General features: G+C 41.5%; 52 protein-coding genes (1 of these 52 running past the window's edge). 25 read left to right on the top strand and 27 right to left on the bottom strand.

What is annotated here, in order from left to right; translation table 11 throughout:
• From EXT48_RS23045 to EXT48_RS23035, 3 genes are all read left to right on the top strand, one after another.
• Positions 1-1,805, top strand: the 3' portion of a protein-coding gene (locus EXT48_RS23045) for a S9 family peptidase (RefSeq protein WP_130165961.1). It extends 250 nt beyond the left edge of the window; the window shows 1,805 of its 2,055 coding nt (coding positions 251-2,055); its start codon lies off the left edge, out of view; its stop codon occupies positions 1,803-1,805.
• 62 nt (positions 1,806-1,867) lie between these two features.
• On the top strand, positions 1,868-2,413 hold the full coding sequence (locus EXT48_RS23040) for a GNAT family N-acetyltransferase (RefSeq protein ID WP_130165960.1): 546 nt from the start codon (positions 1,868-1,870) through the stop codon (positions 2,411-2,413).
• A 217-nt stretch (positions 2,414-2,630) separates the two neighbouring features.
• The gene (locus EXT48_RS23035) at positions 2,631-3,551 is read left to right on the top strand and encodes an acetoacetate decarboxylase family protein (RefSeq protein WP_130165959.1); all 921 of its coding nucleotides are present in this window, start codon (positions 2,631-2,633) and stop codon (positions 3,549-3,551) included.
• 44 nt (positions 3,552-3,595) lie between these two features.
• Here the strand turns inward: EXT48_RS23035 and EXT48_RS23030 are convergent, their stop codons facing one another.
• From EXT48_RS23030 to EXT48_RS23025, 3 genes are all read right to left on the bottom strand, one after another.
• Entirely contained in the window at positions 3,596-3,847 is a 252-nt protein-coding gene (locus EXT48_RS23030) for a TIGR03643 family protein (protein ID WP_130165958.1), read from the bottom strand.
• A 60-nt stretch (positions 3,848-3,907) separates the two neighbouring features.
• Positions 3,908-4,066 (bottom strand): hypothetical protein, encoded by a 159-nt coding sequence (locus EXT48_RS23770; protein ID WP_019647622.1) that lies wholly within the window; start codon positions 4,064-4,066, stop codon positions 3,908-3,910.
• Between the two features lie 78 nt (positions 4,067-4,144).
• Entirely contained in the window at positions 4,145-5,026 is an 882-nt protein-coding gene (locus EXT48_RS23025; RefSeq protein WP_130165957.1) for a LysR family transcriptional regulator, read from the bottom strand.
• Between the two features lie 124 nt (positions 5,027-5,150).
• Between EXT48_RS23025 and EXT48_RS23020 the strand changes: the two genes are divergently transcribed.
• The 4 genes from EXT48_RS23020 (at position 5,151) to EXT48_RS23005 (ending at position 7,067) form a co-directional block, all read left to right on the top strand.
• Positions 5,151-5,765, top strand: coding sequence for a glutathione S-transferase family protein (locus EXT48_RS23020; RefSeq protein WP_130165956.1), 615 nt, complete (start codon positions 5,151-5,153; stop codon positions 5,763-5,765).
• A 7-nt stretch (positions 5,766-5,772) separates the two neighbouring features.
• Positions 5,773-6,141 carry a nuclear transport factor 2 family protein gene (locus EXT48_RS23015; protein WP_130165955.1) on the top strand — a complete coding sequence of 123 codons (369 nt, stop codon included), beginning with the start codon at positions 5,773-5,775 and terminating at the stop codon, positions 6,139-6,141.
• A 10-nt stretch (positions 6,142-6,151) separates the two neighbouring features.
• A complete protein-coding gene (locus EXT48_RS23010) occupies positions 6,152-6,364 on the top strand; it encodes a 4-oxalocrotonate tautomerase family protein (RefSeq protein WP_130165954.1) in 213 nt (70 codons plus the stop codon).
• Positions 6,365-6,620: 256 nt separating this feature from the next.
• Entirely contained in the window at positions 6,621-7,067 is a 447-nt protein-coding gene (locus EXT48_RS23005) for an Hsp20 family protein (RefSeq protein ID WP_010379331.1), read from the top strand.
• 337 nt (positions 7,068-7,404) lie between these two features.
• Here EXT48_RS23005 and EXT48_RS23000 read toward each other — a convergent pair whose 3' ends face one another.
• Positions 7,405-7,833, bottom strand: coding sequence for a MarR family winged helix-turn-helix transcriptional regulator (locus EXT48_RS23000; protein ID WP_130165953.1), 429 nt, complete (start codon positions 7,831-7,833; stop codon positions 7,405-7,407).
• A gap of 94 nt (positions 7,834-7,927) precedes the next feature.
• Here EXT48_RS23000 and EXT48_RS22995 point away from each other — a divergent pair, with 94 nt between their 5' ends.
• The gene (locus tag EXT48_RS22995; protein ID WP_130165952.1) at positions 7,928-8,371 is read left to right on the top strand and encodes a DUF2798 domain-containing protein; all 444 of its coding nucleotides are present in this window, start codon (positions 7,928-7,930) and stop codon (positions 8,369-8,371) included.
• 14 nt (positions 8,372-8,385) lie between these two features.
• Positions 8,386-8,823: a cupin domain-containing protein gene (locus EXT48_RS22990; RefSeq protein WP_130165951.1), complete on the top strand. Its 438-nt coding sequence runs from the start codon at positions 8,386-8,388 to the stop codon at positions 8,821-8,823.
• A gap of 430 nt (positions 8,824-9,253) precedes the next feature.
• Here the strand turns inward: EXT48_RS22990 and EXT48_RS22985 are convergent, their stop codons facing one another.
• The 6 genes from EXT48_RS22985 to EXT48_RS22960 all read right to left on the bottom strand — a co-directional run bounded on the left by EXT48_RS22985 (position 9,254) and on the right by EXT48_RS22960 (position 10,865).
• Entirely contained in the window at positions 9,254-9,475 is a 222-nt protein-coding gene (locus EXT48_RS22985) for an EF-hand domain-containing protein (protein WP_130165976.1), read from the bottom strand.
• 58 nt (positions 9,476-9,533) lie between these two features.
• Positions 9,534-9,755, bottom strand: a complete 222-nt coding sequence (locus EXT48_RS22980; protein WP_017217565.1) for an EF-hand domain-containing protein — start codon at positions 9,753-9,755, stop codon at positions 9,534-9,536.
• A gap of 57 nt (positions 9,756-9,812) precedes the next feature.
• Positions 9,813-10,034 carry an EF-hand domain-containing protein gene (locus EXT48_RS22975; protein ID WP_130165975.1) on the bottom strand — a complete coding sequence of 74 codons (222 nt, stop codon included), beginning with the start codon at positions 10,032-10,034 and terminating at the stop codon, positions 9,813-9,815.
• Positions 10,035-10,091: 57 nt separating this feature from the next.
• Positions 10,092-10,313, bottom strand: coding sequence for an EF-hand domain-containing protein (locus EXT48_RS22970; RefSeq protein WP_130165974.1), 222 nt, complete (start codon positions 10,311-10,313; stop codon positions 10,092-10,094).
• Positions 10,314-10,378: 65 nt separating this feature from the next.
• The gene (locus tag EXT48_RS22965) at positions 10,379-10,600 is read right to left on the bottom strand and encodes an EF-hand domain-containing protein (RefSeq protein ID WP_017217569.1); all 222 of its coding nucleotides are present in this window, start codon (positions 10,598-10,600) and stop codon (positions 10,379-10,381) included.
• A 43-nt stretch (positions 10,601-10,643) separates the two neighbouring features.
• Positions 10,644-10,865, bottom strand: a complete 222-nt coding sequence (locus EXT48_RS22960; RefSeq protein ID WP_130165950.1) for an EF-hand domain-containing protein — start codon at positions 10,863-10,865, stop codon at positions 10,644-10,646.
• Between the two features lie 374 nt (positions 10,866-11,239).
• Here EXT48_RS22960 and EXT48_RS22955 point away from each other — a divergent pair, with 374 nt between their 5' ends.
• From EXT48_RS22955 to EXT48_RS22935, 5 genes are all read left to right on the top strand, one after another.
• Positions 11,240-12,610: a sensor histidine kinase gene (locus tag EXT48_RS22955; protein WP_130165949.1), complete on the top strand. Its 1,371-nt coding sequence runs from the start codon at positions 11,240-11,242 to the stop codon at positions 12,608-12,610.
• Positions 12,607-13,143 (top strand): hypothetical protein, encoded by a 537-nt coding sequence (locus EXT48_RS22950; protein ID WP_010369621.1) that lies wholly within the window; start codon positions 12,607-12,609, stop codon positions 13,141-13,143. The genes EXT48_RS22955 and EXT48_RS22950 overlap by 4 nt, the downstream gene beginning before the upstream one ends.
• Entirely contained in the window at positions 13,140-14,468 is a 1,329-nt protein-coding gene (locus EXT48_RS22945) for a sigma-54 dependent transcriptional regulator (protein WP_017217572.1), read from the top strand. Before EXT48_RS22950 ends, EXT48_RS22945 begins: the two co-directional genes overlap by 4 nt.
• Before the next feature lie 182 nt (positions 14,469-14,650).
• Positions 14,651-16,603, top strand: a complete 1,953-nt coding sequence (locus EXT48_RS22940; protein ID WP_130165948.1) for a methyl-accepting chemotaxis protein — start codon at positions 14,651-14,653, stop codon at positions 16,601-16,603.
• Positions 16,604-16,718: 115 nt separating this feature from the next.
• Positions 16,719-18,887, top strand: a complete 2,169-nt coding sequence (locus EXT48_RS22935) for a S9 family peptidase (protein ID WP_130165947.1) — start codon at positions 16,719-16,721, stop codon at positions 18,885-18,887.
• Between the two features lie 56 nt (positions 18,888-18,943).
• On the opposite strand, the gene EXT48_RS22930 is transcribed toward EXT48_RS22935, so the two are convergent.
• Positions 18,944-19,153 carry a hypothetical protein gene (locus EXT48_RS22930; RefSeq protein WP_130165946.1) on the bottom strand — a complete coding sequence of 70 codons (210 nt, stop codon included), beginning with the start codon at positions 19,151-19,153 and terminating at the stop codon, positions 18,944-18,946.
• Between the two features lie 12 nt (positions 19,154-19,165).
• Positions 19,166-19,735 (bottom strand): hypothetical protein, encoded by a 570-nt coding sequence (locus EXT48_RS22925; protein WP_130165945.1) that lies wholly within the window; start codon positions 19,733-19,735, stop codon positions 19,166-19,168.
• Positions 19,736-20,261: 526 nt separating this feature from the next.
• On the opposite strand from EXT48_RS22925, the gene EXT48_RS22920 reads away from it, so the two are divergent.
• The 3 genes from EXT48_RS22920 (at position 20,262) to EXT48_RS22910 (ending at position 22,567) form a co-directional block, all read left to right on the top strand.
• The gene (locus EXT48_RS22920; protein ID WP_130165944.1) at positions 20,262-21,059 is read left to right on the top strand and encodes an ABC transporter substrate-binding protein; all 798 of its coding nucleotides are present in this window, start codon (positions 20,262-20,264) and stop codon (positions 21,057-21,059) included.
• A 76-nt stretch (positions 21,060-21,135) separates the two neighbouring features.
• A complete protein-coding gene (locus EXT48_RS22915; RefSeq protein ID WP_130165943.1) occupies positions 21,136-21,996 on the top strand; it encodes an MBL fold metallo-hydrolase in 861 nt (286 codons plus the stop codon).
• Positions 21,997-22,354: 358 nt separating this feature from the next.
• Positions 22,355-22,567: a cold-shock protein gene (locus EXT48_RS22910; RefSeq protein ID WP_010369631.1), complete on the top strand. Its 213-nt coding sequence runs from the start codon at positions 22,355-22,357 to the stop codon at positions 22,565-22,567.
• Between the two features lie 57 nt (positions 22,568-22,624).
• On the opposite strand, the gene EXT48_RS22905 is transcribed toward EXT48_RS22910, so the two are convergent.
• From EXT48_RS22905 to EXT48_RS22880, 6 genes are all read right to left on the bottom strand, one after another.
• Complete coding sequence (locus tag EXT48_RS22905; RefSeq protein WP_130165942.1) at positions 22,625-23,959, bottom strand: magnesium transporter; 1,335 nt, start codon at positions 23,957-23,959, stop codon at positions 22,625-22,627.
• Positions 23,960-23,962: 3 nt separating this feature from the next.
• The gene (locus EXT48_RS22900) at positions 23,963-24,784 is read right to left on the bottom strand and encodes a CBS domain-containing protein (protein WP_130165941.1); all 822 of its coding nucleotides are present in this window, start codon (positions 24,782-24,784) and stop codon (positions 23,963-23,965) included.
• Positions 24,785-24,793: 9 nt separating this feature from the next.
• Complete coding sequence (locus EXT48_RS22895; RefSeq protein ID WP_130165940.1) at positions 24,794-25,651, bottom strand: mechanosensitive ion channel domain-containing protein; 858 nt, start codon at positions 25,649-25,651, stop codon at positions 24,794-24,796.
• A gap of 216 nt (positions 25,652-25,867) precedes the next feature.
• Entirely contained in the window at positions 25,868-26,332 is a 465-nt protein-coding gene (locus EXT48_RS22890) for a pyridoxamine 5'-phosphate oxidase family protein (protein ID WP_039491276.1), read from the bottom strand.
• A 62-nt stretch (positions 26,333-26,394) separates the two neighbouring features.
• Positions 26,395-26,949 (bottom strand): type 1 glutamine amidotransferase domain-containing protein, encoded by a 555-nt coding sequence (locus EXT48_RS22885; protein ID WP_045988043.1) that lies wholly within the window; start codon positions 26,947-26,949, stop codon positions 26,395-26,397.
• A gap of 173 nt (positions 26,950-27,122) precedes the next feature.
• Positions 27,123-29,126 (bottom strand): alpha-amylase family protein, encoded by a 2,004-nt coding sequence (locus EXT48_RS22880; RefSeq protein ID WP_130165939.1) that lies wholly within the window; start codon positions 29,124-29,126, stop codon positions 27,123-27,125.
• A 265-nt stretch (positions 29,127-29,391) separates the two neighbouring features.
• On the opposite strand from EXT48_RS22880, the gene EXT48_RS22875 reads away from it, so the two are divergent.
• Together EXT48_RS22875 and EXT48_RS22870 are read left to right on the top strand one after the other, a co-directional pair.
• The gene (locus tag EXT48_RS22875; RefSeq protein WP_130165938.1) at positions 29,392-30,351 is read left to right on the top strand and encodes an MBL fold metallo-hydrolase; all 960 of its coding nucleotides are present in this window, start codon (positions 29,392-29,394) and stop codon (positions 30,349-30,351) included.
• A 391-nt stretch (positions 30,352-30,742) separates the two neighbouring features.
• Positions 30,743-37,903, top strand: coding sequence for an Ig-like domain-containing protein (locus EXT48_RS22870; protein WP_130165937.1), 7,161 nt, complete (start codon positions 30,743-30,745; stop codon positions 37,901-37,903).
• 102 nt (positions 37,904-38,005) lie between these two features.
• Here EXT48_RS22870 and EXT48_RS22865 read toward each other — a convergent pair whose 3' ends face one another.
• Positions 38,006-38,740, bottom strand: coding sequence for an ABC transporter substrate-binding protein (locus EXT48_RS22865; RefSeq protein WP_021032516.1), 735 nt, complete (start codon positions 38,738-38,740; stop codon positions 38,006-38,008).
• Positions 38,741-39,037: 297 nt separating this feature from the next.
• Here EXT48_RS22865 and EXT48_RS22860 point away from each other — a divergent pair, with 297 nt between their 5' ends.
• Positions 39,038-41,644, top strand: a complete 2,607-nt coding sequence (locus EXT48_RS22860) for an ExeM/NucH family extracellular endonuclease (RefSeq protein ID WP_130165936.1) — start codon at positions 39,038-39,040, stop codon at positions 41,642-41,644.
• Between the two features lie 53 nt (positions 41,645-41,697).
• Here the strand turns inward: EXT48_RS22860 and EXT48_RS22855 are convergent, their stop codons facing one another.
• Together EXT48_RS22855 and EXT48_RS22850 are read right to left on the bottom strand one after the other, a co-directional pair.
• Complete coding sequence (locus EXT48_RS22855; RefSeq protein WP_069020479.1) at positions 41,698-41,877, bottom strand: hypothetical protein; 180 nt, start codon at positions 41,875-41,877, stop codon at positions 41,698-41,700.
• A gap of 129 nt (positions 41,878-42,006) precedes the next feature.
• Complete coding sequence (locus tag EXT48_RS22850) at positions 42,007-42,420, bottom strand: GrpB family protein (protein ID WP_240703433.1); 414 nt, start codon at positions 42,418-42,420, stop codon at positions 42,007-42,009.
• A 596-nt stretch (positions 42,421-43,016) separates the two neighbouring features.
• Here EXT48_RS22850 and EXT48_RS22845 point away from each other — a divergent pair.
• Together EXT48_RS22845 and EXT48_RS22840 are read left to right on the top strand one after the other, a co-directional pair.
• Positions 43,017-44,621 carry a HEPN domain-containing protein gene (locus EXT48_RS22845; protein ID WP_130165935.1) on the top strand — a complete coding sequence of 535 codons (1,605 nt, stop codon included), beginning with the start codon at positions 43,017-43,019 and terminating at the stop codon, positions 44,619-44,621.
• Between the two features lie 99 nt (positions 44,622-44,720).
• On the top strand, positions 44,721-45,152 hold the full coding sequence (locus EXT48_RS22840) for a hypothetical protein (RefSeq protein ID WP_130165934.1): 432 nt from the start codon (positions 44,721-44,723) through the stop codon (positions 45,150-45,152).
• Positions 45,153-45,594: 442 nt separating this feature from the next.
• On the opposite strand, the gene EXT48_RS22825 is transcribed toward EXT48_RS22840, so the two are convergent.
• From EXT48_RS22825 to EXT48_RS22815, 3 genes are all read right to left on the bottom strand, one after another.
• Complete coding sequence (locus EXT48_RS22825) at positions 45,595-46,065, bottom strand: energy transducer TonB (protein WP_130165933.1); 471 nt, start codon at positions 46,063-46,065, stop codon at positions 45,595-45,597.
• Between the two features lie 152 nt (positions 46,066-46,217).
• Entirely contained in the window at positions 46,218-46,745 is a 528-nt protein-coding gene (locus tag EXT48_RS22820) for a GNAT family N-acetyltransferase (RefSeq protein WP_130165932.1), read from the bottom strand.
• A gap of 84 nt (positions 46,746-46,829) precedes the next feature.
• Entirely contained in the window at positions 46,830-47,996 is a 1,167-nt protein-coding gene (locus EXT48_RS22815; RefSeq protein ID WP_130165931.1) for an MFS transporter, read from the bottom strand.
• Positions 47,997-48,096: 100 nt separating this feature from the next.
• Here EXT48_RS22815 and EXT48_RS22810 point away from each other — a divergent pair, with 100 nt between their 5' ends.
• The 3 genes from EXT48_RS22810 to EXT48_RS22800 all read left to right on the top strand — a co-directional run bounded on the left by EXT48_RS22810 (position 48,097) and on the right by EXT48_RS22800 (position 52,950).
• Complete coding sequence (locus EXT48_RS22810; protein ID WP_130165930.1) at positions 48,097-48,984, top strand: LysR family transcriptional regulator; 888 nt, start codon at positions 48,097-48,099, stop codon at positions 48,982-48,984.
• Between the two features lie 166 nt (positions 48,985-49,150).
• Complete coding sequence (locus EXT48_RS22805) at positions 49,151-51,436, top strand: InlB B-repeat-containing protein (RefSeq protein ID WP_130165929.1); 2,286 nt, start codon at positions 49,151-49,153, stop codon at positions 51,434-51,436.
• A 407-nt stretch (positions 51,437-51,843) separates the two neighbouring features.
• The gene (locus tag EXT48_RS22800) at positions 51,844-52,950 is read left to right on the top strand and encodes a ParB N-terminal domain-containing protein (protein ID WP_130165928.1); all 1,107 of its coding nucleotides are present in this window, start codon (positions 51,844-51,846) and stop codon (positions 52,948-52,950) included.
• A 191-nt stretch (positions 52,951-53,141) separates the two neighbouring features.
• Here EXT48_RS22800 and EXT48_RS22795 read toward each other — a convergent pair whose 3' ends face one another.
• The 3 genes from EXT48_RS22795 to EXT48_RS22785 form a co-directional block, all read right to left on the bottom strand.
• Positions 53,142-53,324 (bottom strand): hypothetical protein, encoded by a 183-nt coding sequence (locus EXT48_RS22795; RefSeq protein ID WP_130165927.1) that lies wholly within the window; start codon positions 53,322-53,324, stop codon positions 53,142-53,144.
• Positions 53,325-54,099: 775 nt separating this feature from the next.
• Positions 54,100-55,638, bottom strand: coding sequence for a 4-hydroxyphenylacetate 3-monooxygenase, oxygenase component (hpaB, locus tag EXT48_RS22790; protein WP_205992140.1), 1,539 nt, complete (start codon positions 55,636-55,638; stop codon positions 54,100-54,102).
• Positions 55,622-57,671 (bottom strand): AMP-binding protein (locus EXT48_RS22785; RefSeq protein WP_165384139.1); only part of this gene is annotated, 2,050 nt, incomplete at its 5' end. The genes EXT48_RS22785 and hpaB, both read right to left, overlap by 17 nt.

Genomic DNA, 57,671 nt, shown 5'->3' with positions numbered 1-57,671 from the left:
CCGGTAAAGTGAGCATCTCAAGCATCTCTTGGTCGGCCGACGGTCAGTTCATTTATTTCCTAACCAAGAAAAAAGAAGACAAGCAACGCGCCCTTTATCGCATCGCGGTAAACGGTGGGGAAGCACAGAAAGTGCTTTCACTAAAAGGAACTGGGATCTCAGCTTATAGCCTAAGTCCTGATGGCAAACAGGTTGCTATCCTTGCTATGCCAGCTGCCGATAAGTCAGAAAAAGAGCTGAAAAAGCTTGGTTTTATGGCTGAAGTGTATGAACTGGGTTTAAAGAACAAACAGCTTCATATCATTGATCTTGCAGCATCAGAAAAACCGTTAACTCCAGCGGCACTGAACATCGAAGGCTATGTTAGTGAAATCAACTGGGCTGATGATGCCTCTAAGTTACTGGTAAAAACCCAGCCTACAGCGCTTATTGATGACAAGTATATGAAGTCACAATGGCATGTACTTGATGCGAAAACACAACAAATTACCACGTCATTCAAAACAGAAGGTAAGCTTGGTACCGCAGAGTTTTCTCACGATGGTAAATACATCGCGATTTTAGGCGCTGAAGACAAGCACGACCCGGCAACTGGTCGCTTATACCTTGCCGATGCACAAAGCGGCAAAGTAGAAGAGTGGATCCCAAACTTTATGGGTCACATCGGTGATTTTGAGTGGTCAAACCGTAAGAACCAGCTGACTTTTGTCGCAAACGTCGGCGCTGAAAGTTTTGTTGGCCAAATTAAAGTTGGCTCAAACAAATACAAGAAACTTATCAAAGAAGGTAAGTTTATCGCATCGAATCTATCAATCTCTGATTCAGACAAAACCATTGCCCTACGTGCGAATACAGCTAAGCACCCTAATGAAGTGTTTGTGATCCGCTCAAGCAAGGCAACTCGTCTATCAAACTCAAACCCGTGGTTAGACAACAAGCGTTTTGCAAAACAAGAGGCTATTAACTTCAAAGCCCGCGATGGTGTTGAAATTGGTGGCGTATTAATTTATCCACTTGATTATCAAGAAGGTATGCGTTATCCACTGATCATGTCAGTGCACGGTGGTCCTGAAAGCCACGATAAGAATGGCTGGCTCACGAGCTATTCAGATCCAGGTCAAATGGGCGCAGCACGCGGCTATGCAGTATTCTATCCAAACTACCGTGGTTCGACGGGTAAAGGCGTTGATTACTCAAAACTTGGCCAAGGCGACTACGCAGGTAAAGAGTTTGACGACTTAGTAGATATGAAAGAATACCTAGTCAATACCGGTTTAGTAGACACTAAGCGTGTTGGTATTACTGGTGGCTCTTACGGCGGTTATGCCTCTGCTTGGGGTGCTACAAAACTAACTGAACACTTTGCGGCAAGCGTGATGTTTGTTGGGGTAACGAACCAACTATCTAAGTTTGGTACTACCGATATCTCAAACGAAATGTACCTAGTGCACGCTCGCTCTTACCCTTGGGATAAATGGCAGTGGTACCTAGAGCGCAGTCCGATTTACTGGGCTGGTCAATCGAAGACGCCATTACTAATTATGCATGGTAAAGATGACCCACGTGTACACCCAGCACAATCTATGGAGCTATATCGCTATATGAAAGTGCAAGGTAAAGACGTACGTCTAGTTTACTATCCAGGCGAAGGTCACGGTAACCGCAAAGCAGCGGCTCAATATGACTACAGCTTGCGCTTGATGCGCTGGATGGACAACTACCTAATCGAAGGCAAAAAAGACATGCCAGATTATGAAATTGACCACGCGGCGAAGCTAAAAGCCGTTAAAGACGCGAATAAATAAGTAAGCTAGCTTATTGTTTGAGGGCGCTAATTTGCGCCCTTTTTTATCAAGGAAAAAAGATATTGCAATTAACTACAATCAAACTCGACACCGAGCGATTCACACTTAGACCCTTAACCCCACAAGATGCAGAAGCGCTATTTGCCATATTCTCGGACGCAGACGTCATGCGCTATTGGAACACGCCACCTTGGGAATGCCTTGACGATGCAACGCAATTTATCAAGCAATCACATGAAGACTTGACTACACAACAAGCGATCACACTGGCCATTGTTTCGAAAAGTGATGAAACAGTAATTGGCAAATGTTTACTGTTTAGCTGGGATAAAGAGTCACGTCGCGCCGAAATTGGCTTTGGTATTGCCAAATCTCACTGGGGGCAAGGTGTAATTCAAGAAGCGGGCTCAGCACTCATTGACTATGCTTTTTCAACACTGCAGTTGAGGCGTATTGAAGCTGAAATTGATCCTGCTAATATCGGCTCAGCCAAAGTGCTAACAAAACTTGGATTTACTAAAGAAGGTCACTTACGTGCTCGCTGGGAAATTGCTGGTGAAGTCTCAGACTCTGCACTATTCGGCTTACTTGCAAGCGACGTACATTAACCAAAGTGATAGCCTTTTCCCTAAACTTAATCACTTTAAATCAGCGACATACTTAATGTCGCTTTGAGAACTAACCACCAATATATTCTATCGACTAAAGCACTTTGATTTTTCACATTCCGCTGTTAACATAACATCCCCAAAAAGGAAACAATCACTAAACTTGTCTTGAATTTGACAATCTACTTTGTTGATCTCACTACTTAAGGAAAGCAAAATGATAAAAAATGCAGTCGTGCTAGGACTCATCTTTAGCGCCCATACTCTCGCCTTTGACCTCGAGAATACATACCCAACCACTGAAATAAAATACTTGGATGACGGCACTGAAATCTCTGTACCTTTTCATGTCAAGGGAGAAGCAACCAGTGCAGTCCTGGGTTTAATTAATGCAAAACGAGCAAGACGATTTTTATGGAATGACGGTTGGAAAGTTGTTACGCCAAAATGTGATGGCAAAAGCTCCGGAAAAGGTATTGCGGCTTTTTACACTCAAAAAATCACAGAAAGTCCAGCAGGAGCATACAACGAAACGGTCGCAACGTTTTTTATTCAACGCAGAAATACGCCAGATCTCGACTTACCTTGTCCAAGCGACCTGAACTCCCTTGAAGCACAAGTAAACTATGCAATGGCTGCATTTACAACTATCAATACTGCTAATGCTGAAAAGCAGTCGATGGGGCTCCCTCACGACTACGCCTCATTCAACTTTCATTTGATGTTGGACAATGCAAAAGCGGTTGAGGCCGGTGAAATATGGGGTTACCCCAAACAATTGGCCCAAGTTGACATCACCCTAAGTGAAAATACACATCGTCTTGAGCTGGCCAAGAAAAATGGTAAGCCTTTACTCAGTGCTGAATATCAGCGCAAAATTGGCACAAACACACCACTATACTCGGTCGGTGACAACGTTGTGCCCAGCTTTAACCTTCCCGATGAGTCTAAGATCCCTCAACTAAGTGGTGTATTGACCTCAGCTAGCGGCTGGATCTTGCCTTTCGTTGGTAAGTTTACGATTCACTCACCAAAAAGTGTCACCACGCGATTTTTACGCAAAACGCAGTTTACTCCTATCGCGGTATTAGAATTCACTAACGTTGAAGGCGTTGCGCTACCACTTTACGATAGGTAACCTTCATTAGTATAGGCAGAGGCTTAACGGCCTCTGCATTTTAATTACCTTTGCTTGTATTGCGTTTTGCAGTATCCGCGATTTACCGCTTTGCTTCTAAGTTTACTATGCTTTGTATTACGGCCATTTACTCGTTGCCGCCATAGCTTAAAACTACTGGATTTTAGGCTACAACGCATCAACTTGATCACGTCAGGCTCGCTAAGCTCAAACTGTCGCTCGATAGCTTCAAATGGCGTCCTATCTTCCCACGCCATTTCAATGATCCTGGAAATTTCTGAGTCACTAAATTGCACTTGCTTAATCTTGTTGTGTTCTAATCAGAATCACACATACGCACCGAGTGCCAAAATAGATTAAAAATACTTACGACCAATCAATATTCCCATCGCAATGCCAATAGGCAAGGTGTACATGATTTGCCCTGATGCAACGCCCACGGCTGTGCCTATTCCCGCGCCGATAGCGAGCCCCAAACCTATTTTTCGATTGGCATTTTGTTTATCACATTTCATTGACTATTCCATCATCTAAACCAGTAGTTAATGTGGCAAAGTAATGAAGTAATGTAAACCACCTTATTTGCTTAACAATCAGTACCCTTCACGCTTAAACCAAGCCTGTAAAAACTCGATACATTGAAGCACCGCGGCTGGCACAAATTGGCGTGCTGGATATAGTGCATATAAGGCGAGTGTAGGTTTATCAGCATGCTGTAAAATACTAACGACCTCGCCCTTTTCAAGTGCTTCTCTACAGGCAAATTCAGGTAAAACCCCTATGCCCAAATGGCTTTTAATTGCCTGCAACATAAAAAGGACATTGTTCACTTTAAGGGAGCCTTTTATTCGCACACCTTCGTCTAATGGCCATAAGTTCTTGCGTTTTGAATAGCTGTATTCAAAACAATTATGATGAATTAAATCTTGTGCTGAATCGATTTCAGGGTGACTCGCTAAATATTGTGGTGAGGCGCATACATGATAGCTAAATTGAGTAATTTCTTTTCCTATATAACTTGAGTCGAACGGGCGACTGGAAGCCCGAAAACCTAAATCGAACCCCTGTTCAACTAAGTCGATATCCTCATCCCCTAAATGTATTTCAAGATCGACATCAGGATACGCTTGCATAAAGTCGGCGAACATTGCTGCCAAGTCAGTGATCCCAAGCACCATTGGCACATTCACTTTTAGCTTGCCTTTTGGTGCTTGCTGCGACTCTTGTATGAAGGTATCTGCATCCTCTAACTTATTGAGAATATCCCTAGCACGTTGTAAATAGCCTTCTCCAACATGCGTGAGCTGTAAATTGCGCGTGGTGCGATGTATAAGCCGCGCACCAAGCTCAGCTTCTAGTCGGCTGATCTCCTTACTGATCATGGATTTGGACGTATTATATTGCTCTGCAACACGAGTAAAACTGCGTACTTCAGCCAGTTTTACAAACATTTCTATCGCTCGTAGCTTGTTCATACTTTCCTTGATTATTGTTTCCACCATGTGAACTCTTGGTTCTCATTGTAGCTATATATCAAACAGCATCTAATTTATACACTGAGCTTGTCTTTTAGCCAAGAAGCAAATAAGGAAAACCATTATGTATACGTTATATTACCTACCAGGTGCTTGTGCGCTAGCAACGCAAGTCATATTAAGAGAACTAAGACAACCCTTCGAACTGGTTGACAAACGCGGTGTTGATAACTTTTTAGCCATTAACCCAACAGGTAAAATCCCAGTTCTTAATGATGGCGAAGACAGCTTGGTAGAAGGAGCTGCAATCTTACTTTATCTACTCAATAAACACGAAAATAACCTTCTTCCTCAAGCTGATGTTTTGCAAAAGCAAAAAGCAATAGAAAACATTCTGTTTGCCAATGCTACGATGCACCCGGCTTACAATCGCCTGTTTTTTGCCACAGGTGCGATTGCAGACGAGCATGCACGCCAGCCATTTTTAGAAGCGGCAGCGGTTGCCATCAACGAATTATGGGTGTTAGTCGAGAAAAAGTTAGCGCAGCAAGCATTTTTAGGCGGCGATCAGGTTTCCACTGCGGATATCATGCTGGCTGTATATGCGCGTTGGGGTGCCTATTTTCCAGTCGACATTATCATTCCAGAAAAAGTCAGCAAAATGTTAGCTGCAGTTGAGGCAAGGCCCAGCTTTATCGCCTCGATAGCAGCTGAACAAGCACACAGTACAGACGCATGAGCTTAATATGACTAAGCCTATTTTCAAACTACAGGATTTAGACAAAGTAACCGCGGTTATTCAACAATATTTTGAAGGGCTACACCAAGGAGATACTAAAAAGTTAGATGCGATTTTCCACGCTGACGCGGTGCTCAAAGCTCCAGGGATGAGGCGCACCAAATCACAGTGGCTAGATTTGGTCTCATCTCGACAGACGCCCGAAAGCCAAAACGCTGCTTTTAATTACCGTATTTTGTCGGTGGATGTTGTAAACCATCAAGCAATGGTCAAGCTGTATTGTCCACTGTTTGAACATCACTATATCGACTTCATCGGTTTACTTAAGGAAGATGAACAATGGCGTATCGTCAACAAAATGTATGATGATCTGTAGGAGATAATCAATGCCAATCATCAATATTAGAATCACAAAGGAAGGCGTTACACCTGCTCAGAAGCAAGCCTTAATAAAAGGTGCAACTCAGCTTATGGTGGATGTCCTTGATAAAGCGCCACAAGTTACTTTTGTTGTCATAGAGGAAGTTGAAACTGACGACTGGGGAATAGGGTTTGATCAAGTCTCTATGTTGCGGCAGCAAAACTTAAGTCCTAAATAACGCACTAAAAAAGAGGCATCAAATGGTGCTTCTTCACCTGCAAAGACAATTTTCTTGAAAAAGAATCTTATAAAATTCAGGTAAATAAAAACTTTTTTAAAAAAGTTTCTTGAAAAGTATTTGCCTCGTCCATAAATAGTATTGTGAGGACGCCGACAGGGTCCCAACCCAAACTAAGTAAATGTTTTATATGCTATTTATTGGCTTTAATTGAAGCAATAAATAGCTTAATTATCGCTTTATGAGGATACAAATTATGCGTACAGTAGACCTATCTCCACTTTATCGTTCATTCATCGGTTTTGACCATTTAGCACAGCTAATGGATGCAGCATCACGCAACGAAAAGCAACCAAGCTTTCCACCATATAACATTGAAGCCACCGGTGAAGACAAGTACCAAATTACCATGGCTGTTGCCGGATTTACCGAGCAAGAGCTTAGCCTTGAGTCAGAAAACAATACTCTGACAGTCAAAGGCGAAAAGCAAAACAAAGAAGACAAAGCTGAGCGCAAATTTATTCATCAAGGCATCGCAGAGCGTAACTTTGAGCGTAAATTCCAACTTGGCGATCACGTCAAGGTGATTGGCGCAGGACTTGAAAACGGCCTGTTAGTCATTGACCTTGAGCGCGAGATTCCAGAAGCACTCAAGCCAAGAAAGATTGAAATTGGCAAAGGCAATCTCATCGAAAATAAATAATCGATTGAGGTCACTTCCCCCTGTTTTTACATGATGTCACGTTTCCAAGTCGCCCTCGGGCGACTTTTTGTTTTGAGTTGCTAGTTTACCCATTTTATAGCGTTGAGTAGGTTTTAAGCTAGCAGCGTTAAACTCAGTTCCAATCGCCAACTCGATTCGCCTTGCCTACAAAGTGTAGGCACCTTAGTGCGAGCAGAAAGCTTAGTTATCTCCAAAGCATTCTGAACAGCAAACTGGTATCTAAAGATAATTTGGGGTCGCTCCCACTGGCGTTCATCTCAATACATCCAACATACAATTCATAATAAAACACCGATAACAACAGTTAAGCCAACATCTATGGTTCTCTTGCCAAGTTAGCAGTCATGATCACCGCAATATTGTTAAATACTTCTACTTGTTCGTGAGATAGGTCTGTACACATTTTTTGTATCAGCCCAGCCTCTATGATAAGCATTCGTTTCAATATCGCTTTGCCATCCTTTGTTAAACCTAAAAAATGGCTTCGAGTATCATTTGGATTTTTTGTCTTTTCTATTAACCCCTTCTTTGACATCTCTTTAATCAATCTCGCTAATTGGCTTTTATCTCTACCCATTAGTTCTGACATCAGAGCAGCTGTACAGTTTTCTGTTCTATTAATTAGATGAAGCGACTGAATTTCCATCGGTACCATATCAATCCCCTGCTCTCTAACTGCTTTTAAAACTAGAGATTTAAACTTAAAGGTTAATGCTAAAAAGCTATCTGGAAGTTCTCTGTTCAAAATCCACTCCTTTATTGGTTGACATTATCAACAATAACACCTAACCTTTACAGCATCAATAGTTGATAATATCAACTTTAGTGGAGAGGCGATTATGAATTTAATTAAAAAGGTACTTGTTGCGGCCCCTATGGTAGTCGCATTGGTGGGTATATTAACTTTCGTGATGACCTATCAAAATATAGGGTTTACCAACCGGTTTGTTGAGCAATGGCTGACCTCTACTTTATTGTCTGCCACAACTATTGCTCCAATTGGCTTTGTCATGGTTATGGTAATCTCAAAGGTTGCTGAATCACTGATGCCAAACACAGCAAAGATCTTTAAAAACACTGTAATTGGTATATCAATGGCCATTATCATGGAAGGAATTATGGCCGCGGTTACAACTATTAATAATGTCCCTTACAGATCTATGAGTGAATTTATCAACACTTGGTTTCATGCATTTACCATCGCGCTGCCTGTCGGGTTGTTAATTTCAGTTTTTATGACATTGACTGTGAAGCCTCGCCTTGAACGATTTATGGCTAGCTGAAAAAGAAGCTTGTTATGAGATACAAATACATTAAAGCTAATAGCGCAGAAACTCATCGCCTTGTAGGTGGAGAAATAACATCACTACTTGTTACGGGAGAAGATACCAACAATAGAGTCTCAATATTTGATAGCCTGTTACCACAAGGCAATGCCGCGCCTTGGCACTACCATGAAATAGATGATGAAATTTTCTATATCATCCACGGCTCTATAGAATTTGGCGTTGAAAATGAGGTTATTACTGCAGGTAAAGGTGACTTACTTGTGGCTGGTCCTAATGTTAAGAGGCGCTTTAAAGCGTTGACCGATAGTCATTTACTTGTCATAAATTTACCTTCAGGACCGTCGGAAAATTTTATTCGAGATATCGCAAGGTTGTCAGATGGAACAGCCTTGAGTAAACAAGACAGACTTAAGTTTGCCAAAAAGTACAAAATTCATTTTTGTTAGCTTTGCGCTGCCATAGCCAATGATTGAAAAAATATTAACTTTAAGTGCTATCCACAGAATTACATTTAACACCTTACAAAAATCAATACACTCAAAACAAAAAAAGCTTGGCTATTAAGCCAAGCTTTGGGTGCGGTGCGAATAACCGCCTTACTCTTACCGACTATGATCCTTCACTTTACTTCCCTAATGACATCCAAACTCTCGATTTGGAGCTCAAAGATTCTGATAGCGATGCCTCGCTGTAAGTATTCCTTTATACCAGTTTGTTTAAACGTGCCCGAAAAAAGCGCTTAGTTGAACAAATCAGTAGTGTTGCCAGTTACTCAACAATAATCATAATCTTTGAACTCTATTCCCTGCTCCCTGACATCAGTTCCTTTTCCTCTGTCACTCCTTTGCGCAGGTAAATTTACTTTTCCAGCTCTAATTAGCCTTTAAAATTTGCGAGTTCTGATTCACTTAGCTCGCCATTTGCATCAACGTCTAGCGCTTTAAATTGCTCTGCAAGTGCAGTATGCGCTTGTGCTTCACTCATGCTGATTGTGCCGCTTTGATCTGTATCTAGCGCAGCGAAGTCTTCACCCGCCATTGCATTAACAGAAGCGAAAGATAAACCTGTGATTGATAGTGCAATTAGTACGTTTTTCATCATTTATTCCTCAAAAATTTTAAATACTGTTCGTTTCGTGAAATTGGAGGGCTATTACTTAGCCTTTAAAATTTGCGAATTCTGTTTCGCTTAGCTCGCCGTTTGCATCAACGTCTAGCGCTTTAAATTGCTCTGCAAGTGCAGTATGCGCTTGTGCTTCACTCATGCTGATTGTGCCGCTTTGATCTGTGTCTAGCGCCGCAAAGTCTTCACCCGCCATTGCATTAACAGACGCGAAAGATAAACCTGTGATTGATAGTGCAATTAGTACGTTTTTCATCATTTATTCCTCAAAAATTTAAATACTGTTCGTTTCATGAAATTAGAGGGCTATTACTTAGCCTTTAAAATTTGCGAATTCTGTTTCGCTTAGCTCGCCATTTGCATCAGCGTCTAATTCTTTAAATTGCTCTGCAAGCGCCGAGTGTGCTTGTGCTTCGCTCATGCTGATTGTGCCGCTTTGATCTGTGTCTAGCGCCGCAAAGTCTTCACCCGCCATTGCATTAACAGACGCGAAAGATAAACCTGTGATTGATAGTGCAATTAGTACGTTTTTCATCATTTATTCCTCAAAAATTTAAATACTGTTCGTTTCATGAAATTAGAGGGCTATTACTTAGCCTTTAAAATTTGCGAATTCTGATTCACTTAACTCGCCGTCAGCGTTACCGTCTAGCTGAGTGAATTGCTCAACAAGATTTGGATTTACTTTCGCTTCGCTCATGCTAATTGTGCCACTACCATCGGCATCGTACTTGGCAAAGTCGTCACCAGCCATTACATTAACTGATGCCATTGACAGGCCAGCAAGGGATACTGCTACTAGTAGATTTTTCATCATATTCTCCTTAAAGTTCAGTCTTGACGGAGAGTCCGAAGACTCACCGATATCGAGCTTTTAAATTAGCCTTCAAAGTGCTCGTACTCTGACTCGCTCAGCTCGCCATTACCGTCAACATCAAGTGTCTTAAATTGCTCAACTAACTTAGGATTAACCTGTGCTTCAGCCATGCTGATTGTGCCGCTGCCATCAGTGTCGTACTTTTCGAAGTCGTCCATCGCCATTGCCGATGCTGAAACCAATGTCATACCTGTGATTGATAGTGCTGCTAGTAAATTTTTCATAATCTTCTCCTTAACGATTTAAATAATGTGATAACTCGGCAAATTAACCTTCGTAGTTATCAAATTCTGCTTGGCTTAGTTGACCATCTTGGTCAGCATCTAGCTCATTAAATCGAGCAAGAAGGCCTTCATCTGCTTTTGCTTCTTCAATAGAGATGTAACCGTCACCATTCATGTCTAATTTGTCGAAGTCCGTGTTTGCATGTGCACCTACTGATGCCAAAGTCATTACTGCTGCTGATACTGCGATTGCTAGATTTTTCATCGTGCTTTCCTCATAAGATTAAAAACTAAATTCTGTGTTAAACGTTTTGCTATTAAAGCTAAAAACTGATTTTGCATTTGTTTTTGCGTTTCGTTTTTCGCTTTCGAGATAACTATTCCAACTTTGATGCCAACATTGAAAAAACACTGTTTATCAACAAGTTAATAAAAACAACTTAAAAATATTAAGGTTGGATTAAGGCTAACTGTTGCTAAATGGCAACAGTTAAAAAAGCGAAAAATAAAAAGTCTTTATTTTTCTTAAAGTTAGATTGTCGCAGCTTTGCAACAGGTAAATTTTGGGGTAGAAAATTTTGCAAATCTCGCAACACCATTTGATTGAAACTTGTGCACCCTTTTAAAGGATTTAGCATCGTGAAAAAAATTTTTTCTCAGTCATTACAGAAACAGGCACTTATTGCCATGTTTATTGGTGTGCTTCCAATACTCACACTGACTTTGTGGTACGCCCAAGCACTGTCCAAAAACCAACAAAAAACACAGGATATTTATAATAAAAATCAAAAGCTTATTCTTGAATACAATTTTGTAAAAGCAGATATCAGTGCGCTTGAAAAAGCACTGCAAAATAATCAGCTGCTGCAAAGTGAAACACTGCAAGAAAGCATCGAGCAGAAGTGGCAAAACACCAAAAAACGCATTCAATTATTAAAAATAAACCTACCCGATTCGCTGTTTGTTGCTAAATGGCGACAGTTCGCTCCCGATGAGATCAATGCCACTTCAAAAGCTGAAGAGTTTCAACAATTGGTTAAGGTGCTTAATCAATTCGAGGAAAGCTTTCAACAAACACTTAATAAGCGCTTATCAGATCAAGAATCCCATTTCGTGCAGCTGCAAACATGGTTTATGTTTGGTCTCGTTATCTTGCTACCCACCCTTATCGTGATCAGCATCTTTTTGATCAACCGGATTTGTCAGCAACTTAATCAGGTAGAATCTGCGGTATCTGAGGTAGGTAAAGGTAATTTTGATAAGTCGGTTGAACTCTCTGGCAGTCATGAATTGCAGCAATTGGGTGACAGGCTAAATTGGTTAAGGCTCGAACTTAAGCGTATTCAACAACAAAAAGAAACCTTCTTGCGCCATGTTACTCATGAGCTTAAAACCCCTTTAGCATCGCTAAACGAAGGAAGCAGCTTATTAAATAGTGGATTGCTTGGAGATGTTAATCCAAAACAACAACGTATTCTCATCATTATGGAAAACTCTGTTGCAAAGCTTGGATCATTGATCGATGATTTGCTCAGCTATAGTGCGGCCAGTCACCCTGATAGCCTACATCACGACGCCGAAATGAACCTTATCCAAGAAGAAGTCTCAAAGCATCTTAGAGATAAGCTAGGAAAGACTGATGTGATAGTGAATTGGCAAAATCATGATGACTTAAAAGTACCTTATCTTCCGTGCAAATTAGTCTTAACTCAGTTAGTGAGCAATGCCATCGATCACGCTAAAAGCAATGTCACTATTTCAATTGAAGAACAAAATGGCGAAGTATTGTTGATAGTCTGTGACGACGGTGATGGCATCGACATCAATGAAGCCGATTCATTATTCCAGCCATTTGTTCGTGGTGAGAAAAATAAAAATAATAATGGCAGTGGCTTAGGTTTAGCCATTGTCTCTGAGTGTGTGAAGCAATTAAAAGGCTATGTGAAATGGCTATCAGTAAAATCTGGCGCCAGTATTCAAGTCGCCTTTCCAAAAAGGGATCCAAAATGAAATACATCGCATTAAGTATCACGCTATTTTTGCTCGGTGGTTGTGCCACAACGGAGCAAAACGTCGAGCAAACAAAGCAGTTTATTGGCCCTGTAAAAACAGAAACCAGCGCTAAGTTTGTGCCTTTAGCTGAAGTTATCAAAGCCTTAGTCAGCCAATGCGCCAAAAAACATAACGTGACATTTAACGATTACTATAAAGGTGCGCTGCACTTACAGGGCTTTATTCACACCTATTGCGGTACAGACTCAACCACCAAGCAACTTAAAGCCATTGAAGAAGTAAAGCTACAAGATTATTGGCCAGACGATTACAACATTTGGTTTGAATCGCTGGCTTGGCATACTCAAAGCCTTCGTGAGCAAAAAATCAGTAATTATTACTCTGACAATAAGGCGCAACAACATCAAGAGCAATTATTACAAACCCAAAAACAGCTTGCCGAGCTAAAACAAAAGCTTGCCGACATAGAAAAACAACGTTTAGAAACCGATCTTTCTGAAAACCCATCACTTGAGGAGGATTCACTATGAGTCAAACACAACAAGGCGCAAAGTTACTTTTAGTGGATGACGATACGTCTTTAACTGAGCTACTGGCCATGCGTTTAGAAAGCCACGGCTACGAAGTTGAAGTAGCTCATCGTGGTACACAAGCGTTAAATATCCTCAAGCAAATGCCTATCGACTTGGTCATCACCGATTTGAAGATGGCACACATGAACGGCTTTGAACTTAATGAGCAAATAAAGAAGTATTATACCGGCATGCCCGTTGTGATGATGACCGCTCACGGCTCTATTCCTGACGCTGTTGACGCCATGCAGCAAGGCTTTGTGAGCTTTTTAACCAAGCCCATTGACTCTCAACAAATGCTCGATGTCATCAATGAGGCGCTTGCAGGAAAAGTGAGAACCGCACAAACTTCGGATCCAAATAACTTCCATGGATTGTTATTCCAAAGTGCCGCAATGCGTCAATTGGTACAACAAATTCAAGCACTTGCCAGCAGTAACGCAAACATCCTCATCCAAGGCGAGAGCGGTACCGGTAAAGAAGTAACGGCAAAAGCAATCCATTTGGCCAGTAACCAAGCGCAAGGCCCATTTATTGCGATTAACTGTGGCGCAATGCCCGCCCACCTGTTGGAGTCTGAACTATTCGGTCATAAAAAAGGCGCGTTTACTGGCGCCGTGAGTGACAAAGAAGGCTTAGTACAAGCAGCAGATGGTGGCACCCTATTCCTCGACGAAATTGGTGATATGCCGCTTGATTTGCAAGTTAAGCTACTGCGTGTTTTACAAGAGCGAACCGTTCGTCCTGTGGGCGGCCAAACCGAGCACAAGGTCAATGTTCGTTTTGTCTCTGCAAGCCATAAGAACATTCAAAGCGCCGTTGCGGAAAAGCAATTTCGTGAAGATTTATACTATCGCTTAAACGTAGTGTCTGTTGAAATCCCAAGCTTAAGAGAGCGATTGGAAGATATTCCACTACTTGCATCACGCTTCTTAAGTGCACTTAGCGATGGCGAAAAGCAATTTAACCAACAAAGTATTACGCATTTGTTGAATTACCATTGGCCGGGCAACATCCGTCAGCTCCATAATATTGTGGAGCACTGTGTTGCTATTACGCCAGGTAAAATGATCACTGAAGATATCGTACAAAAAGCCCTGCCTAAGGATAAAGAACAGAATGCGTTTACGGGATTAAATGAAGCGAAACGCCAGTTTGAGTATGACTACATCCAAAAAGTACTGGCACTTTGCGAAGGGAATGTGTCGGAAGCTGCAAAACTTGCACAACGTAATCGCTCTGATTTTTACAAATTACTTAAAAAACATGAGATCCAATGCTAAACCTATTAGAGGGGTAACATTAGCTTTAATTTCTAAAGTACGTTGCTTGGTCAAATTTACCATTGCAAAGTGCTTGTAATACGGACTTTAACGAGCCACGCCCGTGGCTCAGATTTGCCCTGAGAATATGCGCTCCTGCTAGGAGCATAATAAAAACACTCGGATAGTTAAGGGTTGTCTGTATGAAAATGCGCAAAAAGCTCATTATTAGCTTTGTTCTCACTGTGATCATTCCTATTTTAGCGATTTCTATGGTCAGCATTTCTCAGACCAAAAGCGACTCTCTTGATAAATTCCTTGATGCTTCTGGCAATGAAATAAGGCAAGCCGAGCAGTCTTTTGTACTGTTTTTTGAGCAGATGAAGAAAAATGCTCGCTTCCTCGCCGAGTCCAAGGCCGTGCAACAAGTGGGTCAAGACACTACTACTTATTTTGGTGCTGAGAAACCGATGACTCCGCTACAAAATGGTCAAACCGAAAGCAATATTTTTGAGCTTTACCGCGCATTTGGACAAACCCACGAAGAATTATTGTTTGTATATCTTGGCACTGGATCCGGTGGTTTTATTCAGTATCCTGCGGAACCCCTTGGCGATTACGACCCAAGAAAACGCCCTTGGTATCAAAATGCCTCTAAAGATCCCAGCAAGGTTATCCTTACTGAACCTTATCAAGGAGTAACAGGACAAGCCATGGTTTCTGTTGCCACAGGTATAAAACGTGACGGCAAAGTGATTGGCGTGCAATCATTAGATGTAACGCTTGCTACACTGACCGATATCGTTAGCAATATTCGACTCGGGGAGTCGGGATATTTAATCCTTCTTGATGCCGAAGGCACTGTACTTGCCGATCCTAAAAATAAAAATCATAACTTTAAACACATTAAAGATCTCACCAGCCCTCTTTACAAGGCCATTCGCAGCGCCACAAACGAACCCTACCTCACTATTGAAACGGATAATAAAACCTATGATGCTAAGATTTATCGCTCTGACACACTCGGTTGGCAATTTATCGCGGTGATCGATGAAGATGAAATCTTAGCTTCAGCTTACGATATGACGATTAGTATCACTATTATCGCAGTCATCATGGTGATTTTATTTATTATTATTGCAATAACACTTGCCAATAAAATAGTTGAACCTATTGAAATGGTGTCTGATGGTTTAAAAGAAATAGCACAAGGTGAAGGCAACCTTTCCAAACGTTTAAAAGTCGTCACCAACGATGAAATTGGAGAGCTGGCCGCGTGGTTCAATAAATTCTTGGACTCAATTAACTCGCTCGTAAAAGATATTCAAAGCAATGCCTCAACATTGAATGATGCTGCATTAGGGTCACAAAAGAGTATCAATGATATCCGTAATCAATGCCATGCGCAGGCTGAAGACTCCGCCAGTGCTACCACAACCACTGAAACCGTAGAACAACTTGCCACTGAAATAAGTGAAAGCTGCGGTCATACTTTGGAGGATGTTGTCACTGCGGACGGACACGCACAGCGTGGTAACAGCACAATAGAAAGTACAGTATCGCAGGTTGCGAGGCTTAATCACTCGTTGGCTGAGTCCGCCAACGCCATGAACCAGCTCGAAAGTGAAAGCCAAGATATCACTAATATTTTAGGCGTGATCCGTTCTATCGCAGAGCAAACCAATCTTTTAGCATTAAATGCAGCGATTGAGGCTGCCCGTGCAGGTGAACAAGGTAGGGGCTTTGCGGTGGTTGCTGATGAAGTAAGAACGCTTGCACAGCGCTCACATGACGCTACACAGGAAATAGAGCAAGTGTTAACCAACCTCATCGCTCAAACGAGGATGGTATCAGCCCAAATGACATCAAGCGTAAGCGAATCTGAGACGACAATCAAACAATCACAAAGCGCGCAGCAAGCATTTACTGACATCGCTCAGGCTGTATCAAGGATTAAAACATCGGTTTCAAATATAGCGTCACAGGCCTCATTACAAGGAGAAAATGCAGGCCACACTAGACGTTTGATTGACTCGGTGGATGTTTCTGTACGACAAGTTGGAGAAGAAACAGCCGCATTAAATGCAGGCGCTGACCAATTAGTTAGCTTAGCTAAAGACTTAGAGCGTTTGGTTGGCCGCTTTGATATTGACTGAATAGAAAACTAATATCTTGTTTTTCGCAATTGTTACAAAATATCGTCTCAATTAGTTGTCCTCATAATAAGAACTAGTTAGACTCGATGAATTGATTTATTACAGAAAAATAAAAATGAAGAAATTTAAATTTACATTAGTAGCAGCATCTTTGATTGCTGTACTCGGTTGTCAAGAAGCGCCGTCACAACACACAAAGTCTGAAGCTAACGCTGAGAAAACCACAGCGGTAACGGCACCTATAGCTGAAAAGATCCCACACAAGACGACCATTCACGGTCAAGAACTTGTCGATAATTATCACTGGCTACGTGACGATACTAGAAGTGACGAAAAGGTGTTGTCACACTTAAACAAAGAAAATGCCTATACCGACAGTAAGCTCGTAAATACAGAGCAACTACAACAAACCTTATTTGACGAAATTAAAAACAAAGTGGTCAAAGATGACCGCAGCGTGCCAGTATTAAACGGCAGTTATTATTATTTTAGTGCCACTAAGGGTGACAAAGAATACTTCACTTATTACCGCAGTGAACACCAAGATGGTAAAAATGCAAAAGCTATCTTTGATGCGAATATCCGCGCTGAAGGTCAAAACTATTATGGTGTCGGTGGTCTTTCCATTTCAACCAACGAAAACCTGTTAGCTTTTGCTGAAGATACATTAAGTCGTCGAATTTATACGATTCGAATCAAAGATTTAACGACAGGTAAGTTATTGGACGATACGATTGAAGGCGCTTCGGGTCCTATCGTTTGGGCAAATGACAACAAAACTATCTATTACATCAAAAAAGATCCGGTTACTTTGCTTGGTTATCAAGTGTTCCGCCATACTCTAGGCACAGCACAAAGCACAGATGAATTAATTTACGAAGAAAAAGATAACAGCTATTACACGTATATCTCAAAGAGTAAAGACAAGAGCAAAATATACATTCACCATTCAAGTACCGAGGCGTCAGGTGTATCTTTACTCGACGCTGATAATGTAAAAGCAACTCCTGAGCGCTTTATTCCAAGAGAAAGTGGTCACGAATATAGCATTGCTAAACTTGGCGACTGGTATTACATCCACACCAATAAAGATGCCGTAAACTTTAAGCTGATGCGCGTTAAAGCCAGTGATGCAAGTGACGTTTCAAAATGGCAAACCGTTGTACCGCACAATGCCGATGCAAAACTAGACAGCTTTGAGCTATTTAATCAGCACCTAGTTTACGAAACGCGTGAAAATGGCCTTAGCCAAATCACTGTATTAAATTTAGATAATAACGAAAGCAAGCGTTTAACCTTTAATGACCCAGCTTACGCCGTTTATTTAACTAGTAACGAAAACCTAGATGCAAATGCAGTAAGAATTGGTTATCAGAGTATGACGACCCCGGCTTCTGTGTATGATGTCGACCTTGCTAGTTTGAACAAAACATTATTAAAGCAAGACAAAGTATTGGGCGACTTTGCACCTGAAAACTACCAATCTGAACGTATTTTTATCACCGCACGTGACGGCATAAAAGTACCGGTTTCAATTGTTTATCGTAAAGATAAGTTTAAGCAAGATGGTTCAAACCCGTTACTACAATTTGGTTATGGTTCATACGGTTCTAATGTTGAGCCAACCTTTTCAATAAGCCGATTAAGCCTTTTAGATCGTGGTTTTGTCTATGCTATTGCCCACATTCGTGGTTCAGAAACGCTTGGCCGTCCTTGGTACGATAACGGCAAAAAATTAAATAAAAAGAACACCTTTAACGACTTTGTTGATGTCACAAAAGCACTCGTTGAGCAAAAATATGGTGATGCTTCACGTATTTATGCCAGAGGTGGCAGCGCAGGTGGCCTATTAATGGGTGCAGTCATTAACCAAGCGCCGGAACTATACGATGGTGTACACGCAGCTGTACCATTTGTTGACGTGATCAATACCATGCTGGACGAAACGCTACCGCTGACCACAAATGAGTACGACGAATGGGGCAACCCAAATGAGAAGACGTATTTTGATTACATGCTGTCTTACTCACCTTACGATCAAGTTAAAGCCCAAGCTTATCCAAACCTGCTTGTAACCACGGGTTTACATGATTCTCAGGTGCAGTACTTTGAGCCAGCGAAATGGGTCGCTAAGCTACGAGAATATAAAACAGATGATAATCTACTGATGCTAAAAACCGACATGGAAGCTGGCCACGGTGGTGCGTCTGGTCGCTTTAAGCGTATTCACGATGTCGCATTAAGCTATAGTTTCTTTATCGCACTCGCTGAGAATAAACTGTAGTCAACGTTCACATTATACAGAGGAGGCTTCAGCCTCCTTTGATTGCTCTTGCTCAACTATTCAACTAACTTTTTGTTCGAGTTCGCGATATAAAGCATGACGAGAATAAACAAAAGAGAAAACGGTGGCAGTAAACTCATAAATAAACCGATAAACATTTCAAGTTTTCCCATTTTTGCTTTTTTTACCAAAAGTATGCTGATCCCAGCAGAAACTACCACCAGAAAAAAATAGATCTGAGCGGCAAAATCAATGTATATATTCATCTCACTCTCCCGTTAAGGACATAACAGAGTTTGACCCGTGCACTCATAGTGTCCACTTGATATGCGCCTACAGTTGACAATTACATCGGCCTGGCACACCTTTGGTGTTCCTGATGACACTCCATACGTTAAAGCTAATGTACCGAATTTACCGTACTCAACTAAATCCCCAAACTTAATTCTTCCCTGAAAGTCACTTAATCGATCGGGGATCTTTGACCCTCTAGAAGTCTCGGCTGAACCAGTCTGATACTCAAAATTTATCTCATTAATTGACCTAATACCGCTAATTTTAAGATTGGCTTTTGTATCATCAGAAAACACTATCGGTACTACAACATCCACATTTACCACTTTACCAAAAACATCCACAAGAGCAGCTGCAAAATAATTAACCTTTTTTATAACGCCAGCATTATTATTTACATAGTTGGAAACCATTCTCTGTGAGGAGGTATCTTGTATCATGTCATACGCAGACGGAGAGATATTCTTTGGTATTTCAACTTCATACCTACTTACTTCACTTTTAGCCGCCATAACTTGATTGAAACCATCTAGAGCATTTCTTGATGTGGACATTCGTGTAGCTTTAATTATTGGCTCCCCACTGTTCCAGTCCAAATAAGAGCTATAAGTGTTTACCGAGTTATCATTGAAATTTATGATTGAGAATTTATTGTTCGGTCCGATCTCTCTGGCTATTATCTGTGCTTTTATACTAGTTCCAGCATTACATTCATTACCACATGCATGCTTTCAGCCAGTAGAGAGGTAGAGAACAACGTAAAAAAAGCCACAATCATCACGCTAGAAAATTTTATCTTCATCTTTTTTATTCCTTATGATTACAATTGCGCACTTAACATTAATGCAATTCAAAATTAACATACAAAACACAAAAAGCAAGCAATAAAGAGACATTTTTTGATGTTTTAGTATTAAATTAAATCTATACAGACATCAATTGAATGTGTAGTTATCAACGACCAATATTACTTACGTTTATCAATGAAATTTGGTTAACAAATGGAGAACACTTAGTCATTAGATTTTTTATAGAAAGCCACTATATTTAAAAAATGACTACTACGTACATAAGTGAAAAATGAATTTATTTCGCTTGGTTTTTATTTGCTGCTGTATTTTTCTGCCGCTCTTATCTAACGCCGCTCCCCATAAACCTGAATACTCAGCACCTATCAAGGTAACCATTTTGGTCGACGATGCTTATCCGCCTTATAGTTATCAAATTAACGGCGAGCTTTATGGCATCTATGTCGATATAGTGAAGCAAGCTGCGCGTTTGCTGAGTCATGAATATCAAGTTAACTTGCAAGCGGTACCTTGGAAGCGAGGTGTTTCCTCTATGGCATCCGGTGATGCAATGGCTTTAATGCCACCTTATATTCATATCAAAAAACGCCCCTATATCTGGCCGTATTCCATTCCCCTTCAAGAAGAGGTAGTGGTTGCCTTTTGCAATCAAGGGATCACCTTAAAGCACTTGCCTCATGTAAAACCAGAAAGAGTACTTAATATAGGCATTAATGCCGGTTATATCATCTTAGATGAAAGCCTAATGGAAGCGCAAAAACAAGGACTTATTCAACTTTGGGAAAACAAAAGCACACGTTCAAATATCGAAAAGCTCGCACGTGGGCGCGTTGATTGTTACGTCAATGATCGGCTTTCCACTTTACTTGGTATTAATAAAATGTCGCAGATAACACCAAGTTTAAACACCAGTAATATTGTTGAAGATAAAATAGTAATGCGTCGCACTGCCCACATTGGGTACTTAAAAGGGTTTGAAGAAAAATATCCATTTAAACAAGATTTTATCCTGAAGATGGATGCTGCATTGAGGCAGGTAATAGACAACGCAGCAGCGGCAGACGAATGAATCTGCACGCATGATAAAACACCTTAAGCCACTGTTTTATAGAAATAAACAAAAAATAGAACAAAAAGGATGGATCATGATTAAATTAGTAAGAAATTCATTCACTGCGATCGCGCTTGGATTGATAAACATTTCAAACGCACAAGCTGATGACGTTGAGTTTAAGTTGCAAGAGGTTGCAAGGGGTCTTCATGTGCTATTTGGGCAAGGCGGTAATATTGCGATAAGTTCAGGCTCAGATGGCGTTTACATTGTCGATGATCAGTTCGCTAAACTCAGCGAACAAATTAAAGCAAAAATCAAAACTATCCAACCCAATGCACCTGAGTTTGTGATTAATACCCATCATCATGGCGACCATACAGGAGGCAACGAAAATTTTGCACAAGCAGGCAGCCATGTTATCGCGCATCACAATGTATATAAGCGGTTGGAGCAAAAACACGGTGATGGTTCTGACTACTTGCCAACTTTGACGTTTGGCAGTGATATGAAGCTCCACTTTAACCAAGAGCATGCTCACTTGTGGCATTATCATCACGCCCATACCGATGGCGACGCAGTGATTTTTTTTGACCGAGCAAATGCCGTACACATGGGCGATATCTATTTTAATTTAGGCAGCTTACCTTTTGTCGATGTCGACAGCGGCGGCTCCTTAAACGGAATAATTGCAGCAGTACAAGATGTGATAGAGAAAATCGGCGACAAGACCACCGTCATACCAGGCCATGGCCCTGTAACAGATAAACAAAATTTACAAGATTATCTGGCACTATTACAAAAAGCGAAAACAATTATGCTAGATGCAATGAAAAATAATACAAGCTTGGAAGAAGTTGTAGCCGCTCGCCCACTACAAGTACTTAATCTTAACTATGCTAATTGGCTACCAGAAGAGCGCGTTACCACTTTATTTTATCGAAGTTTAAAATAAGCAAGCTGGAAAACACAGAATGCGATGGACAGTTTGGTAATAATAAAGCGAAGAAAACACATGTTTCAAATTCGTCCATTCCAATCAAAGTTACACCAATAAATCCGCTCAACATTCATTTCCGCTCACTTTTTAAACAAAAATTTGCAAACTTCATTGGACAGCGCCTTAAGAACGCTATACTATATGCAGGCTTTAGATACTTAGAGCACTTACTACTGCTGCACTGTTTTTTCTTGATACTCTTTTTTTTAAAAAGTCGTTTATAGATATACCAATGCGTTACTAGCTAAGTTTTATCTATCGCTTTATCGGTGATTTTCACCACATATTTAATTTTTTGAAAAAGGTTTCAATTATGTCTAACACAGTAAACGGCACAGTTAAGTGGTTCAACGAAGAGAAAGGTTTTGGTTTCATCACTCAAGAAAACGGCGGTAAAGACGTATTCGTACATTTCCGTGCTATCGTTTCTGACGGTTTCAAAACTTTAACTGAAGGCCAATCAGTGTCTTTCACAGTTGAAGAAGGCCAGAAAGGTCCTCAAGCAAGCAACGTAGTAGTTAACTAATACGTATTGCTCAGAGCTAGTGCCTGCACTAGCTCTACGAATTTCCTCATTCCTCACTTAGCCTTTCGGCAACATATCTGACAGCAACAACGCAATCCCCAAAAATGACATAAAACCCGCTATATCTGTAATTGTCGTAAGTACAATTGATGAAGATTGCGCAGGATCGAGTCCAAATTTTTTCAATGCAATTGGTACAATAGCACCTGAGCTTCCCGCAATGACAAGAGACGATATCATCGCCAGCGCAATAACAAGTGCGAGACCGAGTGATTGACTCCACAAATATACGCCAATGCCACAAGTAACCGCTATTGCTATGCCATTTAACAGCCCAACCATCATTTCTTTTAGCATCACCTGATACCAGTGTCGCGTTGAAATTTCTCGTAGTGTTAAGCCTCGCATCGTTACAGCCAAAGCTTGAGCCCCTGCGTTACCCGACTGCCCAGCTGCTACTGGCAGCAAAATAGCTAAAGCGGTAACTTGAGCAATCAATCCCTCAAATGCCCCCACGACGGCAGCGGCTGCAAATGCGGTTAACAAGTTAATTTGTAACCACGGAAGCCGTTTCTTTACTGCAAACCAACTACTTGATAGGGCTTTTTCGTCTTTACTTGCACCTACCATGGTCTGCATATCACTTGCTAAATCTTCTTTGGTTGACTGATAGGCATCAAAAAATCGGATCTGCCCAACTAGCTGTTGCTGCGCATCAAGTACTGGAATTGCTCGCACTTTGTGCCCTTCAAACGCTTCCACGACCTGATCTTTATGATCCATCACATTTAGCGTGACTCGGATCGGCGTCGCAACCTGCATTAGGGTTTTACTTGAGGAGCTTCCCACTAAGGTATTGAGTGTTGTCTCGCCCACTAAATCCTGCTGTTCGTTTAATACGTAGATAACGTCTGGCACTTTTCCGTCTAATCGTTTCAGTTGCGCGAGCACTTCACGTAGTGTTGTATCTGAGTAAAACGCTTGCACTTTTTTGTTCATCATTCTCGCAGCGGTATTTTCAGGAAAAACCAGCAACTCACTGAGTTCATCCGCTATGGTTGAATGCTGCTCCTTCAATTTAGCAAGTAGCACCTGCAGCGCTTCCTGCGACTGTTTATTCAGTAGCCCAACCGCAATATGACTATCTAGGCTCGCAATAAACTGCGCTTGATAATCCACCGGAAATTGCTGGAAAATTTGTTCAGCGGCTCCCGGCGGCAAATATTTCCATAAACGATAAATGATATGTTGTGCCTGCTGCTGTAATAATTCAGCAGCTTCGTCAGGAGGTAAAGTGCCAAGAAGCTGCGCACTTTTGAGCGGAAACTTACTTAAAAACTCATCACTGAGCTGCTCTACCGCTGAATCTAATGTATCTTTTGCTGCGCTCATCGCTTATTTCCCCTTGACCTTAACTGGCACCAATGTATCTAACATGCTGGCAAACGAACTGGTGTAGGCATCTAATAAATCTAAAGATTCGCTTGGCTTATCTTGTGTTTCATCCATTCTGCCAAGTGCACTTCTTACTCTGTGATGTGGCAACACGCCAATAAAATCACCACTTCGATTGGCAACTGCAACCTGATCTTGTTGCGCCCAAACTGGCGATTTCAATGCACTATGCAACTCGGTATAACCACTTAGAGAAACAACGTGAGTATCCATCAAATCTGCAATTTTCTGTTGTGGCGCTTTTCGAAGTAAATGTGTTAGTGACAACTGACCCACCACATGGCGATGCTGATTTACCACATAAACGAGCGCAAACCCGATATAGTCACGTTTTTTTAAGCGCAGTAGTGACTCCTCAACTGTCATAGTTTCTTCAAGAATTAATACATCCGTTTCAACCCATGCGCCCACGGTATAATCTGGGTAGCTAATTAACATCTTACAGAGTGTTTGTCGTCTTACTGAAATGAGATTAAGAAAACGTGCAAGTTCTTCCTCCTGTAAATGCCTTAAGATAGCAGCAATATCAGCCAACTTCATTTTGCCAAGCCATCTCGCAATATCCACATCCGTTTGCGTTATCAGAATTTCCGCTGCACTGCGGGGCTGCATGACTTTAAGCACGTTTAAAGCAACTTCATTTGGTAACGTTTTTAGTAACTCGGCAGCGATATCTGGCGTTTGCAAAGAAAGTAAGCGCGCGGCACCTGCAGGCTCCTCTTGTAAAAAGTGTTGCGCAATTTTGAGGTTTAACGCTGACATAGAGCCTCCCTACTGCTTACTTGAATGACTGTGTGTCGCGGTAATATGTGCCGAGTCCTTTAAAAATTGCCTTGCCGGTATTAGGGTTCTCCCTTTTTGAGTTTCAATCACTAACATCGTTGCTGTGATTTCGGTGAGCGTACCTGAAACGCCAGCAATTTCAATTTGATCGTTAATTCGACAGTGACGCAGCGCTTGTTTTGCCGCGACGGTATTTGCGATTAACTCTCGACTCCCAAGGCCAAAGGCCAATGCAACTCCTGCACACAATACGCCTGTCAGCACCACCACCATATTGGTCACAAATTGAATATTGATCCCTAATTGCTCAATACCTATTACCGTTGCAGTAAATAGAATCGCGAGCTTGGCTATGTTACCCGCGACTTCGACTCGCGCAAACCCTACAGACTGCGCACCGGCTCTTGCCATGGCACTGGCCAGATTGCCAAGCAAATAACCACCAACAATAATAAATATCCCAGCGAGGAGGTTTGGTAGGTAACTAAGTAACGAAGAGATCCAATCACTGAAGAAGTTTAAGCCAAGGCTGGATGTGGCTGCTGCGATAAAAAACATCATCGTGACCCAAAACACGGTTTTCCCTATTAATCGAGCGTGTTTTAGATTTAGCTGAAGCGTTTGTTCGGTTTGCACTCGTTGACTTAAACCCACCAATGCACGATTGCAAAGCTTAAATAACGAAATAGTTAGCTTGCTCAATAGCCAAGCCACCACCCAACCGACAAGCAGCATGAGTGCCGCGCCCAATAGTTGCGGCGTATGAGTAACAAGTTGATTGATTAATTGCTCGTAACTGGCAGATAAGGCCTGTTGCCAATTATCAAAGGTATCCCCGGTGGCCATGTACACTCCTGAATTCGCTGAAACAACTTACTTTTAAATCAATACATTCATTGTTATCACAGTGTTAGCCGTTGTCCAGAGAATTCCCCAAAGTCCTAAATATTTACACTACTAACAATACATTTGGGAACATTTTCACGTGAGTGGAAGCAATGAAGGCGCAAAAACAAGTACCGTCTTTGCGCCCTAGTGACTTCTTCAAATTGAGTAATGTGATTATCTAAACTGGACCGTTTCTCGCTCACCCATCTCTTCCGGTTCCACATTTTTGCCCACGGCTAGTTTTAATAAGCCGCTCAAGTCAGGGCTAACATGCCAAATTTCAGCATCATCCAGTTCAAAACGGAGCATGATAAGCTCGGGGTCATCTTTACCCTTTTCAAACCAGCTCTCGGCTTGTCTTGACCAATGGGCATCAAGTACGTCTTGTCGCGTTTCTTCAATTAAGTGTCCGCGAATGCAAGCGAATACATTATGCCCTTTACTGGAAAATTGAGCAGTCGCTTTACCACACTTGGCAATACGATTTGTTTTACTGGTAAAAAACCAAAACTCGCCATTGGCGTCTTTATCCAACTGTGCGCGCATTGGCTCATGGTGATTATTGTCATCACTCAAACCAATCATCACATTGGGGCTGCTGTCTAGCGCTTCCCAAAAAGTCTTCTTTATATCTGACATTATCTTCTCCTTATGTATACCAATTCGCGTCTGTTTGAAACGGCACAAACCCACTCTTTCGATTAATTGATAGTATCTTGTTGCAGAGCCTCAATGATTGCTTCATTAAAAGCATCAAGATCATTTGGATTACGACTCGTGATCAAGTTGTCGTCTACCGCAACTTTAAGGTCAATCCAGTCTGCGCCTGCATTTTTAAGATCTGTTTTGATACTTGGGAAAGAGGTAAGCGTTTTACCTTCTACCAGCTGCGCTTCGATTAGCAGCCAAGGACCGTGGCATATCGCCGCGATTGGACGCTTATTCCCAAACTGTGAAAAGGCCTGAATAAATTTAACCGCAGATTTTTCCTGCCTTAGTTTGTCGGGGTTAAACAACCCGCCTGGTAAAACGAGCCCCGCATATTTACTGGGTATGGCTTCATCCAAGGTTAAATCAACGGCGACTTTCTCACCCCAACGGTCTTCATTCCAAGCGGTAATATCACCCTTGTTTAATGAAATGACATCAACATTAAATCCAGCGCTTTCAAGCGCCTGCTTAGGTTTAATCAGCTCACTTTGTTCGAACCCGTCAGTGGCTAAGATCGCGACTGAAATATTGTCTGACTCCGTCATCATTCTCTCCTTCAATACGTTGCTGATGTAGAGATAGAAGCACATGCAGAATCAATACCACTACATAAGCTTATGAAATATATAAATATTCAAAATTAATGTATTGATTGGGTGTAATCTTTACAGAACTGAGGAGTGTAAATCTGGACTAGGTTAGCCCTAGTCCATCTTTACTATAATGAAGAGATAGAGGTTGAGTTTGTGCCAAACTCAAACACGTTCAACTTTCCGCATTGAGCAAAGTGATTATTGCTCGTATATGGCGTGTCTTGTTGGTTAATATCCCCTTCCCAACCTTGACCATTTTTAACGAATGCTTTTACTTCAAACCAACCGTTGAATGTCTTGCTACAGTCCATTTCTACTTCCAGCAACCAGTAATGTGCTCCCCATTGATTGAGTGACATGACGCCAAAACCATCGCTATCGTAACGCTTTTCCGCGCCCCAGTTAGCTGGCCAAATATTGGTTGTCCAATCCAGCGGACTCCCTTGGGCATCACTAGACTGCCCAGTTTCAGCCGCTAGCCAATCCAATCTAGTATCAGCCACTTTCCAAGCCGAAGTTGTCATGCTTCGCATATTCAAATGCTTGATAGGTAAAGAGCAAAGAGTAGGATCGGCGCCGCAATCAATCCCACGCTGCAATGCTGCGGCATGATCAAGACCACCTCGAACGAACATATCCTGACCAGATTGAGTTTCGGCTTTAATAAAAACTAATGTGCGTTGCCATTCACCGGTCTCTGGTGGCGTAGCCAGTTTACTTTGATGATGAATGGCTATGGCATCCATAGCAGCTAAATTAATTTGTGCGTAACCATTGGTATCAACTTCGATGCTTCTACCCGCGCAGTTTTCTTGGCCGATACCTCCACTTAGCACATCACAATAGGTTCCGGCAGAAAGCCCCGTTTGCAGGCTTTGGACCATGCTAGAAGATTCGCGGTTAATGGCGACAAAGCCTAAATCACCTCGAGAAAATGCAATTTGGTTATTACCATTGTCCCACCAATTTGCCACCGTCCAATTGCCATTAGTATGGTTTCTAAACTGCATTGCACCTGCAATCATTGGGCGACGATGCTCACACTGCCATAATTGACTGGAACAATTGAGGTTACCACTTTGATGAACAGGGACCGATGGGCCACCAGCATCAGTGTCGCCATTAAATTCATAACTAGACATCACTTTAGGATAACCATAAGGGTATGCCAGCATAAATACATTCGCTAAATCATACAGTTTACCATCATGAAAGGTAACGATAGAGCCTGCACCACCGTGCCCGCGTTGGTTGTCATGGTTGTCTGTAAATACCACGGCTTTATAACTTGGCATCATACCCCAAGCTTCGCCAAAGCTTTTTAACCAAGCCAATTTGCCTTGCTTAAATGTCTCGCTCAGTTTAATGCTGTATTTAAACTCGGTGACTAAACCATTTTGATGATATTCAGAAGCAGAAACCGCCTCGCCTCCTTGATCAATTACCTCTTGGAAAACGACCGCGGGTTGATTTAGCTTGGCTAACACATCACCAATATCACTTGCGGGCATGTGCTTGCTTGCATCTAACCTAAACCCTGCCACGCCCAGAGACTGTAAATCGTTCAAAAAGCCCGCTAGGGTATTTTGTACGTAGCTCGCATCGGTGTCTAAATCATGAAGCCCTACGAGTTCGCAGTGCTGTACTCGCCATGCATTATTACCGTAGTCTTCAGGGTTTATTGCACAGGTCTCATGAAAATCTTGTGGACTATAGATAGGATATTGTTTGTTGCCAAAAGTGTTACCCGCAACTCCGGTGCCGCTGCCATGAGCCATGTGATTTATAACGGCATCAACATAGATGTCTACTCCGGCAGATTTACACCTCGCGACCATATCGGCAAATTCGGCTCGACTACCACTACGACTCGCAATCTCATAGCTCACTGGCTGATAACGAGTCCACCATTGGTCCCCTGTAATATGCTCATTGGGTGGTGATACTTGCACTGCCGCGTAGCCATTTGGCCCCAAAAACGTTTCACACTCTGTAGCAACATCAGCCCAAGACCATTCGAATAAATGAACGAATGTTGTTGGGTCGCCTTCAGCGGCATGTGTAGGTGTAACGCAACTGGATGCTAACAACACTCCCGCTGCAATTTGGTTTAGTTTTATATTTTTCATTATTGCGCCTCTTATTCACACAAGATTAACAATATAGAATTCCTAGCTAAACAATCTATTGAATACGTATGCATAAGATCATCGATGTTCGACTACTGAACGATAATTTGAGGCTTTAAAAAGCGAGTTTAATAAGGTGACACGCTTGCTTACACTTTAAGCAGCGTAAGCGCTTGAACTCATTTTGGAGAAAATGTAGTTTCAATTGGTCTTTGAAGTAGACAGCTTCAAGTACAGATATAAATAATAACAATATGGATAAACGATGCTAAATCGAATCAAATCAGGGCTCATGATTGTTGGGCTCTTCTGTGCTCACGTCAGTGCACAATCTCAATCACTTGAGTTAGAAGCCGTTTCGGTCTCAAAGAATGTCTATAGCGTAATATCTCCTTTTTATGGCAGACCAACAGTTGAAAATAAAGGGTGGAATTCAAACAGTCATTTTATTATTACGAATCAAGGTGTGTTAGTGTTCGATTCTGGTTCATCCGAGCACATTGGTAACGCTATTATCTCAGCAGTTAAACGTGTAACTGAACAGCCAATTCGCTGGGTAGTCAACTCTCATAGCCATGCCGATCATTGGCTTGGTAATGCCGCTTTTGCAAAACTCGGGGCAGAGCTTATCTCCACCTCTTTGTCCGCTGAGACGATGAAAAGCGATGGGCCGGTTGATGTTAAGGCGTTTTTTAATATGACTAAAGGCGCAACTGGTGAGAGCACACTCGCCATCCCTACCTCAATCATTTTACATCAACAAGCCCGTACGTTTGGTGATACTGAAGTTGAATTTGTGTTCGCCAACGATGGCCATTCGCCAGGTGATGTTATGCTTTGGCTACCCAAACAACGCATTCTAATTGGAGGTGACGTAGTAAACTCCAACTTTATGCCCATCATGACACCTAGAGGTAACATTACCCAGCTCATTTCGGTACTCAAAGAAGTGGAGCAATTAAGCCCTCTCCTCGTACTAACCGGACACGGGGAAAATACCTCGGTGAAATCAGTTTCTAGAGATATTCAATTTTTAACTTATGCCTCGAATGCAGTACATGAAGCACTAGTAAAAGGTACAACGCCAGCAAAGATACAAGAATCATTACAAGCTACATTGCGTACAAAGTTCGGTAAAGCGTATCAAGATTTTGATACCAGTATTTCGTACCTATTGGAAATGATGATTGATAAACAACGGCTTCAGTTTTCTCCAACAACATAAATATAACAACAGAGGAAGTTGATGTAGCTTTGAAAGTAACAACACAGCCAGCCTCCTCTAGTCAAAAATGAATGCCAACCCAATAATTGACATTAACAAAACGAACGATATTAAACCAGACCAATTAATAACTTTATTCATCAAATTATATTGAAATATTGTTAATAAATTTGTTCCATTAAATTTTTACGAAAAAAACAATTGCAAAAATAAAAACAAAAACCCTATAAGTCCCTGTTTTAGGTGACGGTTTTTAATAACTGTCGATACTAGGTTTTAAAATATCAACTACACTCAAATGACATCTTTGTAAAATCAATCCACAAAGACGTCATCCAAAGCAGTTCTATTAATGTTATCAACCTAGAAACTGAAACTCTCAGGGGTCACTATGATTACACAGCGCTCACTTTTAAGCCGTGTTCGTAAGATTGTCTCTAACAGCTGCATAGCTGGCAGTATATTTTTCGCCTTAACCTCATCCGCATTTGCACTCGAAAATTGGAAGAAAGTCGAACGACTCACGCCATCAGATGAAGTGACAAATGCTGATGAACTGGTCTTTAAAGTCACGTTTGTTAATGCACATACCGTTGCACCAACTGCCAGTGACTTTACGATTCTAGGCGATGAAGATAAACAAGACGCCGACAACAACACAACTGTTGACACAGGTAGTAAAACAACCGCATCAGTCACACAAGTCACCGTCGACTCGGGTAACAGCTCGATTTACCATGTTACGCTCTCTGGAGGCGACCTTGCCAGCTACAATGGTGTTGTCTCATTGTTACCGGCGAGTAACCGTATTAAGCCTGAAGTGTTTGAGGCCTACTATGTTAGTAATGGCACAACGTTGCCTGCTTCAGATAAACTCATGGTATTTGACTACGCCGACCAAACAAGCGAATTGAGTAACGGTAACTTTGGTGCAACTGCAGCAGAAGCCAGAGCGAATGCTGATGCAATGTGCAAAAGTAAATTTATCCGCAAGCATAGCCGCTTAAACAATAAAATTGATAGTTCAGCAACAACCGCTGTAAGTAATGGACCTGTGAAGGCACACGCGGTTATGTCATTCACTGCATCGGATGATATCGCCAGTCTTGACACCAATTACAGTATGCCTAATGTCAATGTCTATAATAGCGGAGGCGTTAAGCTTGCTGACGCCAACTGGGATGACTTTGTTAACGGCACACTTAGCGCTCTTAATAGTAATGTGTTCAGCACTCCATCCGACATACTAGAAAATTCGGGAAACGTAAAATACTTTTGGAGCTTTTCAGAATCCAATGGCACTCTAAGTACCGCAAGCAACTGCTCAGGAGGTACTTCATCCTCAAGTAGTGTCAAAGGAATAGTCAATCAAAATGGCAGCTGGTATGCATTAATTGGTAGTATCCCCTGTAATAACGCTATCAACTTTATCTGTGTTGCATGGCATGAGTCAGCCTATCTAGACGCTAATATCTCCAACACAGCTCCTACAATTAGCAATTTACCAACAAGTTTTACTGTGACAGAAGATGTCGCGACAACGATTGATCTCTCTGCAGTAACGTTAGCTGATGGAGAAGATGACAACTTAACAGTCACCTTAGCGCTGGACAGCGGCACCATCGCAAGCACTGATGGTAATGGTACAGTGAGCAGCGTCACAATAGCAGGAAGTGGTACCGAAAGTATGACATTAAGTGGGTCGGCGGCTGCGCTTAATACCTACCTAGATGTGACGACTAAACTCAACATTACCACAGCAGCAGACGCTACAACAGCAATGACGCTTACGGTTACGCCGAATGATGGTACCGTTGATGGTAGTGCCGCAACCAGCACCGTAAACGTCACGGCAGTCAACGATAAGCCAACCTTTACTTCCACAGCGGTCACTGCATCAACTGAGGATTCAGTATACAAATATTCAGTGACAACTAGCGACCCAGACAAAGACGCAGTCACCGTTTCCATCTCGGCTAGTACTCCGCTTCCTAGCTGGTTAAGCTTAAACACAAGCACAGAGGCAACGGTGTCGACCCTTGCAGGTCAAAGTTCGGGCTATGCAGATGGTACAGGCACTGCCGCCTCGTTTAAATCGCCGTATGACTTGGTAACCGACAGTAACGGTAACGTGTACGTCGCTGACTATGGTAACCATGTTATCCGTAAAATAACCCCTGAAGGGGTAGTAACGACACTAGCTGGTTCTGGAAGTGCAGGCTCTGACGACGGAACAGGAAGCGCAGCTTCGTTTAACTTCCCCAAAGCCGTTACGCTAGATTCATCTGGTAATGTTTACGTTGCAGATTCTTCTAACAATACTATTCGTAAAGTTACGCCAGCAGGTGTAGTAACGACCTTTGCTGGTAGCGGCACCTACGGTAGCGATGATGGAACGGGTACAGCTGCAACCTTCGCAGCACCAACTGGGATTACTATTGACAGCAACGGGAATCTTTATGTCGTAGAGACAAACCCTCATATTGTTCGTAAAATTACACCTGCAGGCGTCGTAACCACATTTGCAGGTAGTAAAAATTCGTCGGGATTTACGGACGCAACGGGAACATCTGCAACATTTAACTTCCCTTATAATGGTGGTAGCAATAGCAATAACGACCTATTTATTGCTGACCGCAACAATCACGCTATTCGTAAAATAACTTCGGCAAGCGTTGTAACCACTTTTGCAGGCACAGGCTCTGCAGGTTCAACAAATGGTACAGGAACGCAAGCTAGCTTTAATAAACCTTATGATGTGGCCGCAGATAGCGCTGATAACCTTTATGTAACCGAGCAAGCTGCACACACCATTCGTAAAATCACCAGTACTGGAGTGGTAACAACCTATGCAGGAAGCGCAGGGGCTTCAGGAAATACCGACGGGCTAGTAAGTGTGGCACGCTTTAGTCAACCCTATGGTATTGCGGTTGACAGTAATGACGTTGTGTACGTTGCAGATACAGGTAACCATCGTATTCGAAAGATATCACCTGCTGAAACGACCTTAACAGGTACACCGACCAACGACGATGTTGGCGATCACTATATTTGTTTAATTGTTTCCGACGGTACTGAGACTAGTGAGCAATGCTTCACCATTACGGTGACAAACGTTAATGATGCGCCCGTTGTCGCAACGAATACGGGTTTAACCTTAGATGGTGGTACAACAATAAACATCACGAGTTCTGCGCTGTCTGCAAGTGACGTAGATGATAGCGGTACAGGTTTGACGTATACGGTAACTACCTTACCAAGCCACGGAAGCCTCTTTGTAGATGCCAACAGTAATGACAGCTTAGACAGCGGTGAAGCACTCGGCAGCAATGGTACATTCACACAAGCTGATATTGAGAGTGGTAATCTCTTTTATACCCACGACGACTCTCAAAATGCGAGTGACAGTTTTGTCTTTTCACTAGAGGATGGCTTAGAAGACGGTGTTACCGCTATAACCAATCAAACCTTTAGCTTTGTAGTTGAGCTAAATAAAGCACCGGTTATCAGCGGTACCCCAGCGGCGACCGTTAACGAAAATGTTGCATATAGCTTTACACCTACTGCGACTGACGAAGATAACGACACCTTAACATTTAGCATCACAAATAAACCAAGCTGGGCAACTTTTAGTACCTCAACTGGTAGTTTAACGGGAACACCTAGTTATACCGATGCTGGTGCATACAATGGTATTGTTATTACAGTGAGTGATGGTACAGCCAGCGATACCTTAAATTTTGATATTACTGTCGTCAATGTAAACCGTACACCAAGTATTAGTGGAACACCAGCGACCAGCGTTGATGAAAATAGTAGTTATAGCTTTACTCCAACGGCCTCTGATCCTGATGGAGATACGCTTACTTTCAGTATCACCAATAAACCAAGTTGGGCTACCTTCAGTACCAGCACAGGAGCTTTGAGCGGCACGCCAAGTTTTACTGATGCTGGGGACTACAACGGTATTGTAATAACGGCCAGCGATGGTAGTGCTACACAGACACTGAACTTTACTATTAGTGTTGTAAATGTGAATCGGGCACCATCTATCAGTGGTACTCCGTCTACTTCGGTACTTGAAGGTGGTGTTTATAATTTCATACCAACGGCAAGCGACCCTGATAATGACAACCTGAGTTTTTCTATTAGCAATAAACCAGGTTGGGCATCATTTAGCTCGACGACAGGAGCGCTAACAGGAACTCCTGACTTCAATCAATCAGGTACTTATAGCGGTATAGTGATCACGGTAAGTGATGGTAGTGCCACTCAAAACCTGACATTTTCTATCACTGTAAACGATGTGAATCGGGCTCCTACAATAAGTGGAACACCTCCCCCCACGGTAAATGAAGGAGTAAGTTATAGCTTTACCCCAAGTGCTTCTGATGAGGATAATGACAATCTTACTTTTAACATTACCAACGCGCCTGATTGGGCAACATTCAGTAGTACAACGGGTACACTAACAGGTACTCCTACCTTTAATGATGGTGGTGAGCAATACAACATCACAATCAGTGTTAGTGATGGTAGTGAAAGCGCAAACCTTAACTTCACGCTAAGTGTGGTCAACATCAATCGCTTGCCAACTATCAGTGGTACACCTGGCATGAAAGTCACTGTCGGGGAAAACTATAGTTTTATACCTGCAGCAACAGATGAAGATGAGGACACGCTAAACTTTACGATCTCGAATAAGCCAAGCTGGGCATTATTCTCAGCATCAACCGGTGAACTATCTGGTACACCATCAGAGACAGATATTGGTACAACTAGCGGTATTCAAATCAGCGTCAGTGATGGCACTGACAATGCGAGTTTACCAGCATTTAACCTTGAAGTGGTTGCTGATAATACGGCACCAACTGGTGAAAACCTCTCGCTCACTGTTAAAGAAGATACCTCTTTGACTATTCTGCCGACATTACAAGATGCTGAAGATGATACTTTAACGCTGACAGTTGGTAGTCAGCCAGCAAATGGTTCATTAACCAGCAGTAGTACAGGCTGGGTATATCAACCAGAAGCTGATTTCAATGGAGACGATAGCTTTACGTATTCAGTAAGCGATGGAGAACTGCAAAGTGATAGCTATACCGTTACATTAACTATCACACCTGTAAATGACTTACCCATTGCAAATAACGATAGCTTCCAGCTTGATGGTTCAACCAATAATACATTCACCCTTGATGTGCTAGCGAATGATACCGATGTAGATGGTGATACCCTCATTATTGAAGGCGTCAAGGCAAGTTTAGGCAGCGCCAGCATAGTCGACAATGCTCTACAGTACACCGCTCCAAGTAACTTCGCGGGTTCTGTTACTCTGAACTATGCCATTCGTGATGGTCATGGTGGTCGAGCTAAAGCGAGTGCGCTGTTAGAAATAGGTGGTGCAGTCAATGGTGAACCTCCTGTTGTCACCGCCCCTGAAGATTTAGAGGTTAATGCTACGGGTCTATTCACCAAAGTGAACTTGGGTACTGCGACAGCACTCAATAGCAGCGGAGAGCCTTTACCCGTTACGCTAACAGAAGGTAAAACCATTTTTGCACCGGGAGTACATAACGTCTACTGGCAAGCAACAGATGCAAACGGTAATTTAGGAACAGATCAACAGTTGTTGAGAGTTAATCCGCTAGTGTCGTTGAGTAAAGATAAAACCATTGCTGAAGGCACTAGGATAGATATTCAAGTGCTGCTAAATGGCCCTGCTCCACAATATCCAGTAACTGTCGACTACACGGTGACAGGCAGTGCAACATCTGGTGTGGATCATGACTTGAATAGTGGCTCGGTAACGATAAGCTCAGGTACAAAAGCCAATATTTCAATTCAAACTGTTGCAGATGGGGAGTTTGAGGGTGATGAGACAATCACTGTCAGCTTGAATAGCGGTGTTAATCTTGGTGCAAAACGGGAAACCACTATTACGGTGAGTGAACAAAATATTGCGCCTGAAGTCTCGCTAGTTGTGACTCAGAATGACCAAAATCGGTTAACCGTTAGCCAAGAAGAAGGGGCTGTGTCTGTCGTTGCAACGGTAAGTGATCCAAATGTTGATGATACTGTGGCGAGCACATGGAAAGTAACGGGTATGACTTCCGACCAATATACGGAAGATACACTGCAACTGAGCTTTAACCCTCAGGATCTACAACCAGGCACTTACAAGGTGACACACACCGCGACAGATTCAAGTAGTGCACAAGATAGTGATAGCGTATTTATCCAAGTGACCCAATCATTGCAGCAATTATCTGATACGGAAGATACCGATGGCGATCTCATTCCTGACAGCCAAGAAGGTTATGCCGATGACGACGGTGACGGGATCCCTGATTACCAAGATGCAATCACCGAGTGTAATGTTATGCCTCAAGAAGTGGTTACACAGGATGGCTTCTTAGTCGAAGGTAACCCTGGAGTCTGTTTACGTAAAGGCGAGTTTACCGCGAGCGGTGAAACTGGTGGCCTACTCATGACAGATGACGAGGGTAACTCACAACTGGGCAGCGATGATGATGCACAAATCACTGGCGGCTTGTTTGACTTTATCGCTTATGGATTACCTAAAGCAGGTCAAGTGTATCAATTAGTGATGCCACAGCGCTTACCAATCCCAAGAGATGCCGTTTACCGTAAGTTTAAAGCGTCATCAGGCCTTTGGGTGAACTTTGTGGAAGACGCAAATAACCTTGTCTTTAGTGCAGAAGGTGAACCTGGCATTTGTCCTCCTCCAGGAGATGAAAACTGGTCGTCAGGACTGACTGAAGGTCATTGGTGTGTGCAACTTCAGATAGAAGATGGTGGTATCAATGATGACGATGGTGAAGCAAATGGCAGTATCGTGGACCCAGGTGGTGTGGGTGTACTACTCTCAAATAATCAGATGCCTGTAGCCCTAGACGATTCAATTAGTATGAAGTGGAACACCAATATTACTATTGACGTTTTAGCGAATGACACTGATGCTGATGGAGATATGCTTACCATAGCAAATGCGTCAGCCAGTTTTGGTGAAGTGCTGATCAATTCAGATAATACCCTGTACTACACACCAAACGCAGGATATATAGGAGTAGATACTCTGAATTACGCCATAACTGATGGTAATGGAGGAACCGCGGGAGCGAGCGTTACAATTACTGTAGTTGCCAATACGGCTCCCATAACGGTTTCCGATGTTGCAACGGTTGTTTCAGGAAAGCCAATTACCATTAATGTGCTAGCAAACGACAGTGATAGCGATGGCGATACGCTGCAAGTAACTGAAGCAACAGCACAGCACGGTAGTGTCGCAGTTAATGCTGATTACAGCATAACCTATCAGTCAAATTCTGGGTTTGTTGGCAGTGAAACCGTTACCTACACAATCACAGATGGTGAGGCAAGTGTCCAAGGTAGTGTGAATATTACTGTCAACAAAGCACCTACTGATACCGTCACGAACAAGAGTGATGGCGGTAGTATGCCATTATGGTTGATTTGGGCCAGTCTAGCACTTGCTGTAGTTCGCCGTTGGCAAGCTACTGTGCGTTAACAGGTTAACAACCTCACGATAAGGGGTGATGAAGTTAAGCTTCATCACCCCTTCTTTTTGCGATAAAACACAGTACTAACAGAAGCGAGTATGCTAGTTTATTCACTCATCTAAATGATACTTTTTAAGTGTTGCCTGATAAATACCATTCGTCTTAAGTTGTATCAAACCTTTATTGAACAACTCAATTATTTCTACTGCATTCGGATAAGATTTGCTAACGCCAATATGGAGCGGCCATTGTGCTATGGTCGGTTGATGTACTTTGAAGCTGTGAAATTCAGCGTGTTGAGATTGTAAATACACAAAAGCAAGCTCGTCGCTAACTACAGCATCTACTCGCGCTTTATTGAGAAGCGACAAACAGGAAGTCAGGTTTGTGAGCTTTTCTAGGCGAATTTGTGGGATCTGAGCGAGTGCAATTTCAGAACGAAAGCCCCGAATAGCACATACACTTAGTCCTTTAAGATCGTCCAACTCTTTAAAATGAATGGTTGGCTCTGTACGTGAAATAAGTACCAGCCTATTACTGTAATAAGCATTGCTAAAAATAAAGCGTTCATCGCGACTTTCAGAACGCCATAAAGCGGGGATCATATCGACCTGCCCTTTTTCAACCATTCGCATGGCACGACTGAATGGCATAATGAGCATTTCAAAATCTTGATTCTCGGCCTTAAATGCCGCGCGAACTAAATCAACAGTAAAACCGGAATGTTCGTTAATGACGTAGGGAGGCCAAACATTATGTGCTCCCACTATGGCATCATTTGCCGATGATGTGCATGACAGGGCAATAAACAGAAGGCATGACTGTTTTACACTCTTTATCGCCATGTTTACGCACTCCCGCCTTCACTTTCAAACTAAGTTGACTGGCAACTTTGCTACAAATACTTGCTCCGATCCTAATTGAGTATAGCGCAACCGTTGCATCTCGAAATATACACATAATTGCTCACAGGCAACGTTTGAATATGGCATAAAATTCAACGACTTTTGTCCTTCAACACACAATTTAGTGTAAACCAATGTAAACAAACAGTGAAGTTTAATTGAATTGTCATCAATAGCGCTTAAAATACTGCGTTCGAATAAAAATTCGGATAATTCTAATACACGGGAAAATAAAAAATGATTAAAAAATCTATCCTAGCTTCAGCTATTGCATTAGCTTGCCTAAATGCACAAGCAGAGGTGATTATCTCTGAGTATGTCGAAGGTAGCAGTTATAACAAAGCTATTGAGCTCTACAATGGTAGTGATGAAGCTGTCAATCTAACTGGTTACTCAGTCAATTTTTTCTTTAATGGCGCAACAGAAGCTCGCACGAATATAGAACTAAGTGGTGAACTTGCGGCTAAATCAACTTATGTTATTGCTCATGCTGACTCCGCAGCAGAGATCATCGCAAAGGCACAGTTAACAAACACAAGTAGCTGGTTTAATGGTGATGACGCCGTTACACTTACGCTCAATGGTGCAGTTGTTGATAGCCTAGGTCAGGTTGGTGTCGACCCAGGTAGTGAATGGATTGATGGCGATATTAGAACAAAAGATAAAACGCTTGTCAGAGATCCTGCAATAACCACTGGCCGCACCGATGCAACTTCTGCATTTGTTGGCGCTGGACAATGGCTTGCACTTGCTAAAGACGATTTTAGCAACCTAGGTATCCACATTAATGGCGGTGACGTACCTGAGCCAGAGCCTGTTATCTGTGGCGAAAATAATACCTTGATCAGTGCCATTCAGGGCGCAGGCGATGCAAGTCCATTAGCTGGAGAGACGGTTGAAGTTCAAGCTGTTGTCACTGCAAGCCTACAATCAGATGCAGGACTTGGCGGCTTTTTCATTCAAGAAGAAAGCACCGACTATGATGCTGATAGTAATACGTCCGAAGGTATTTTTGTCGTATATTCTGCAACACCAGTAAGCACCGGCGATGTGGTTAAATTACGTGGTAAAGTTGAAGAGAAATATGGTCAAACTCAACTTATTAACGTCGACGCAATTGAGCTATGCGGTTCTGCAACGGCTTCAGCGACTACCGTTACTTTACCTGCAGAGAATGGCCTTGAAGCCTACGAAGGCATGTTGGTTTCGATTTCAAATGAGTTGGTCGTTAACGATACATACGGACTTGCACGTTACGGCGAAGTACGCTTAGGTACTGAACGTTTGTACCAAAGCACTCAAGTAGCTACTCCTGGTGATGCAGCAAACCAGCTAGAAGCTGAGAACAAGCGCAAAGAAATTTTACTTGATGATGGTTCATCAGTACAAAACCCAGAGGTTATTCCTTACCCATCACCCACACTTGATGCCTATAACACCTTACGACTGGGCGATTCAGTGACGGGCCTTGAGGGTGTAATGGGATATGGTTATAGCCAATACCGTATTCACCCAACAACAACACCAAACTTTGTTCATACTAATCTACGTACAGAAGCACCTCAGGTAGAAGTGCGTGGAGATTTACGTATTGCTAGCTTCAACGTATTAAACTACTTCAATGGTGACGGTCAAGGTGCAGGCTTCCCAACATCACGTGGTGCAGACAATCTAGAAGAGTTTGAACGTCAAAAAGCAAAAACGGTTGCTGCAATTTCGGCGCTCGATGCTGATATCATCGGTCTACTTGAAGTAGAAAATGACGGCTTTGGTGAGTTTAGTGCAATTGCCGACCTCGTTAACGCTTTAAATTCAGTAGACTCTGCTAATACCTATGCATTTGTAAACCTTAATGTTGACCAAGTGGGTGGGGATGCAATTACATCCGGTATCATCTATCGTAGTAACAAGGTAGCTGAAGTAGGCACGCCAGCATTTACCGAAACAGTACCATTTGATTACGGTAACCGTCCTCCTGTCGTACAAACGTTCAAAGAGGCAAACGGCGAAGAAATCTTCACTGTGGTCATGGCTCACTTACGCTCTAAAGGCAGTTGTTCAAAAGCTGAGGGCTTAGATCAAGACCAAAATGACGGTCAAGGTTGTTGGAACCAAACTCGAGTCACTGCGGTTAATACCCTAGCGACTTGGCTTGGCACAAATCCGACAGGAGTTGCAGAAGATGATGTGATTATTCTGGGTGACATGAATGCTTACGCTCAGGAAGATCCAATCAACACCTATGTCGAGAATGGTTATGCCAACATCAAGCAAACGCTTCATGGCAATAGCTTAGATTATTCATACGTGTATCAAGGGCGTATCGGTAGCCTAGATCACGCCTTTGCTTCAAACACGATGATGGAGAAAGTAAAGTCGGTAACAGATTGGCATATCAATGCTGACGAACCCGTCGCGCTAGATTACAACACTGAGTACAAATCAGATACTCACAAAGCAAGTCTTTACGCAACACACGCTTATCGCGCATCGGATCATGACCCAGTGGTTATCGATCTTAACCTTGCTAAAGAGCCGACGATTATCGAAGGCGAGTTTACAGGCCTTGCAGGTTGGTTCTGGTGGCAACATCGCTCAATCGAGCTACCAGCGGGCTTTGATAAACTAGAAGTGTCAATCACAGGTCAAGGCGAAGCAGACCTATATGTACGCCATAAGAAAATGCCAAACTTCTTCAAGTACGACTGTCGCCCATACCTTTGGGGCAGCGAAGAAAGTTGTGTATTTGACGAACCTGCAGAAGGTAAATGGAATTTCCGCCTACGCGGTCTATTCCCTTACTACAACGTAACTATCAAATATAAAGCGACAAAAGCGAATTAAAGTAATAACCATGGTAAAGGGAAGCAATTAGCTTCCCTTTCTTTTAAGAATAATTAGCATAAACCTATTTTTGTACAGGTCTGCGTGCGTATAGGGCATTCTTGTGCGTTAGTGATCAAAGGGGGCTGGATTGTTGTATCACCACCGGCAATCATCGGTGTATATTTGTTATTAAGTGTCTTACTATTTACCGAAAGTTCTACAAGCTTACTTTTCTTGAGCTTAATTTTCATTTTTATATTCCTTATCAATGATTTTGTGATTTGCCAATCGACTTAAATAACTCATTCAAGAGACTGGTACTTGAAGCTATCAGCTTACTCATGCTTGGTAAAGTAACACGAGGTGAATTTCAATCACCGTCAAGCTAATACTCGGCTAATAAACGGCCACTTTTGTTGAGTATATTGCTCGCGGTCATCTTTGTATTCTTGTGCTAACCTCTGCTTTAATGCGCAGTACTCAACTCTTAAATCTGATGATGCTCTTAATTTATCCCTAAAAGAAATACGCTCTTGCCAAAGTGTACTATTGTAGGGAATAAGGTGTAAGTGATGGGTTCTAAACTCAGGCGTTGGTTTGCAAAACCAGTGCATTACGTCAGCTTTATAGGGGTAATAACAATAACCGTGTTGAGTAAGGACTTTGATAGCTTCTTTTGACGCTTTTAGTGACTTAACACCCACCATAATATCTATCACCGGCTTAGCAACCATACCAACCACCGCTGTACTACCCACATGCTCAATACCACCTTCAACCCAGGGGCAAAGCAAAGGCGCTAATCTTAGCTTTCATCTTGGAACATCCGTTGCCAATCTTGATTATATTTAGAAAGTGAAATAGCTTGGTCTGCCATTGAAAGGAGGATCCCATAGTTGCGTCAGGTTCGGTTTGGAACAGTATACAGCTAAAGCAAAGCTATAATCATCACTACCATATAAACGCCGCGATAAATGCACTATTGAAGTATGGGCTAACACAGACACTCACCATAATTTTCATTTATATTATGGTGAGTGTCTGCTATTTGTATGCTATTTGCACATACCTAGCGGTCGTTCTGCCAACTCACTCCTGCCCCAAAACGAGTTAATGTAAATGCTCTAAAGATCTGATTTAAACGACAACCATACATTGAGGTTGGCTTAGGACAAGTGCTAATTGATTTCCAATAATTTAGCTCGCGCATATATTCAAGAAAATGAGCGACGAGCGCATTTTCTTTTTCAGAGTACCTTTAGTGTCAATAAAAATATTATGGTTGGCAATGCATTACGTTATTTGTTAAAAATAGATTTATTAATACATGCGCGTAACATCGGCAGCAAGATGCGCGACGAGCGCACTATAAAATTGTTAGGTGCGCGCAATGGAAGCAGAGAATGGAAATATGCCAACTATAAATATCCCTCTTTTCGTTAAAAACATGGGCCATAAAATCCTTCATTTTATCCTGAATCTTGAGGAAGATCAGGCCATCGAAGTGTGCGAAGGTCGATATGAATTGGATGCTGATAGAGCTGAAATACTTAATAGTTTTATTGGGATATGTCGGCAATTACGAATGCAAGGGATTGACCAAGGTGATGTGGATTTTTCTGTTTTCCATACACTTCCACAAATATTACAAGATGAAAGGCATATATTTAATGTCTGGCATGAGAACTTAGGCGGGGGAAAGGCCGAACCTTTAAGTGAAGATCCACTGGTTAAATCAGCCTCAAAAATTGCTTTAGAAATTTACCCTCTATTCTTAATAAAGCTTCCATCAAATAGCCATTTATTTATAAACACATTTTCACATTTAAGCTCATTAACTTATAAGTTGGAAGAGCGTGGCGTTTTAATTGACGCCATCATGAATGATGTTTCCATGTCGAAACTTTTCACTAACGTTGGTGAAAATGATATGGATACACATTGCCAGTATATGGCTTCTTCAGGTAGAGGGGGAGGTATTCAACTAGCTGTTTTTCCAGACACACTTGTCGCGAACGCTTATGAGCTGATGAAACTCCGAGGCGAGATTTCACAGCAGGCTCTTCTTTCGGCTGTCGAGGAAACAATTCAAATGCTTCGAGAGATTGGCGAGGGAAATCAAATTGAAGTTCCTGCTTTCGTAGGTTTCCATAATGTCGGCTTTGATGATTTTTCTGAAATGGACATCGAAAGCGGAAAGCTACGAGCATACAACGATGAGATATTGTCATTACTACCTAATGAGGCCAGGCCATCTACGTTAGGGGGTGAAAACAAAGTGTTGGGGTTGTTATTGGAGTATAAATATCCCTATAAAGTAAAATTGGGTCCGCAAGATGATAATAACCGATGGCCTCCTGAGCTAGAACAGGCAAGAAAGCAACTAGAGACAGCGAAAGAAAACCTATCTTTCACACTTGCACTAGCTATCGATAGAAGTCCTCCAATAGGAATAACACAAGCGTGGACGTTGGCTTTTGATCCTCTCAGCCAAGGTACAAGTATGTCCTGGAGCCTCAGAGCCCGTTCACCAATGCCTCATTACTTGCTAAAACATAACGAGACGGAAGCGGTAATCTATTGGTCAAAACTGGTAAATGAAAGTAATGATGAAAAAATTCGATTAGCAATAAGACGAATCCTTTCATCTATTAATGAAAGAATGAATCCAATTGATGGCTTTATTGATGCAATCATAGCTTGGGAAAACCTATTCGGAGGAAATGCTGAGCTAAGCTATAGGATATCGGTTTCCATTGCGAAACTACTTGCGGAAGCTCAGGAAGAACGATTGGAAATCCAAAGTAAGATAGTTAAGTTCTATACAGAAAGAAGCAAAATCGTTCATGGTGTTAAGGAAATAACTCATGATGTTGCCATTCAAAAAAGGGATGAGTGTTTAAAAATAGCATTAGAGGTTGTGAAAAAGCTCTATGAAGACCACCATGAGCTTTTGATAGATGCTGACAGATCAAAGAAGTTGGCACTACTGTAATGGCACCTAACAAGGCAATGGTTCGGAATTTTAAAAGTTCCGGCTTCGCCTCCACTTATAAAATCCGCACATTGCGGCGTTGAATTAAAAGGAGTTTAGATGGAAAGGTTTTATTTCATTAAAGAATGGGAGCTTTTGCAAAATGGCGCTCATGCTGGAATCGTTAGCTTCGCAGTTGAAAGGGCTAAAGAACTATCAGTTGATTTAGCGGTTTGTGTTCATAATAAAAGTTCATGTGAGCAATTTTTAGTGAAGTGTTTTGGCGAAAAAATAGCTCAGAAATTGCTTAATCGAAAAGATGTAAAAGTAGATGGCGTATCAATTATTTTGGAGTCATCGAAGACTCTAAAGCATTCATATGTATCAGTTGAACGAGCATATCTAGCATTGTTCCCTTCACAAGAACTTATTGAGTCAATTGAAAAAATTGATTCAAAGAAATCACTTACAGTATTCAGCGAAACTTTGCACTCGGAGCATCTCGTTGAATGGTATACCAAATTTGAAGCCAAAGCGTTGAGTGAACAATAATTCGTATAACAATTTGTTTAAGAGTGATTTGCAACGCTTGATATTTTTGCTATGCGTTGCGTTTTGTGTTTAAGGTGGTGTGCGGCGGCTTTTGTATTGCGCTGCTAACACCTTAATACGGCGTACCGAATAAATACCCTAACTCACTTTTGTCCAAATACAAGTTGGGCGAACGTCCGTTATCGCAATTGGATTTAAAATAATAAGTTGCTGTTGAACGATCTAGTTTTGCACATATGAGACAGTCGGATTTTATTAAGCCTTATACCTGAGCGTACAATCTAGCTTGTTTAACTAAACTACTGTTTTGCTCATCACTGTACCACTTAGCAATAATTGGTATCAGCGCTTTGTGCTGCGCTAAAAGTTTAAATTCCATTTTAATTGCCTCAAATCATAAAAGCGCGGATACGTTCGCGCGCTATGCAGTAAAACGCTACACTTAACGCCCCGGAATGGAGGTGAATTTACAGTTTCGCTTTGCTTCATCCAAATTTTTTTGTCCTTGAATTACAAAATAATCAAGCTTCGCATCGATTAATATAGCCTGACGCGCAGGGTTATTATCATCGGGGTTCCAACGCCACTTTCTTATAGCCTGAAGTGCGCTGATATCAAAAATGCCCTCGGGATAACTGCTGGTAATTTTATAGCTTCCCACTCTCCCATCTGGGGTTATACCTAACGTCAAAGAAACACATCCCGATATCCCACCTTTGGCCGCCTCTATTGGATACATAGGTTCTATCCGGCGTTTTTGAACCCAATAACCATCCGCTTGAGTTTTGATGGGTAAATGTCGCATATCTACATAGCGAATATGTTTTAGCTCTTCAGCTGTTAACGGTACAGAAGTGTTACTAGTTTGACATCCAGAGAGTAACAGCAACGCCAGGAAGGTTATTCTTTTCATGTCACGTTTAGTCCTTTAAAATCAAGCACTGTAATTAGTTCCCTTTTACAGGTCAAGCTTCATAAACTAAAGTTAATTTCTATTTAACTGGAAGTTTAGATAAGGAGAGAGCCAACTCATTGTTTTAAAATCACCTTAAATTATTTCCTTATCTAGTAACTCAGGTTATTTAATTGATAGATATAGATATCGTGCTTTTCACTGCCTATATCCAAAAAGGCTTTTAAACGAGTTTTGCGTCTCATCCCTAACTTCAGCATCAACCGCTGCGACTGCAGATTCTCAACGGCGCATATGGCCTGAATGGTATCTACAGAGAGACTTTGAAAAGCCTCCTTTATCAGTGCTGTTGCGGCTTCTTCCCCATACCCCTTGCCAATTTCGGCCTCAGCTAATCGGAAGCCAATCTCACCGACCCGTTTTCCTGCATCGACATATTTAAAAACGAGTTCACCAATAAGTTGAGCTTCTGGCTTTTTAACGATCGCAAGGATCAAACGCTCATCGACCCCACCTTTCCAAGGCTGGCAAGCTTGAATTAGCCTCTCTTTTGCCGATTCAAACGTGGCAGGCGCACCGATATATTTTGACGTATTTGGGTTTTTCCGATGACTGTAAACCGCATCTAAGTCATCCATTGTCATTCGTCTTATGGATAAACGTTCTGTTTCAAACTGCATTGTTATTTTTCCCCAAACATAAGATCACATACATAGTCATCAGTCTCATAGATAAACGCTATGTAGCAGAAGCTCTGCATTCTATTACTCTTTACAAACCGGCATAAGGACAGTGCGTAAATGCCGCCAGGTCATAAACAGTAACAGCGCACAACCAAAAACGAGTGCCGCAAGTGACTCAACGCCACTTAGTAGCCATCGGTTGACTAACCAAGCCACGCAAGAAAAAAATAACAGCTCGACCGCGCCGACTAGCGCATTTGCTGTTCCTGCTTTCTCTGGATGTAAAACGCCAATAAGGTGCATGTAACTTGGAAAATAAGCGCCAAATACAAACATAATCGCAGCATAAGCAAGCAAAACAGCAAGCGCACTACCACTTGCAAATAGCAGCAATAACACGCTGACAACAAGCGCTGGCCAAGTCCAAATCACGATATCTAAATAAGCGCGTTTACGCTGCAATACCTTAGTTAAAATTGACCCTATGAGTAAGCCAAACATCGGGATCATCATCGCCTGACCTATTGCGTTGGCGTCCAAGCCAAACTGCCTTGCCAATAAAAACGGCAGATACAGTTGAATGGTGAGATACAAAAAAGTAGGCAACCATTTGAGCGACGCGAGGGAAATAAACGAGCGGTTTAACAATAGACTTTGATATTCATTAAAGAGCGCGTTTGGCCTCAGCGACATAGTAATTTTACTGCTCTGCTGCATAGTTTTATAGCCATAAACCAGTATCAGAATATAATAAGCAAACGCAAACCATGACATCCCCTGCCACCCTACCCAGCCAGATAACACCCCAGCCAAGAATGGACTACAAATAGCAGTAACACTCACCGACATTGATAGCGTCGCCATCGCACTTTTAAGTTCACTACCCGATAATCTTGCAGCAAGAAGCGTTCTACCAATTAACACCGGCGACGCAGCACCAATGCCTTGCAACACTCGACCGATAAAAAATACCTCGGCGCTAGATGCAATCGAACAAAAAACCGTTCCTAACAGCAAAATACCCAGCCCACTAAAAAATAAAGGTCTATCACCAAACTTATCTCGTAGTGGCCCAACCAGCAGTTGCGCAGCTCCTAGTGTAGTGAAATAGCTAATTACTGCTGCTTGTCCTTGACTAGGCGTAAGCTGTAAGGAATCCGTGATATTAGGTAAAACAGGGATGTAGATTTGGCTTGCGATCTGAGAGCAAGACATCAGCAAAACAGCTAAAAACACAACTTGAAACACGACAGCCCCCTTAACTTAATAAAGGGTAATTTTACTGAGCTTTTAATATCCAAAAAACAAGGTAATAATAAAAACACTTATTCTTACTAGGAAACAATTAATGGATTGGCTAACCGGAGTGCGGAGTTTTAGCAAAGTTGTAGAGTTTGGCAGTTTTACTCGTGCCGCAGATGAAGAGGGTGTTTCAGCATCTGCGGTGAGCAAGCGAATTGACTGGTTAGAACAGCAGCTTGGCTTAACGCTATTTATTCGTACTACTCGCCAAGTCAATCTCACTGAGGCTGGGGAGTACTTTTTACCGAAGGCTTCTCTGTGGCTAGCCCAGTTTGAATGTTTAACAGATCACGGACAAGCACTGAATCAAGCGCCATCTGGTAGCTTAAAAATCGCTTCAACACTCGCGGTAGGCAGCACCATTTTAATGCCAAATATCGCTTCATTTTTAGCCCAATATCCCAAATTAAAAATTCATCTTAATGTCATCGCCCCTGGCGCGCACCCAGATCTTACTCACGATTTAGTGATCACACGTTACTATGAAGCTTTTGACTCAGCCTCTCATAAAGGTAGTAGACTCATTGATTATCAAATGCAGATCTTTGGTGCTCCTCACTATCTCAAACAGCATAAGTCTATCAAGTCCCTTGATGATCTGCGCCAACATAAAATGTTGTTAAGCAGTTATTACTACAAACTAGGCGGGATTATTTTAGAAAATGGCGACGTCTTCCAATTTGACAACTATAACTTCGTCTCTGATCAACTTGACGCTATGCTGACAGCAGCAGTACAAGGTTTGGGACTGGTATTTATTGCGCCTAGCTATGTGAAAAGGGAGCTCGACCAAGGTTTACTCATACCTGTATTACCTGAAGTAAAATCCGAAACAAAACAATTATGGGCGTATTATCCCAAGACAAACTACACCCCCTATAAAACCCAACTTTTTATCGAACACCTTAAAAATCACCTTAACTCAAAAGAGTAGAGAAGACTGACTTTCACACCTGTTCACAATTTAAGTACAAAAAAACCTCTAAAGATTTAGAGCCATATGGTAATTTAGGGTGTTTACTCAATTTTGTACTACTAATCAGTACTAACCGAGTATTTCGCTAAATAGTGCTATACGCAATAACTTTAAAGGACTAACAATGAGTTTTAATCTCTTTAAGAAAACCACACTGGCAACGCTAGTCTCTGGGCTAGCAGCAATGAATGTACAAGCAAGCCACCCGCTTAGTTTAGATACCATCACTAACCCAAAAATAGATTGTAATACAAAAATTGAATTACTAATGGCAAATGCTGAAAATGGCGCAAGTGACAATTTATTGCCCGCCGAAGCTATGTTGGATGTACTCAATACCCACTGCTACCAAGAACAAAAAACGACAACTGAAACTGAACGAAACCCGCCAGAGTTAAGATCAATCCAGTTGAGCTCCAACTCAGTTAATGTCAACGACGGTGACAAAACCGTTGATATTACATTAAGGTTTTATGATGAAAGCGGTGTAAAATCCTCACGCGTTTATTTATCACCACCAACAGGCTTCAGTTGGGGTGGCAATAAATCTGCAGCCGCTGCTAATTGGCAGAAAACGGACGAACCGGGGGTTTACGAAAGTAAGGTTAGTTTCACTTTCACGGATGCTGACATCAATGGAAAATGGTTTTTAACCCTAGGCCATATACTTGATGTAAACAACGCTGTTCGCTTTTGGCTGCGCGAGAGTGAAATTGAAGCTGCAGGCTTTAACCCACATATCATCGTCGCGAATGATAAAGTCTCAGAAGGCGTTAACCCTGAAATAAAATCTATTACCATTTCTGACACTGAAGTTGATGTAAATACAGGTGATAAAACGGTAAATATAGCCATAGAAGCTTATGACCACTCAACGATGTCTAAAGGTGTAATAAGGGTTTCACCACCTAGCCAGTATAAATCACTTGCGATAAAACAGGCTGAGTCATCTGATTGGCAAGAAACCGACGTCGAAGGGGTGTATCGTTCGAATTATTCATTTACCTTTACAGATAAAGCGTTGCCAGGTGAGTGGTTTGTTGCCTCTGCGATGCTAACTGATAGCAATGGAAATATTGGTGCTTACAATCGAGGCCACTTTAATAAACTAGGCTTGCCTTCCGCTATCAATGTTAAAAATAAAACTGAACTAGATATTGTCCCACCAAGCATCGACAATGTCGCTTTTTCGTCACATCAATTGACCTCAACTAATAATGAGCAAAACGTTACCTTAACTGTCACTGCCTCAGATATTTCTGGTATGGCCAAAGGCTACTACTCTCTCAGGGCACCGGACGGCTCCGAGGCAAAAGATAAACTATTTACCATAGAACAGTGGCAACAAGGCAGTGATCAGAATACGTTTGTTGGCACTACAAGCCTAAATTTCAGCAAAGATGACTTGCAAAAAGGTCAAGGTGTTTGGCAGTTAGATGCCAACATTCAAATAGATTCTGCTGGCATTTATAGCCAAGGTGCAAAAGCACGAGAATTAACAACGTTAGGCGCCACACCTTATATCTTTGTTGATGAAGAACGGATCAGTAAAATCTCAGTGAAAGATATAACGGGAGCAAAACAGGTAAAAACGGGAGCCAGCAATCGAGTTACACTGGAAATATCTGAAAACACACTGTCCAGTTTACCGCGCCGATTTGATCTCTACCCCGATGCTGACGCCGCAGTCAAATTTGATTTCCATTCTATAGATCAAGGATATACAGTTAACTGCATCGACCTGAGTAACAGTCGCTTCTGTAGTTTTTCTGGCGCGTCTGATATTAAATCTGTTCAAGTTTCATTTACTGTAACGCCAAACGAAGCTGGCGTGTTTGCACCCACTGTTCGCTTTTCATCAGAAGCCCCTGAATTAGACTACACAGACAACAAAGTCGCATTTCAGGTAACAAGCTATGAACCACAGCAATTTAGTGTCGTGTTTAAGAACTGGGATGGAAGCGTGCTTTCTACTCAAACTATTGAAGAAAATAGTGCTGCAACGGCTCCTCAAGTTCCGCCCCGGGAAGGTTATACATTTACTGGCTGGAATACCGGCTTTAATAATGTCAATCAAGATCTTACCATTACGGCACAATTTGAGATTAACAAGTATCAAGTGAAGTTTGTGGATTGGAATGACACCGTCATCAAAGCAGCAGAAGTTGCTCATGGACAAGCAGCAACGCCGCCCACTGAGCCAAAACGAGATGGTTATACATTTACCGGTTGGGATCTAGCTTTTGACCAAGTCACCAGTGAGCTGGTTGTAAAAGCACAGTACAAAGCGAACTCAACGCCAACGACGACCGATAAGGGAGATAAAGGCAGTTCAGGTGGTGCGTTAGGCTACTTCTTTATTCTATTGAGTAGCGTCATGGTTGCAATTAGACGCAGAATATTACGCTAGCGCTAACCTAAAATCAGGTCAGCAGTATCAAGAAGTTTCTTATGTCGCTGACCTGTCGCTGATTTAACCGAACTCAATAGGGATCCCTTGATATAGCTAACCGACATAATTATACACTGTAAATTACGGAACATAATGTATCTACCGAACACTCGTACAAGCTAATTCAGTTTATCGAATTTAAAAGCCATCAAACATAACCAAACATCGAAAGCCACAGTACTCCTTAGGATTAATCATGAATACCATGATACTAATCTGATTTTTGCGACTTTTTGAATAGAACACTATATGCTAACATGAATACTGAAAGGATTTCTAACTAGCCGTCTCGGACGAGTATACAGTTCTAAACCGTGTAGTAACTTTCCCCCAACAAATAACTTATAGTAGGAGATGCAAAAAGAATGAACGCGCTTTCCGATGAGACACTTCTATTGAACGCTTTGAACAATGGTCCAGATCTGCCATCTGAAAATTTCGAATTTAAGTCAATATTTTTGGATAGTATTCTGCCCGATGCAGAGAATGCAAGGTTTTTTCCCGCAATAGCTATCTCTGATACAGACGCGAACGCTTTTATAAATCGTAAAATTACGAAAAGTCAGCTTGCAAAGCAATATGGTGCAGATGGCTTTATCCTTATAGGTAAATCTGTTTTACTGAATTGTTTAACATATGGAACTACTGATTGGAAAAAGGCAAACGAGTCCATCGATTCAATAGTAGAGTTAGGTGAAAACATAATCGAATCAGACCTAATTCAAGCTCCCACGGTATACCCTCTTGATTCAGACGGTAGATATAAAATTGTCACTGGACACCGCCGGTTTTTCGCCTTGTTATATGCAAACGGGAAAGGTTCTGCGGCACAATTTAAAGTATACGATAGCAAGCCATATTTACTTAAAACGAAACAGTTTGTTGAAAATGCTAGCCGTGAAGATTTGAGCCCATATGGAAAGCTACAAGCATTTTCTGGAGCTATGCATGAACTTGATGCTCTAAATAACGCAAGGTTAAAGCTTGGAGGGAAGAAACTAACAGTTAAGCAATCCGCGTCAAAATTGGGGATTTCCATGGGAGCATTTGACAACTACAATGTTCTGACTCGTTATTCAGCAGTCGCTGAATCATACAAAACTGGGCTGAAAAAAACTTTCATTAACGTAAAAAAAATTGTTTTAGATACAGAAAAGGAATATCGACACCAATACGGAAAGAAGCAACTAAACATCGGTGATAAAAAAGAAATCAACAATTTGTTAGCCAAAAAGCTAACAGGAATTGAGCAGTCTCTTCCAAAAGCACCTGAGAAAGTTAAATTAAACTTTAGTTTAAGTCCAACATCCATAAAAAAGTTGCTAGAGTTGAATATTTTTAAATTAGATACAGGCATAAATTGGCTAGAATTAGATTGGAATGACGGAAATCAAATACAAAAAGCTGTAAACCAAGTAGTAGAGCTCCTACAAAGTTCTGACAACGTAAATGAAAATCCAATTTCCGGCTAACTTAACGCATATTTTAAAACGGCAAACCTAGCTCAAAGTTCTTTGGCAGTCAGGCTTATTCTCGCGAAACTGCAGGTTTGGAACTGAGCTAGTAGCCAAACAAAATCAGTTTTTCAAAACATGGAGTGTATCAATTCATATGAAATGGATAGTTTGGTCTATGTGTCTCCTAACTTATTCATAAATCATAACTAAGCCTGCCTAACATTCTGTGAGTTTCTTAATTCTTCTTTTACATATATTTTTGAAACTTCCTTAGGGCTAACCATTATTCCCTCCCTACCATCAGAAATCCCCAACCTGTAGCCCGCAGCATAAGCATTTTCAATTGCTTTATGTATATTTACCTTGGAAAAATTGTAAGCTCGACCCATTTTTTAATATCCTTTTATTTCATCATATTGTTGCATAGGACGTAATGAAAAGTAACATTGACTCCAAAGATATACAAGACATTTTGTTTAAAAAAAGAAACAAAGAAAACACCTAAAAAATATAAAATCATCATAAACAACAAAATAAATGCACTTTTAACCTAAAATTAACCAAATAAAGCGAATAACTGTTCAATCTTACTCGTCTTTATTATTTGCCAATTGATACTTCATACCATATCCCAGCTAATATAAATACCTAAAAAAGGAACCACAGTTGAATAAAATTAAATTAAATAAAGTACCAAATACCCCATTACTATCTACGTAAGGGGCAAAACAGAAGTATTGATAATTGTAATTCCTAACTCCCGATAGCATGCACAGATTTGAGCTTTGTCGAGTAGTTAGAGCTTACTCTTGGTCTTAATATATGAATTTACCATTTTTAGAGTTTTGATAGATTTGGCATTCTTAAAATCACCATCGCGTCTTAATTTCTGAATGAAACTATTTCAGCTTGTAACTAAGTTATTTTTGTATAGAGCCCATGCGATTTATTTGTATCTGGGCTAAGTTATGCTTATTGAATAATCGGATTACAAGACTGCCCACCTCCATTGCAGTTAATGACGGGTTAAAAAGTTGGTAGCCTCACAAACAATGGAGATTACCCAGAGTGTGTAAAGCTACTCTATGCTGTACATAAATCATGCAACATTAAAAGATTGTTACCTGAACATAGCATGCCTAGCAAAGCTATTTCTCTCAATAATTATGAAGAAACGTACCCAGAACCAGACTCCCAACCATTGATATCATAGCTACTCATACATTTATCCACCAAAGCAACCATGCCGTCCATATTTTTTGAGTTTCTAGAATGCCTTAAACATTGCATTTTTACTTCTTCAGCACTGCCCGCATAATTTATCTCATATAACTCATGACGCCCGCCAAATTCGGTTCCAATTGCATCCCACATAAGCTTTAAAACCTTAATTCGTTCTAAAGAGCTAATATCGTTAGAGCCCCGTACATACTGCTCTAAGTATTGATTTAGGTAATCATTTTTTATATCCATATGTCCAGATGGAAGGTAAATTAAGCCACTTGCAACTGTCGATTTTACAATGTTTACGATCTCACTGTATGCCTGTGGCGCAAAAACTCGATACGCATGCAATGCATCTCCATTCGGCAGAACAGCTCCAGAATGCCATGACTCAGTATTTGCACTCATAGCTCTAATACAAGACCAAAACATATTCCTCCAAGCTACGACCTGCCCTAATTGAGCTTGAACTCCCCTGTATTCCAGTGTACCAGTGCACTCTAAAGACTTATTTAAAAGCCCAACAAGAAAATCTAGCTTTGTTGCAAACCGTATTGCTCCTTGCATTGGAAACAACCTACCGAACCCCCCCTCAGCAAACCATCGACGACAAGTGTCTACATCTTGATTTATAAGTATGTTGTTTTTTGGTATGAATACATTATCAAGTATTAAGATTGCGTCGTTTTCATCAAACCTGCTAGATAAAGGGAAGTCAAAAGGATTACCACCATTCTTTGCTGCTAGCTCATATGAATTACGGCAAATTAACTTCATTCCCGGAGCATTCATACTACATATGAACATGAGTGCCATTTCAGGATTTTCACCCATGACTTGAGCAGAACCTTGGCCAATGAACGTGTAGTGCGTTAATGCCGAATTGGTTGCCACAACCTTAGCCCCACTAACCCAAATCCCCTCACTAGTTTCCTTTTCGACCCTCACATATACGTCTTTTACTTGATCTAGCGGTTTATGACGGTCAATAGGTGGATTGACTATTGCGTGATTAAGATACAAACATGATTCTTGAATACGTTTATACCAATTCTTAGCATTTTCTTCATACTCTCCATACCAAGATGTATTTGCGCCAAGCACATTTCCAAAGGCAGCTTTATAATCAGGAGTTCTTCCCATCCACCCAAAAGTAAGCTTAGACCATTCAGCAATTGCTTCTTGCTGCTCTTTTAGTTCATCGGAGCTCGTGGCAAATCGAAAAAACTTATGTGTATAGCCACCATTACCTGTATCCGTATCCCAGCAAAGCTTGCTCTTTAACTCTTCATCATGCAATGCATCATACAATTTAGCCATGGACCTAGCCGAGTTTCTAAATGCTGGATGGGTGGTTACATCTTTTACTCTCTCACCATTTATGTAAATTTCTCTATCATCTCTCAAGCTGGCTAAATATTCTTCACCGGTAAAGGGTCTATTACTTTCCTTTTTAATATTTTCAGGCCACATGTTCATTTCTACTCCTAGTTATTATTTTAGTGATACTTTCTGCATTCTCTCCTTCAAGCATTGAGAAATGATCTCCGCTTACAGCCATATAGTCTAAATCTGTTTGAAAAAAGAGCTTCTCTAAGTACTCTTTGTAAGATCTTTGACAAAATGAGCTCTGATTAGCAAAAATAAATGTCACTGGCTCTTTCACACTTTCGTCTGGTTTATACTCATCAAATAAATTGGCTTGATGTTGGTATAATTCTAGTAAATATATAGGTGCAACCGTTGAGCTCCTCTCAATTAAAGGAGTTTGTACTTTTGTCTTTTTAAACTTAGCACTCTTCTTTTGGTTAGGTTGATTAAAATAGGTATCTAACAATATTAGCTCCACTTCAACGTTCAGTTTACGCAAATATGTTGATAGTTCAAGGGCCAATACGCCCCCATAGGAGTGGCCAACTAGCGTTACCTTTTTATCTTCTAAACTAAATAAATACTCTCCAAATGCTTCTACATTCTCACCAATCGTTTGAAAAAAGCCTTCGCCTGAATTCATACCCACATGTCGAAATTCACCAACATTAAACCCTTGTGATTTTAGATCTCTCGTAATATGGATAAAGTCCCTACATGTACTGGCCGCACCAGGTATGAATATATAGTTTTCAGATACACTTTTATCAAAACTTAACCATGTAAAGAGTGCCGAATCATCTTCTGTATTGGCTTCAATTAGAGCTACTTGAGATTTTATTGTGGTGTTACCAAAGAGCATCGAAAGGCTCAGGTTTTTATTCAAGCGCTTGTATATCAAATCCGCTAGCTTTGCTAGTAACAGAGAGTGTCCACCTAAAAGAAAGAAATCAGTGTTGATGCTAATAGTTCGATAATCACGCATTAAGACTTCTGCCCATATAGAAACCAACACTTGCTCAATATCAGTTTTTGGCGCCTCAAACTCCAGTTTATCCATAAATAAATTGCGGCTTATATTCAATAATTCATGTTTATTAATTTTACCATTTGGAGTGCTCGGCCAAGTTTCAACTATCGCTATGCCACTAGGGATCATGTAACTTGGTAATGTCAGGGCTAGTTTTTCTTTAATTTTATCAACAATATCTAGTCTTTCATTGCTAGTATCATCTAACTTAACATAAGCGACTAACTGAGTATTGCCATCACGCTCTTGTGCTAAAACCATAGTCGAGTCAATCATACTTAACTGTGAGAGCGTATTCTCAATTTCACCTAGCTCTATCCTAAACCCTCGGATCTTTACTTGGTCGTCTATTCGGCCCAGAGATTCGACATATCCACTTGGTAGATAGCGAACTAAATCACCTGTTCTATACAATCGCGATGAAATGTTTGAGTCTCCATTTCTAAATGGATTCTCTATAAAGCGCTCCATAGTTAACTCTTCCTTATTGAGATACCCCCTTGCTACCCCTGCTCCTCCAATGTATAACTCTCCGATGGCTCCGGAAGGAACTAATGTTTGACCCTCACCCAAAATATAGTATTCCACATTAGCTATTGGCCGCCCTATTGAATACTTAACTTGAGAAACACTGCTTGTGACTGAAGCTTCTGTCGGGCCGTACACATTGTATAAATCCAGTTTCGGTGATACTAACTCATATAGCTTTGAACTTATACTTTCTCCACCGGAGACTACCCTTCTTAAATACTTCGAATTCAGGCATTCACCTAAGGTCAGTAAATGCGAGGGTGTACTATCTATATGAGTTACTTTGTTTTCCTCTAATAACTTAGATATCTCTACAGGGGACAGTAACGCTGCAAAAGAAGGAATGACAATGGTATTAGACGTCAATAACATACAGAATAATTGCTCTACCGCTGCATCAAATGCATAGTTGGCAAGTAATATACCAACTTCCTTTCCATTATATTCAAACTGGAACGTATTGATTTGCGAGAGTATCAAATTCACGACCGATTTGTGCTCAACCATCACGCCTTTTGGTTGTCCCGTTGACCCCGATGTATAAATTACATATGCCAAATGACTTGAGGTAAGCCCTATC

Origin of the sequence: Pseudoalteromonas sp. CO348 (assembly GCF_004208845.1) — a bacterium.
GTDB lineage: Bacteria > Pseudomonadota > Gammaproteobacteria > Enterobacterales > Alteromonadaceae > Pseudoalteromonas > Pseudoalteromonas maricaloris.
This window is presented reverse-complemented; position numbering and strand designations above follow the sequence as displayed.

Coding starts and splice junctions, on each gene's coding strand:
- EXT48_RS23035 (WP_130165959.1), top strand. CDS start 2,631: ATGATAAAAAATGCAGTCGTGCTAGGACTCATCTTTAGCGCCCATACT.
- EXT48_RS23770 (WP_019647622.1), bottom strand. CDS start 4,066: ATGAAATGTGATAAACAAAATGCCAATCGAAAAATAGGTTTGGGGCTC.
- EXT48_RS23025 (WP_130165957.1), bottom strand. CDS start 5,026: ATGAACAAGCTACGAGCGATAGAAATGTTTGTAAAACTGGCTGAAGTA.
- EXT48_RS23020 (WP_130165956.1), top strand. CDS start 5,151: ATGTATACGTTATATTACCTACCAGGTGCTTGTGCGCTAGCAACGCAA.
- EXT48_RS23015 (WP_130165955.1), top strand. CDS start 5,773: ATGACTAAGCCTATTTTCAAACTACAGGATTTAGACAAAGTAACCGCG.
- EXT48_RS23010 (WP_130165954.1), top strand. CDS start 6,152: ATGCCAATCATCAATATTAGAATCACAAAGGAAGGCGTTACACCTGCT.
- EXT48_RS23005 (WP_010379331.1), top strand. CDS start 6,621: ATGCGTACAGTAGACCTATCTCCACTTTATCGTTCATTCATCGGTTTT.
- EXT48_RS22995 (WP_130165952.1), top strand. CDS start 7,928: ATGAATTTAATTAAAAAGGTACTTGTTGCGGCCCCTATGGTAGTCGCA.
- EXT48_RS22990 (WP_130165951.1), top strand. CDS start 8,386: ATGAGATACAAATACATTAAAGCTAATAGCGCAGAAACTCATCGCCTT.
- EXT48_RS22985 (WP_130165976.1), bottom strand. CDS start 9,475: ATGAAAAACGTACTAATTGCACTATCAATCACAGGTTTATCTTTCGCT.
- EXT48_RS22980 (WP_017217565.1), bottom strand. CDS start 9,755: ATGAAAAACGTACTAATTGCACTATCAATCACAGGTTTATCTTTCGCG.
- EXT48_RS22975 (WP_130165975.1), bottom strand. CDS start 10,034: ATGAAAAACGTACTAATTGCACTATCAATCACAGGTTTATCTTTCGCG.
- EXT48_RS22970 (WP_130165974.1), bottom strand. CDS start 10,313: ATGAAAAATCTACTAGTAGCAGTATCCCTTGCTGGCCTGTCAATGGCA.
- EXT48_RS22965 (WP_017217569.1), bottom strand. CDS start 10,600: ATGAAAAATTTACTAGCAGCACTATCAATCACAGGTATGACATTGGTT.
- EXT48_RS22960 (WP_130165950.1), bottom strand. CDS start 10,865: ATGAAAAATCTAGCAATCGCAGTATCAGCAGCAGTAATGACTTTGGCA.
- EXT48_RS22950 (WP_010369621.1), top strand. CDS start 12,607: ATGAAATACATCGCATTAAGTATCACGCTATTTTTGCTCGGTGGTTGT.
- EXT48_RS22945 (WP_017217572.1), top strand. CDS start 13,140: ATGAGTCAAACACAACAAGGCGCAAAGTTACTTTTAGTGGATGACGAT.
- EXT48_RS22940 (WP_130165948.1), top strand. CDS start 14,651: ATGAAAATGCGCAAAAAGCTCATTATTAGCTTTGTTCTCACTGTGATC.
- EXT48_RS22935 (WP_130165947.1), top strand. CDS start 16,719: ATGAAGAAATTTAAATTTACATTAGTAGCAGCATCTTTGATTGCTGTA.
- EXT48_RS22930 (WP_130165946.1), bottom strand. CDS start 19,153: ATGAATATATACATTGATTTTGCCGCTCAGATCTATTTTTTTCTGGTG.
- EXT48_RS22925 (WP_130165945.1), bottom strand. CDS start 19,735: ATGTCCACATCAAGAAATGCTCTAGATGGTTTCAATCAAGTTATGGCG.
- EXT48_RS22920 (WP_130165944.1), top strand. CDS start 20,262: ATGAATTTATTTCGCTTGGTTTTTATTTGCTGCTGTATTTTTCTGCCG.
- EXT48_RS22915 (WP_130165943.1), top strand. CDS start 21,136: ATGATTAAATTAGTAAGAAATTCATTCACTGCGATCGCGCTTGGATTG.
- EXT48_RS22910 (WP_010369631.1), top strand. CDS start 22,355: ATGTCTAACACAGTAAACGGCACAGTTAAGTGGTTCAACGAAGAGAAA.
- EXT48_RS22905 (WP_130165942.1), bottom strand. CDS start 23,959: ATGAGCGCAGCAAAAGATACATTAGATTCAGCGGTAGAGCAGCTCAGT.
- EXT48_RS22900 (WP_130165941.1), bottom strand. CDS start 24,784: ATGTCAGCGTTAAACCTCAAAATTGCGCAACACTTTTTACAAGAGGAG.
- EXT48_RS22895 (WP_130165940.1), bottom strand. CDS start 25,651: ATGGCCACCGGGGATACCTTTGATAATTGGCAACAGGCCTTATCTGCC.
- EXT48_RS22890 (WP_039491276.1), bottom strand. CDS start 26,332: ATGTCAGATATAAAGAAGACTTTTTGGGAAGCGCTAGACAGCAGCCCC.
- EXT48_RS22885 (WP_045988043.1), bottom strand. CDS start 26,949: ATGACGGAGTCAGACAATATTTCAGTCGCGATCTTAGCCACTGACGGG.
- EXT48_RS22880 (WP_130165939.1), bottom strand. CDS start 29,126: ATGAAAAATATAAAACTAAACCAAATTGCAGCGGGAGTGTTGTTAGCA.
- EXT48_RS22875 (WP_130165938.1), top strand. CDS start 29,392: ATGCTAAATCGAATCAAATCAGGGCTCATGATTGTTGGGCTCTTCTGT.
- EXT48_RS22870 (WP_130165937.1), top strand. CDS start 30,743: ATGATTACACAGCGCTCACTTTTAAGCCGTGTTCGTAAGATTGTCTCT.
- EXT48_RS22865 (WP_021032516.1), bottom strand. CDS start 38,740: ATGGCGATAAAGAGTGTAAAACAGTCATGCCTTCTGTTTATTGCCCTG.
- EXT48_RS22860 (WP_130165936.1), top strand. CDS start 39,038: ATGATTAAAAAATCTATCCTAGCTTCAGCTATTGCATTAGCTTGCCTA.
- EXT48_RS22855 (WP_069020479.1), bottom strand. CDS start 41,877: ATGAAAATTAAGCTCAAGAAAAGTAAGCTTGTAGAACTTTCGGTAAAT.
- EXT48_RS22845 (WP_130165935.1), top strand. CDS start 43,017: ATGGAAGCAGAGAATGGAAATATGCCAACTATAAATATCCCTCTTTTC.
- EXT48_RS22840 (WP_130165934.1), top strand. CDS start 44,721: ATGGAAAGGTTTTATTTCATTAAAGAATGGGAGCTTTTGCAAAATGGC.
- EXT48_RS22825 (WP_130165933.1), bottom strand. CDS start 46,065: ATGAAAAGAATAACCTTCCTGGCGTTGCTGTTACTCTCTGGATGTCAA.
- EXT48_RS22820 (WP_130165932.1), bottom strand. CDS start 46,745: ATGCAGTTTGAAACAGAACGTTTATCCATAAGACGAATGACAATGGAT.
- EXT48_RS22810 (WP_130165930.1), top strand. CDS start 48,097: ATGGATTGGCTAACCGGAGTGCGGAGTTTTAGCAAAGTTGTAGAGTTT.
- EXT48_RS22805 (WP_130165929.1), top strand. CDS start 49,151: ATGAGTTTTAATCTCTTTAAGAAAACCACACTGGCAACGCTAGTCTCT.
- EXT48_RS22800 (WP_130165928.1), top strand. CDS start 51,844: ATGAACGCGCTTTCCGATGAGACACTTCTATTGAACGCTTTGAACAAT.
- EXT48_RS22795 (WP_130165927.1), bottom strand. CDS start 53,324: ATGGGTCGAGCTTACAATTTTTCCAAGGTAAATATACATAAAGCAATT.
- hpaB (WP_205992140.1), bottom strand. CDS start 55,638: ATGAACATGTGGCCTGAAAATATTAAAAAGGAAAGTAATAGACCCTTT.